This is a genomic window from Streptomyces sp. NBC_01431, from assembly GCF_036231355.1.
Lineage (GTDB): Bacteria > Actinomycetota > Actinomycetes > Streptomycetales > Streptomycetaceae > Streptomyces.
Window position 1 is genome coordinate 54084 of record NZ_CP109496.1, and the last position, 56917, is coordinate 111000.

46 protein-coding genes, 6 pseudogenes and 1 CRISPR repeat array (2 of these 53 only partly in view) are annotated in these 56917 nt (G+C 68.9%); of the genes and pseudogenes, 24 read left to right on the plus strand and 28 right to left on the minus strand.

The genetic code is table 11. From position 1 onward, the window contains the following. The 7 genes in view from cas1e to cas3 are tightly spaced (at most 19 nt apart) and all read right to left on the minus strand, a layout consistent with a single transcriptional unit that may run on beyond the window. On the minus strand, positions 1–825 hold the 5' portion of the coding sequence (gene cas1e, locus OG522_RS00345) for a type I-E CRISPR-associated endonuclease Cas1e (protein ID WP_329460896.1). 138 nt of this gene lie to the left of the window's left edge; the window shows 825 of its 963 coding nt (coding positions 1–825); the start codon lies at positions 823–825; its stop codon lies beyond the left edge, outside the window. 4 nt (positions 826–829) lie between these two features. Then, complete coding sequence (gene cas6e, locus OG522_RS00350) at positions 830–1552, minus strand: type I-E CRISPR-associated protein Cas6/Cse3/CasE (protein ID WP_329460897.1); 723 nt, start codon at positions 1550–1552, stop codon at positions 830–832. Next, positions 1552–2283, minus strand: a complete 732-nt coding sequence (gene cas5e / locus OG522_RS00355) for a type I-E CRISPR-associated protein Cas5/CasD (RefSeq protein WP_329460898.1) — start codon at positions 2281–2283, stop codon at positions 1552–1554. The genes cas6e and cas5e overlap by 1 nt, the downstream gene beginning before the upstream one ends. Beyond that, positions 2280–3476: a type I-E CRISPR-associated protein Cas7/Cse4/CasC gene (gene cas7e, locus OG522_RS00360; RefSeq protein WP_329460899.1), complete on the minus strand. Its 1197-nt coding sequence runs from the start codon at positions 3474–3476 to the stop codon at positions 2280–2282. The genes cas5e and cas7e overlap by 4 nt, the downstream gene beginning before the upstream one ends. After that, positions 3473–4126 carry a type I-E CRISPR-associated protein Cse2/CasB gene (gene casB / locus OG522_RS00365; RefSeq protein WP_329460900.1) on the minus strand — a complete coding sequence of 218 codons (654 nt, stop codon included), beginning with the start codon at positions 4124–4126 and terminating at the stop codon, positions 3473–3475. Before casB ends, cas7e begins: the two co-directional genes overlap by 4 nt. Beyond that, entirely contained in the window at positions 4123–5811 is a 1689-nt protein-coding gene (casA, locus tag OG522_RS00370) for a type I-E CRISPR-associated protein Cse1/CasA (protein WP_329460901.1), read from the minus strand. The genes casB and casA overlap by 4 nt, the downstream gene beginning before the upstream one ends. A gap of 19 nt (positions 5812–5830) precedes the next feature. Next, positions 5831–8704: a CRISPR-associated helicase Cas3' gene (gene cas3 / locus OG522_RS00375; RefSeq protein ID WP_443074636.1), complete on the minus strand. Its 2874-nt coding sequence runs from the start codon at positions 8702–8704 to the stop codon at positions 5831–5833. Between the two features lie 226 nt (positions 8705–8930). Further along, positions 8931–9691: a CRISPR direct-repeat array (repeat unit 29 nt; unit sequence CTGCTCCCCGCACCCGCGGGGATGGACCC). A gap of 151 nt (positions 9692–9842) precedes the next feature. Here cas3 and OG522_RS00380 point away from each other — a divergent pair. Further along, positions 9843–10209 (plus strand): annotated as a pseudogene (locus OG522_RS00380) (NF041680 family putative transposase); the annotation flags it as partial. 8 nt (positions 10210–10217) lie between these two features. Here the strand turns inward: OG522_RS00380 and OG522_RS00385 are convergent. The 4 genes from OG522_RS00385 to OG522_RS00400 all read right to left on the minus strand — a co-directional run bounded on the left by OG522_RS00385 (position 10218) and on the right by OG522_RS00400 (position 13046). Beyond that, positions 10218–10727 (minus strand): hypothetical protein, encoded by a 510-nt coding sequence (locus OG522_RS00385; protein WP_329460903.1) that lies wholly within the window; start codon positions 10725–10727, stop codon positions 10218–10220. Between the two features lie 333 nt (positions 10728–11060). Then, on the minus strand, positions 11061–11894 hold the full coding sequence (locus OG522_RS00390; protein ID WP_329460904.1) for a hypothetical protein: 834 nt from the start codon (positions 11892–11894) through the stop codon (positions 11061–11063). Further along, entirely contained in the window at positions 11891–12793 is a 903-nt protein-coding gene (locus OG522_RS00395) for a sigma-70 family RNA polymerase sigma factor (protein WP_329460905.1), read from the minus strand. The genes OG522_RS00390 and OG522_RS00395 overlap by 4 nt, the downstream gene beginning before the upstream one ends. Before the next feature lie 58 nt (positions 12794–12851). Continuing rightward, a complete protein-coding gene (locus tag OG522_RS00400; protein WP_329460906.1) occupies positions 12852–13046 on the minus strand; it encodes a hypothetical protein in 195 nt (64 codons plus the stop codon). Between the two features lie 767 nt (positions 13047–13813). On the opposite strand from OG522_RS00400, the gene OG522_RS00405 reads away from it, so the two are divergent. From OG522_RS00405 to OG522_RS00430, 6 genes are all read left to right on the plus strand, one after another. Further along, complete coding sequence (locus tag OG522_RS00405) at positions 13814–14026, plus strand: DUF4287 domain-containing protein (protein WP_329460907.1); 213 nt, start codon at positions 13814–13816, stop codon at positions 14024–14026. Positions 14027–14389: 363 nt separating this feature from the next. Then, positions 14390–14725 carry a hypothetical protein gene (locus OG522_RS00410; protein ID WP_329460908.1) on the plus strand — a complete coding sequence of 112 codons (336 nt, stop codon included), beginning with the start codon at positions 14390–14392 and terminating at the stop codon, positions 14723–14725. A gap of 21 nt (positions 14726–14746) precedes the next feature. After that, positions 14747–15058: a pore-forming ESAT-6 family protein gene (locus OG522_RS00415; RefSeq protein WP_329460909.1), complete on the plus strand. Its 312-nt coding sequence runs from the start codon at positions 14747–14749 to the stop codon at positions 15056–15058. Then, the gene (locus tag OG522_RS00420; RefSeq protein WP_329460910.1) at positions 14997–15530 is read left to right on the plus strand and encodes a DUF6507 family protein; all 534 of its coding nucleotides are present in this window, start codon (positions 14997–14999) and stop codon (positions 15528–15530) included. Before OG522_RS00415 ends, OG522_RS00420 begins: the two co-directional genes overlap by 62 nt. A gap of 46 nt (positions 15531–15576) precedes the next feature. Beyond that, positions 15577–17760, plus strand: coding sequence for a hypothetical protein (locus OG522_RS00425; RefSeq protein WP_329460911.1), 2184 nt, complete (start codon positions 15577–15579; stop codon positions 17758–17760). Between the two features lie 21 nt (positions 17761–17781). After that, the gene (locus OG522_RS00430; RefSeq protein WP_329460912.1) at positions 17782–18177 is read left to right on the plus strand and encodes a hypothetical protein; all 396 of its coding nucleotides are present in this window, start codon (positions 17782–17784) and stop codon (positions 18175–18177) included. A 286-nt stretch (positions 18178–18463) separates the two neighbouring features. Here OG522_RS00430 and OG522_RS00435 read toward each other — a convergent pair. Next, positions 18464–19266, minus strand: a pseudogene (locus tag OG522_RS00435) (transposase family protein). Between the two features lie 408 nt (positions 19267–19674). On the opposite strand from OG522_RS00435, the gene OG522_RS00440 reads away from it, so the two are divergent. From OG522_RS00440 to OG522_RS00470, 7 genes and pseudogenes are all read left to right on the plus strand, one after another. Next, on the plus strand, positions 19675–20946 hold the full coding sequence (locus tag OG522_RS00440) for an outer membrane protein assembly factor BamB family protein (protein ID WP_329460913.1): 1272 nt from the start codon (positions 19675–19677) through the stop codon (positions 20944–20946). Positions 20947–21397: 451 nt separating this feature from the next. After that, positions 21398–21649, plus strand: a complete 252-nt coding sequence (locus OG522_RS00445; protein WP_329467421.1) for a S1 RNA-binding domain-containing protein — start codon at positions 21398–21400, stop codon at positions 21647–21649. A gap of 22 nt (positions 21650–21671) precedes the next feature. Further along, positions 21672–22229, plus strand: coding sequence for a hypothetical protein (locus OG522_RS00450; RefSeq protein ID WP_329460914.1), 558 nt, complete (start codon positions 21672–21674; stop codon positions 22227–22229). Continuing rightward, positions 22219–22719, plus strand: a complete 501-nt coding sequence (locus OG522_RS00455; RefSeq protein WP_329460915.1) for a hypothetical protein — start codon at positions 22219–22221, stop codon at positions 22717–22719. Before OG522_RS00450 ends, OG522_RS00455 begins: the two co-directional genes overlap by 11 nt. A 705-nt stretch (positions 22720–23424) precedes the next feature. Then, positions 23425–23580 (plus strand): annotated as a pseudogene (locus OG522_RS00460) (transposase family protein); the annotation flags it as partial. A 208-nt stretch (positions 23581–23788) separates the two neighbouring features. Next, the gene (locus tag OG522_RS00465; RefSeq protein ID WP_329467882.1) at positions 23789–24244 is read left to right on the plus strand and encodes a hypothetical protein; all 456 of its coding nucleotides are present in this window, start codon (positions 23789–23791) and stop codon (positions 24242–24244) included. A gap of 700 nt (positions 24245–24944) precedes the next feature. After that, positions 24945–25592, plus strand: coding sequence for a hypothetical protein (locus tag OG522_RS00470; RefSeq protein ID WP_329460916.1), 648 nt, complete (start codon positions 24945–24947; stop codon positions 25590–25592). A gap of 1018 nt (positions 25593–26610) precedes the next feature. On the opposite strand, the gene OG522_RS00475 is transcribed toward OG522_RS00470, so the two are convergent. Next, complete coding sequence (locus OG522_RS00475) at positions 26611–27858, minus strand: tetratricopeptide repeat protein (RefSeq protein ID WP_329460917.1); 1248 nt, start codon at positions 27856–27858, stop codon at positions 26611–26613. 49 nt (positions 27859–27907) lie between these two features. Continuing rightward, positions 27908–31231 carry a CHAT domain-containing protein gene (locus OG522_RS00480; RefSeq protein ID WP_329460918.1) on the minus strand — a complete coding sequence of 1108 codons (3324 nt, stop codon included), beginning with the start codon at positions 31229–31231 and terminating at the stop codon, positions 27908–27910. Positions 31232–31329: 98 nt separating this feature from the next. Here OG522_RS00480 and OG522_RS00485 point away from each other — a divergent pair, with 98 nt between their 5' ends. From OG522_RS00485 to OG522_RS00495, 3 genes and pseudogenes are all read left to right on the plus strand, one after another. Beyond that, entirely contained in the window at positions 31330–31806 is a 477-nt protein-coding gene (locus OG522_RS00485; RefSeq protein ID WP_329460919.1) for a hypothetical protein, read from the plus strand. Next, positions 31788–32642 (plus strand): hypothetical protein, encoded by an 855-nt coding sequence (locus tag OG522_RS00490; RefSeq protein ID WP_329467422.1) that lies wholly within the window; start codon positions 31788–31790, stop codon positions 32640–32642. Before OG522_RS00485 ends, OG522_RS00490 begins: the two co-directional genes overlap by 19 nt. Before the next feature lie 252 nt (positions 32643–32894). After that, a pseudogene (locus OG522_RS00495) lies at positions 32895–33636 on the plus strand (transposase); the annotation flags it as partial. Between the two features lie 137 nt (positions 33637–33773). Here the strand turns inward: OG522_RS00495 and OG522_RS00500 are convergent. Together OG522_RS00500 and OG522_RS00505 are read right to left on the minus strand one after the other, a co-directional pair. Continuing rightward, positions 33774–35072 carry an IS256 family transposase gene (locus OG522_RS00500; protein ID WP_329460920.1) on the minus strand — a complete coding sequence of 433 codons (1299 nt, stop codon included), beginning with the start codon at positions 35070–35072 and terminating at the stop codon, positions 33774–33776. 145 nt (positions 35073–35217) lie between these two features. Continuing rightward, positions 35218–35604 (minus strand): hypothetical protein, encoded by a 387-nt coding sequence (locus tag OG522_RS00505; RefSeq protein WP_329460921.1) that lies wholly within the window; start codon positions 35602–35604, stop codon positions 35218–35220. Between OG522_RS00505 and OG522_RS00510 the strand changes: the two genes are divergently transcribed. Both OG522_RS00510 and OG522_RS00515 read left to right on the plus strand, forming a co-directional pair. Beyond that, positions 35597–35830, plus strand: a complete 234-nt coding sequence (locus OG522_RS00510) for a transposase (protein ID WP_329460922.1) — start codon at positions 35597–35599, stop codon at positions 35828–35830. The two genes, OG522_RS00505 and OG522_RS00510, sit on opposite strands and share 8 nt — an antisense overlap. A gap of 38 nt (positions 35831–35868) precedes the next feature. Further along, positions 35869–36294, plus strand: a pseudogene (locus OG522_RS00515) (IS256 family transposase); the annotation flags it as partial. A 7-nt stretch (positions 36295–36301) separates the two neighbouring features. Here the strand turns inward: OG522_RS00515 and OG522_RS00520 are convergent. Continuing rightward, complete coding sequence (locus OG522_RS00520; protein WP_329460923.1) at positions 36302–38344, minus strand: recombinase family protein; 2043 nt, start codon at positions 38342–38344, stop codon at positions 36302–36304. 139 nt (positions 38345–38483) lie between these two features. Continuing rightward, positions 38484–38852 (minus strand): DUF5372 family protein, encoded by a 369-nt coding sequence (locus OG522_RS41125; RefSeq protein ID WP_443074637.1) that lies wholly within the window; start codon positions 38850–38852, stop codon positions 38484–38486. Here OG522_RS41125 and OG522_RS00525 point away from each other — a divergent pair. Further along, positions 38785–39078 (plus strand): annotated as a pseudogene (locus OG522_RS00525) (transposase); the annotation flags it as partial. The gene OG522_RS41125 and the pseudogene OG522_RS00525 sit on opposite strands and share 68 nt — an antisense overlap. 623 nt (positions 39079–39701) lie before the next feature. Here OG522_RS00525 and OG522_RS00530 read toward each other — a convergent pair. Continuing rightward, positions 39702–40238 (minus strand): hypothetical protein, encoded by a 537-nt coding sequence (locus tag OG522_RS00530; RefSeq protein WP_329460924.1) that lies wholly within the window; start codon positions 40236–40238, stop codon positions 39702–39704. Between the two features lie 382 nt (positions 40239–40620). Between OG522_RS00530 and OG522_RS00535 the strand changes: the two genes are divergently transcribed. After that, on the plus strand, positions 40621–41556 hold the full coding sequence (locus OG522_RS00535) for a DUF5996 family protein (RefSeq protein ID WP_329467423.1): 936 nt from the start codon (positions 40621–40623) through the stop codon (positions 41554–41556). 33 nt (positions 41557–41589) lie between these two features. Here OG522_RS00535 and OG522_RS00540 read toward each other — a convergent pair whose 3' ends face one another. Next, on the minus strand, positions 41590–41949 hold the full coding sequence (locus OG522_RS00540; protein ID WP_329460925.1) for a UBP-type zinc finger domain-containing protein: 360 nt from the start codon (positions 41947–41949) through the stop codon (positions 41590–41592). Positions 41950–41984: 35 nt separating this feature from the next. Then, a complete protein-coding gene (locus tag OG522_RS00545; protein WP_329460926.1) occupies positions 41985–42458 on the minus strand; it encodes a VOC family protein in 474 nt (157 codons plus the stop codon). A 740-nt stretch (positions 42459–43198) separates the two neighbouring features. Between OG522_RS00545 and OG522_RS00550 the strand changes: the two genes are divergently transcribed. Next, positions 43199–43849, plus strand: coding sequence for an SDR family NAD(P)-dependent oxidoreductase (locus tag OG522_RS00550; protein ID WP_329460927.1), 651 nt, complete (start codon positions 43199–43201; stop codon positions 43847–43849). Between the two features lie 113 nt (positions 43850–43962). Here OG522_RS00550 and OG522_RS00555 read toward each other — a convergent pair whose 3' ends face one another. Next, a complete protein-coding gene (locus OG522_RS00555) occupies positions 43963–44862 on the minus strand; it encodes a LysR family transcriptional regulator (RefSeq protein ID WP_329460928.1) in 900 nt (299 codons plus the stop codon). Positions 44863–45297: 435 nt separating this feature from the next. Between OG522_RS00555 and OG522_RS00560 the strand changes: the two genes are divergently transcribed. Further along, on the plus strand, positions 45298–47310 hold the full coding sequence (locus OG522_RS00560) for a SpoIIE family protein phosphatase (protein ID WP_329467424.1): 2013 nt from the start codon (positions 45298–45300) through the stop codon (positions 47308–47310). 316 nt (positions 47311–47626) lie between these two features. Beyond that, entirely contained in the window at positions 47627–47767 is a 141-nt protein-coding gene (locus OG522_RS00565) for a winged helix-turn-helix transcriptional regulator (RefSeq protein WP_329460929.1), read from the plus strand. Positions 47768–48307: 540 nt separating this feature from the next. Here OG522_RS00565 and OG522_RS00570 read toward each other — a convergent pair. From OG522_RS00570 to OG522_RS00595, 6 genes are all read right to left on the minus strand, one after another. After that, positions 48308–49774 carry an amino acid permease gene (locus tag OG522_RS00570; RefSeq protein ID WP_329460930.1) on the minus strand — a complete coding sequence of 489 codons (1467 nt, stop codon included), beginning with the start codon at positions 49772–49774 and terminating at the stop codon, positions 48308–48310. Between the two features lie 691 nt (positions 49775–50465). Next, the gene (locus OG522_RS00575; RefSeq protein WP_329460931.1) at positions 50466–50834 is read right to left on the minus strand and encodes a hypothetical protein; all 369 of its coding nucleotides are present in this window, start codon (positions 50832–50834) and stop codon (positions 50466–50468) included. Between the two features lie 256 nt (positions 50835–51090). Further along, positions 51091–52326 carry an MFS transporter gene (locus tag OG522_RS00580; protein WP_329467425.1) on the minus strand — a complete coding sequence of 412 codons (1236 nt, stop codon included), beginning with the start codon at positions 52324–52326 and terminating at the stop codon, positions 51091–51093. Further along, entirely contained in the window at positions 52326–53651 is a 1326-nt protein-coding gene (locus OG522_RS00585; protein WP_329460932.1) for a hypothetical protein, read from the minus strand. The genes OG522_RS00580 and OG522_RS00585 overlap by 1 nt, the downstream gene beginning before the upstream one ends. Further along, entirely contained in the window at positions 53644–55170 is a 1527-nt protein-coding gene (locus OG522_RS00590) for an amino acid adenylation domain-containing protein (protein ID WP_329460933.1), read from the minus strand. Before OG522_RS00590 ends, OG522_RS00585 begins: the two co-directional genes overlap by 8 nt. Beyond that, on the minus strand, positions 55171–56917 hold the 3' portion of the coding sequence (locus OG522_RS00595) for a hypothetical protein (RefSeq protein ID WP_329460934.1). 86 nt of this gene lie beyond the right edge of the window; only the last 1747 of its 1833 coding nucleotides appear in the window; its start codon lies off the right edge, out of view; its stop codon occupies positions 55171–55173. It lies immediately after the preceding gene.

Consider the following 56917-nt stretch of genomic DNA (forward strand, 5'->3'; position numbering starts at 1 on the left):
CTTGATGTCGTTGACGACCCGGTCCATGAGGGCCAGTTCACGGATACGGTCCCGCAGGGTGCGGCGCGTGCGGGCTCCGACGTCTTCGGAGGACTCTGCGGCTGCGTCGAAGGCGACGGGGATGCCGATCTCCGTCTTGTAGAGGTCGGCTATGTCCAGGACGAAGGACAGTTCGTGGCCGGAGTGGACGAATCCGAGGGCAGGCGAACAGCCAAGCGCGGTGACGACGGCGTGGGCGACGCCGTACATCGCTTGTGCGGCTGCGGTGACTGCCTGGTTGACCGCGTCGCCTGATGCAAAGTCGCCGGGGGTGTATCTGCGGCCTTTCCACGGGATGCCGGTGCGCTCGGCCTGGGCTCGGTAGCAGTCCTTGACGCGGCGGCCCTCCCTGCCCAGGAGCTCGTGCCGGGTGAGACCTGCGGGGTCTTCGTCGGGGAACCGGAGGCGGTACATGGCGCGGGCTACGTCCAGGCGGGTGCGGCGGTTGGCCCACTGCAGGGCTTGGGCCTCGGCAAGGGATGACGAACGGGTCAGGGCCCGTCCGCTCGCGTAGTAGCGCACACCGTGCTCGCCGACCCAGACCACGCCGGCCCCGGTCTCGCCGAGCACGCTCATTGCCTGGTGGGTGATGCGGGTTCCGGGGCCGAGAAGCAGAGTGCCGATGGTCGCGGAAGGGATGTGGGTAGTGCCTTCGGCGTCCTCTGCTGTGATCGCGTTGGCGTCGCGGTGGATGGTGCAGCGTTCCAGGTAGATGAAGGAGAGGCGGTCGGAGGCGCGGGTGAGGTCCCGTGGGGTGCTCGCTGGACGTCGGCCGGGTGTTTCCATCTGTTCAGGCCGCCGGGGCGAGAGTCATGAGGCCGCAGCCGTAGGCCTTGGCCTTGCCGAGGCCTTGGGTGAGGACGTTGCGGAGCGCCTGGGGGTCGGTCACTTCCAGGCGGCCGTCGTAGGTGACGGTCTTGATCGTCACCCTGTGAGAGCGGTTGGCGTTGTCCGGTCCGCGTTTGCCGAAGTCGAGGTTGCGCTGGTCGCGGATCATGATCTGGTATTCGTCGCCGTGTTCGGTGTGCCTGAGGTCCGTCGGTTTCTCCACCAGGCGGAAGCCGGCGGTTTCCTGGCGCTGTAGGAGCCAGCCCAGTTGGTGTTTGGGGGTGAGGTGGGCGGTGCGTTTCGTGGGGACGCCGTCCCGGTTGCGGACACTGTGCACGGGGTTGGCGGTGAGGCGGAAGTTCCAGGTGCTGCCCTTGCCGAGGCGGTCGAGGAACGGTGCGTACTGGTAGGTCTGCCAGCCGGGCGTTCCCGAGGCGGCTGCGGCGGGCCAGCCTGCCTGTTCGACGAGGTGAGTGAGGTCGGGCCGGTGGGGGCTCACCACGAACAGGAGGACTTCGGCGGCCGCGTTGCGGTCGAGGCGCCACAGGACTCGCGGGGTATCCGGGGTGCTGGGGAGGATCTGGGGGAACGACGACATGACGGCGGCGTGCAGGGCCTGCGGCGAGGAGAGGACTTTGCGGGCGGCGGGCCGGGCAGAGTTGAGGCGGAACCGGGTCAGGAACATCAGAGGTCTTCCAGAAGGCTGGTCGGGTCGTGCGCGGGAACACTGCGCGCGGAGTGTTCGGGGCGGGCGTGGGGGTTGGTGACGGCCACCGTGGTGGTGTGTACGGTGCGCAGCGCGTAGCGCCGGTGTCGGGCGTCGAAGCTGAGTGGTAGGTCGCGCACCGTGTCCCCGGCTGCGGCGCTCGTGTCAGGGTCGGTGTCGAGGAGGACGGGCAGGTACACGATGGACTCGCGTCGGTGCCGCTTCTGGTGCCATGCGGAGGCTTGCCACGGCTCGTTCGCCAGGGTGGCCTCCAGGCCGGGGCTGGGGCGGATCCCGAGGTCCAGGGGGCGGGAGGGCGGGCAGGAGCGGCGGCCGAGGTAGGGCAGGAACCTCGGTGCCAGCAACGCCTGGTGCAGTTCCTCAATGAAGGTGTCGGGCCCTTCAAGGGCGGCGACGAACACGGCGTCTGCCAGGTAGTACCGCTGGGAGATGGGCATCGACATGCCGGTGTCGGGATGGTGCGCGGTGTGGAAGTCCCTGATCCGTGTGCCGGGCTGGTCGATGCGCACCCCGAGGCGCAGCGCGGCGAGCTGGGACAGGTCGGCGTCGCGCTCCAGGCCCTGTGCGGCGGCGAGCAGGCCGAGGACGCCGCTTTTGGTCGGGGCGTTCTCGGTGGTGCGCCGGGCGAAGCGGGCCGTGGCTCCCCAGGACTGCAGGGGCCCGGCCAGTTGCAGCACCAGCACACTCATCGGCGCTGCTCCAGGCGGTCGGCGACGGCCGCGCCGATGGTGGCCACCAGTTCTTTGAGGCTGGCGACCTCGGTTCCGATCCCGGTCAGTGTTTCGGTGGCTGGGCCGACCCGCAGGAGCCAAGCGGTGGTGGTGTCATCGCCGTAGGCGCGCTCGATCTCGGGGATGTAGCGGGCCAGGCGGGCGCAGGCTTCCTCCAAGTGTCCGCCGGATTCGCCGGCGGTCACGGGGTTTTCGAATGCGGACACGAAGCTGATGGGGCGGGCTGCGCGGAGCTTGACGATGACGGCATCGGGCAAGGTGTGATTCCCGAAGGTGTTGATCTTCCCGGTGGGCAGCGACGCGATGAACCCGTCCACGAAAGCCTCCACGGCCCGCCGGACGGGGGTGGCCGGGGATTCGTCGTCGTCAAGGCCCTGGCCGAGGTTGTGTTCCAGCAGGTCGATGTCGAGGGCGGCGTAGCGGTAGAGGGTGGCGGAGTTGAAGTCGATGGTGCCGATCATTCCCGCGCCGGGCTCCGCGTCCGTGCTCTGGTCGTCGACGGCCGTGAAATAGTCCGATTCCGGCGCGACCTGGTGGACGCTCAGCGCGTGCGCGACTTGGGTGGCGGCATCGACGTTGATGTCCGTGGAGTCGGCGACCATCCGGCCGAAAAGCGCGATGTCCACCGAGTGCCGCGTATCAGCGATCCGCTTGGCTTGGGCCTTGTTGTCCTTGTCCTTGAGGAACGTCTTGATGTCGTCGGCGCCGCGTGCGGCCAGGTCGGCCAGTCCGTCCAGTTGGCGGGCGCTGAGGAACATCAGGTAGGAGGCTTCGGGGGCCGGCTCGGGCCCGCCGTTCTTCTTCGCGTCCTGTGCCTTGCGCTGGGGTGGCTCGATCTTTGACCCAGTCGCCGCCTGGAGTACCTCGGCCGCCACTGACAGGGCTTGCTCACGGGTGAGCGAGGGCGACAGCGCGGTGATGCGGGTGGCGAGGAGCTCGGCGACCCGCCGGGTGCGTACGCCCAGTTCGGACGGGTCGAGCAGATCGGCGAAGGCGCGGCGGGTGGCCCGCTTCCAAGCCTGGCTGGACACCCTCGCACGCGGGACGCCCCCATAGACGGCGGATTTCGGGGCGCCGGTGTCATCCCTGTTGAGGTTGCTCGGCGGCACGTTCTGCAGGGCGTGGATGTCGAGGATGATGCGGTGGCTCACAGGGCGTCCTTCGGGTCGGTCTCGTCGCTGGCGGCGGGGGCGGGGGCGGTTGAGGGCTGAGGCTGCCGTGGTGCGTGGAAGGAGCGCCCCCAGGAGCTGCGCACCTCGTCGCGGGTGGGACGGTGCTGCCAGCGATGGAGCTGGTCGGCGAGCACGGCGTAGTCGAGGCTGATCCCGTCACGGCGCAGTAGCGTCACCACTTCGCGCAGCCGGACGGTCAGGACGTCCCAGGCGGGGGCGGAGCCGACTCGGACGAACCGGCGGCGCACCGGCTCATCGATCTCACTACCGGGCATCAATCTGCGGACGGCAGCACCGAGTTCGGCCCCGCCGACGCGGTGCATGGGGGTGCGGCGGGACTGCTGGTGCAGGGACCACAAGGTCAGTGCGCCATAGACCGCGTTCTGGGCCCGGATCTGGTCTGCCTCACGGGCAAGGAAGGGATCGTCGTACAGCTTCCCCAGGTCGATCAGACCCCACAGATCCGGCACTGCCAGCGGGTCCTTGCCCGCGCCGCGGCGCAGCCGGGCCAACGTCGCTACGGCCTCCGAGCGGTCGCGGAGATAGCCGTGCTGCAGGCGCTGGATCTGGTCGCCCACCACACGCGCGACGCTCCCCAGCGGGGCGTATGACGCGGAAGAGACAGTCATGCGGGCACCTTCGAAGAGTTGGATTCGCAGCCGGGCTCGCCGGCGGCGGCAGTGGCATCAGTTGGGGGCAGGTCGGCGGAGGCGAGGGGGAGTCGTTCCTTGAGGCGGGTGCGGAAGCGCAGGTCGACCGAGGCGGTGTTCAGCCACGACTGGCCCTTGGCGTGGTCGATGACCCGGCCCTGCCAGGCCGCCTCACCGGCAGCCGCAACAAGCTCAGCCCCGATTCGGGCGATCTCACGACGCACCGTGCGCTGCCATGCGGTGCGCAGGGCCTGCGGATCGTCTCCGTCGCGGATGGCACCCAGCCACGCTCGGTAGTGGCCATCGAGTGTGCCGAAACCCCGGTCGCGTGCCGTGTCCTTGGGCGCCTCGGGTGCACTGCCGCCAGCCTGTGCGAGGTCGGCGGCCAGGAAGCCGAGGACGGTGACGGCTTCTTCCGCATCCACGACGGCATCGACCGCCATCTGACCCAGGCGACGGTCCCCGTCACTGAGCAGAACGAGAGCCATCATCAGACTGTCTTCGACGATCTCGTCGATGACAGACTGCTGGGTGCCGTACATCGCTCCGTAGGTCCGCACGCGGATCAATGTGCCTTTGGTCAGCACTCCTTCATTGACCAGCTGGGCGAGCCAACCGGTGATTGCAGGCCGCAGGGCCTTGGCTGGTTCGCCCCTGGCGCCTGTGTCCTGAGCCCGCGGCACGATGAGGGCACCCAGACCCCGCCAGGCGGCACGCGCCGGATCGTGCTCACGCGGCATGTAGACCAGCGGTTGCGCGAGTTTCTTCTCCTGCGCTGGGCTGCGGCGCCAGCCGGACATGGGTTCGTGGCTGTGCATGTTCTGCGGGGAGAGCGGGTCGCCGTAGGTGAGGACGACCCCGTACACGCCGTCGGCATCTGCGTGCAGCAGCAGGCGGCGGGAGGGCCATGTGTACAAATCACGAACCCCGTAGGGGCGGTGTGCCAGGTCGGGGGCGGCGCCCGGAGCAGACGGAGTGCGCCGCCACGCCGGCTGGTCCTGCCCACTGGACGGGGCCCGGTTCTCGTCGGCGATGAGATTCAGCAGCAGCGTCTCGCGCAACGTCATGCCCTCGGCAAGAACACCACCGATGCTTCCCGCCCAGGCGACACCTTGCGGATACGCCTTTCCCGCCTTGGCCCGACTGTCCCCCACCACGCCGGTCTTGATCCCTGAAGTGTCGTAAGCCTGAGCGTGCACCACCCAGCGGGCCGCCTCCGCAAACGAGATCCGTTGCGCACCCCGAGCCCGCATCGTGAAGAACGGTTCACCGTTGGGTACGTCGGCGACGATCCGGTTCAGCGAGAAGATCTCACCCTTGGACGTCCGTAACCCCGCGGTCTGAAAGAACGGCGCCACCGCGTCCAGCAGGTCAAACCGTGCCCGGTGCGTGTCCAGATACCCCGGCACTGCAGCGAACGGAGCCTCGCCCTCCCACAACTCCGCCCACTCGTCCACGTCTTGTGGGCCCTCGAGCGCGTCATGAAGGATCGCGAGGAGAAGCCGCATCAGGGCGAAGTCCTGCGTAGGGAGGTCGCCGGCCAGCCGCCGGATCTGTGCCGCGCGCGCGAAGACCTCCCGTAAGGACAGGTCCACCTCGCGGCCGTCCAACAACTGCACCGGTAACCACGGCTGGTCGGTCAGGTCGAACGACGGCGTACCCACCGCCCCTCCCACCGGCTGGTCAACTCTCACGTTGCACCTCAAGTCCGTCCCGCGGGCTGTAGTTGAGGACGAAGCCTGCCAGCCGGGTCTGACAATCGGCCTGAACAGGCAAAATGAGCTCTCCGGCCAGCCACGGGCTGTCCTTGGACTGCCAGGCCGGCACGTAGAACTTCTCCAGCTCTGCGATCACTTGGTCGATGATTCCCGGGTGGGCCAGCTGGAGCGGAAGCCGCAGTCCGCACGCCGCGGTGGCCTTCGCCGCCCGCGCCTCGGGTATGGCGTCCTGCGCAAGGGGCAGCCCGCCCCGGCCCTCATCCAGCCACTGTGGCGTCGTCCACGATCCGTCCAGGTGCCGCTGCACGACGAGGACCTCCAGGCTCTGCGCACTGTCACGGACCTGAGCCCGGCCGGCCCGTGTGTCGTCCGCATCCCCCGCACCACCCGCCACCCAACCCGTCAGCGGCCGCCCCGGCCTCGCCACCGTCCCCAGCCGGAACGTCTGAGCCCGCCGCTCCTTGTCCGCCTGCCCCCGCTCATGCACCTGGCCCGCCTCTTCCAGCGCACCGGCCCACTCCCGCGGGCCCACAGCCTCTGGCCCGTAGGCCTGCTGCACCAGCGCACTGATGTCCTGCGGCAAGCGCACCGGCACACCGTCCAGATGCGGCTTCAAGACCCCGGCGGCCCGCAGCAGCGCATGCCGGCCATACACCAGCTCCGAACCCCGCACCGGCTGGGGAACGGATGCCGTCCAGTCGGCGCCGGTCACCAGGCAACGCGGCTCCCGCAGCCGCGCCGGGCGCAGGCGCGGATGCCGGTGCAGACGGCCCATCCGCTGCAACACCAAGTCCACCGGCGCGAGATCGGTGACCAGCAGATCGAAATCGACATCCAGCGACTGCTCGGCGACCTGGCTGGCCACCACGATGTGCTTGCCCGGCCGGGCCGAGGACCTGGGGCCGAACCGGTCCAGGAGATCCGCATCCTTCGCCGCACGGTCCAGATCGAGGAACCGGGCATGGGCCACCGTGACCGCGTCGACGCCGAAGCGTGTGCGCAGGACTTGTGCCGTCTCCAGAACACGGTTCACCGTGTTCCGCACGACCAGGGCGCAGCCGCCGTCCGCCAGCTCAACCTCCAGCCGGCCCGCCAGGACCTCCAGGTCGTCCTCCAGCGCCTCGACCTGCACCGCGCCCGCTCGCCCGGATGCGCCGGGCTGTTCCATCACTGGCGCGCGCCCGGGCGCCACGGCGCTCAGCAGCGGATACCCCTCTGCCTGTCCCACCACCTCGTACGCGCCGGGTGCCGCCTGGGCGTAGGCCTCTGCCAGCGCCTGGCGCCGCGCCGCAGGCAGCGTCGCCGACAACACGACCACCGGTACCCGATAGGCCCCCAGCCACGACAGCACCCGGTCGAGATAAGTGTTCATGTACGCGTCGTACGCGTGCGCCTCGTCGATGACGACGACTTTCCCCGCGAGCGCGAGGTGCCGCAGCGCCAGATGACGGCTCTTCAGCCCGGCGAACAGCAGCTGGTCAACCGTTCCGACCGTGAACGACGCCAGCATCGCCTTCTTCCGGCCGCGCAGCCACTGGTGAGCGACCAGCTCCGCGGGGGCAGCCCGCCGGTCGGCACCGGGCGTCGGCAGTTCTTCGCCGCCCTCCACATCGACCGCGGCGATTGTGTGCCGCGAGGCGCGCAGCAGGCCCTCGAAATCCTTGTTCAACGCTGCTTTGGAATGCACCAACTGCACCGACCAGGGCAGCCCTTCCTCTGCCGGAAGGCGCTCCAGCCACTCCAACAGGCGCGGGAACATCGCATTGCCCGTAGCCATCGTCGGCAGCGCGAAAAACACCCCGCCCGCCCCCGAACGCGCCGCGAGCACCTCGACGGCGGCCAGAGCCGCCTCCGTCTTCCCCTCCCCCATCGGCGCCTCAATGACGATCAGCCCCGGCGCAGGCATCTCCCGGGCGATCCGCGCGGCCGCCTCCTGCACCGGGCGCGGCACCGCACCGGCCGGCAGGGCGAAGCGGTTGGTGAACAGCTGCGCCACTACCCCCTGCGGCTCCCGGGCCAGCCACGGCCCCGGCAAGTCCAGCCCCCGCCAGGCCGCCTCGATCCGCTCGTCATTCGTCCAGTGCGCCGCCTCAGGAAAGTAAGGGAACAGGTCCCGATTGCTCGCAATCCAGTCCGCCACAATGACCAGCGCGGACAGCAACACCTGCACCGTCTGCGGCAACTTCACCTGCGCCCAGGCGTCAAGCCGCTCCTCGGCCCCGAACGAGACAGAACAGAAGGACAGCAGTTCGCCCTGCACCCGCCGCCATACCTCGTCGCTCGCCCCCGCAGTGCGCAACAGGTGCGGACGGCATGCGAGGTCATATATCTGTGGATGCTCCGGTGGGGCTCCATGATGGCCGCCCACCACGGCCGCGAACTGAACAGTGCTCCGGCTGTGCCAACCGTGCTCTTCTTCTAGCCACTCCTGCAGGAGCAGCTGACCGGCCAGACCGTGAGGAGCCAGTCGGCGATCGGCCCCCATCTCCCGCTGGTACGGCATAGCCAGCCCCGCCGTCCGCATCCGATCCGCGAGCCCATCCACCTGACAGGCGAAAGCCGGCGTTGCCTTCCCGATGTCGTGTACCCCCGCCAGCCACAGCACCAGCCGCCGCGCATCCTCCTCGCCGCCCGGCAGAGCCTCTGCGATCAACCGCCGCACAGACACGGGTATCCACCGGTCCCACAGCAGTCCAGCCACCGCGGAACTATCCGTCATGTGCCGCCACAACGGCAACCAACTGTCTGTATCAGCACGGTATTTCGCCCACACCGTGCGAGCTGCCGCAGAGAGCTCAACCCCAAAAGCCCCCGCCAGCTCTCGCCGTACGCCACTCATAACAACATCCAAGTACACACAGGCGTCCGGCGCTGGCTTTCTTGGATTCACGCCCCACGCTCACCGGTACCCAAGCTTCCGGCGGTGATCGCCAACGAATAGGCCTATCCGCTAGCCTGAAACTCCAAGCAGGAAGCCCGATTTGGCTGATTGGTCGAAAATGCGGCATCTCGAAGAAGTGCCTTCATACACGGCTACCCGCCACGAACACTGCTGGTCATCGAGTCTGCTCCCCGCACCCGCGGGGATGGACCCTCCAGTGCTTGTCGTTGTCCTTGTCCACCAGGCTGCTCCCCGCACCCGCGGGGATGGACCCGCTGACCGCGCCTGGGAGAGGCCGCGCGCGCCCTGCTCCCCGCACCCGCGGGGATGGACCCCAGGGGGAGCCGCTTCAGCAGTGCTGGTCGCCCTGCTCCCCGCACCCGCGGGGATGGACCCTCACCGGCCAGCTCCTTCAGGCCCCGGCTGATCTGCTCCCCGCACCCGCGGGGATGGACCCCAGTGGCCCGCACAGGTATTAAGTCGCATTTGCTGCTCCCCGCACCCGCGGGGATGGACCCTCCCGGACAACCCCGGACAACCCGACGGCCAGCTGCTCCCCGCACCCGCGGGGATGGCCCCGCTGACACCGTGTTGGCGCCGGCCGCACTCGCCTGCTCCCCGCATCCGCGGGGATGGCCCCCTGCACGCGGGATTGACGGAGACAGGGCAGGCCTGCTCCCCGCACCCGCGGGGATGGACCCCGGCGCCGCGCGGCGTGCGGGTCGCCCATGTCCCGCTCCCCGCACCCGCGGGGATGACCCCGAATGCCTGCCCGGCAGCCACGACGCTGAGGGCTGCTCCCCGCACCCGCAGGGATGACCCCCGGTCTGCTGCCGCGCGGGGCTCGCGATCTTCATGCTCCCCGCACCCGCGGGGATGGACCCCGCACGAACATGGTCTTGGACTTGTAGTCGTACTGCTCCCCGCACCCGCGGGGATGGACCCGTCTTGGACAGCGTCCCGAAGACGTTCTCGCCCTGCTCCCCGCACCCGCGGCGGGGATGGACCCCACTCCAAGGCACGGCGGGCGCAGAAGAGCGCCTGCTCCCCGCACCCGCGGGGATGGACCCCCAGACCGCCCGCAACGAAACCGGCCCAGACGCTCGGCTGGACCTGTCCCACGCTCCGCAGCCCGGAGGCCGCGGACCGGTGGACCAGGCTCGTGATCGCGGCGCATACCCAGCTCCGCCTCACCCGCGAGGCCGCAGCCGATCTCCGCCGCCCCTGAGAGAAGCCCGCCGAGCCCGCCCGGCTCACCCCGGCTCCGGGTCCGCCGGGGGTGCAGGAACCTCCGCCCCCATCTGCACAGTCCGGCCCATGCGCCCAAACCCTCAACTCCCGGCCCAGAGCGCCCATTTGGCTCGAAGAACCAGAGACTCGCCACCCGTTACGACGTGGGCAAATCGACCAGACAGCCCGAAAGTATCGCCGAACGTAATCACCTCAAAGCTCCTAAACCATAAAGATAAGCTCAGACCCCGGCCGTGCAGAAGACGCACGCCTCCCAGAACGGCAGCGCGTCCAGTACCCGGTGGCGTACACATGAGGCCATCGCCGCTTCCTGCGGCCCGGGCAGGACGCCTGTGCCGCCGCTCGCGGTCGCGACGTCGAACTCCTCCACCATGGCCCGGTACGTGCGCAGATACCCCTCGGCCCGGGGCGGCTCGTACGTCAGTTCCTCCCACCGGTGGCGAGAAAGCGCCAGATCGAGGACGCGCAGCAGGAAGTCCTTGGCGGCGGCCCGCTCCTGTGGCGTGTCCCCCCAATCGAGCTCCGCCAGGTCGAACCCGACCACCCCACGCCCCATCACATTCTGGTCCTGGAGGGTCAGCAGCGCGGCGAAGCGGAAATCCCACGGCTCGTGGGCCAGCGCGGACACGGCGAGCACCAAAACGTCCACGAACACCGCTGTGCCGCCGTTGGTCATCTCCAGGTACCGGCCCCCACCGCTGCGGCCCCCACCACTGCCAAACACGTTCATGTCATAAGAGTAAAGAGCGGGGGAAGCCATGCCGTGCCCGTGTTCAGCGCCCTAGTGGCCGGTCCCGCCGGCGCCGGTACCGTCGGCGATTTGAGCTCTTCTGTGAAGGACGCCGCCCCGGCTCGTAGGACTCCTCGGGCTTGGGATCCTCAAGCGGCCCCGGCCCAAGAAGGGCAGGAGCACGCAGTGCCCGTCGTAGTGTCCCCGAACTCTCCGGGCATGGTCCGTGACCGGAACCGCATCCCCTGGCCGCCGCGCCCCGTGCTGCCAGGTGGTCACCAGGTGACCGGCGAGGGACTGCGCGAAAAGGGGCGGGCGTGGCATGGCACATCGTCATCGTGTCGCGGTCTCCCCCAGGTGGCTTGTCGTTTCACCGGGCTGGGCGGCGGGCGACAGGGCGGCTGTCCCTTGCCTCTGGGGGGGCTTGCCGGCCGCGGGGCAGCGCGTGCCGGTGGTGGGGTGTGCGGCGGCTTCGAGCAGGGTGGTGATCTGGCGGGCGAAATCGGGGCCGGGCATGGGCAAGTCCATTTCGGGCTGGCGGAGGTAGCCGACGGCAACCGCAGTGGGGACGTAGGTCATGAGTTCGGTGACGGCGGCGGAGCGGGGGCGCACGGTGTGCTTCGCGAGGTGGCGCAGGACGCGCAGGATCGTGGTGGTCGAGTTGGTGACGCGGTGGTTGGCCGCGTGCCAGGCCGCATTGGTGGTCGAGGCGGGGTGGTGTTCTGGAGGCGCCGTGTCGGGGGCGGGGGGGACGTCGTCGGTCTGGCGGTGCCACCAGGCGGCGGTGTCGCGTTCACCGAGAGCGAGGTGATGGAGGTAGAGGCAGTAGGCGGCGGCAGCCTGTCCGGCGCCGGCGGCGTACTCCCACCAGAAACGGGCTCCGTCGCTGGTGTCGGTCAGTTGCAGGACGCAGGCCAGGACCAGCGCGCTGCGCGGTTCAGGGACCTGGTCAGTGACGAACGTTGCGACGTCACAGGCGGGCGTGCGCGCCACCACTGTCTCGCACAGGGCGCGCAGGTCCTCTGCAGCACCGTCGGGGTCGCCCACCGGCATAGACGGATCGCTGGTGGAGCGGGATGCGGGCGCGGTGGGCGGGACGATGTCGCGCGGTACGGAGCGGTCGCGGACCAGTAGGGCCCGGGAGAGGAGTTCTTCGATGCGGTTCATTCGGTGTTCCCTTCGGTCTCCGGCGGCGGGTACAGAGGGCTCTGTTCGTCGTCCTGTTCGGTCTCCGGCGGGCACAGGATGCTCTCCAGGAAGCGGACGGCGTGGCGTTCGTCGGAGCGGACCGTGGCTCGTGAGACGCCCAGCAGGGCGGAGGTCTGTTCCTCGCAGTGGCCGCGCAGACGGCGCAGCACCATGACGTCGAGTTGGTGGTCGGGCAGGCGGCTCATCGCGTTGAAGAGCTCCATGGACTCCGCGATCTGGTCCATGTGGTCGGCTGCGGGCAGGGACTGCAGGATTACGGTGTCGAATGCGGCGGTGCCGAACTGCGGGCGGCCGTCCAGGTGGGGGGTTTTGGCCAGGACGGTGGCGCGCAGGGCCTCCCACGCGAAGCGGCGCAGGTCGGGGCTGGCCAGCGCGTCGTTCCAGCACAGCCACAGGATGTCGAACGTGTCGGAGACCGCGTAGTCGCTCTGGTCGTCACTGAGGAAGACCTGTGCGTAGCCGGTGTAGTCGTCGCCGACCAGTTCACGGTAGGCGAGGTGAGCCAGGGGCGGGGCGGTGGGTGCGGTACTCAGAGTGCTGTTCTCGCTGCATCGTTCCACCCAGGCGCTGCTCTTGTGTGCTTCGAACGCGGCCTGGCGCCACAGCCGATAGAGAGGCCAGCTGGGCAGGCCCAGTTCCCTGGCCAGGCCCTGCACCGCCTCCCACCGCGGGTACAGGCCGATCCCGCGCAGGAGTTCGGACAGTTTCGACTTCGCGAACATGATCCGGACGCTGAGCTCGCTCAGCGTCAGCCCGCTGCCCAGATACCTCTCGCGGACCGGCTCCAGCCAGGCACGGTGCGCGCTGCCGACACTGGACGTGATCGGGCCGAGCTTGCGGCCGGGGCGTCCCGACACCCGGTCGTTCAGACGGCGCGTCGGGCGGCTCCAAGGGCGTCGTCACGGGGCGCCCTCCTCATCCGGTACCGGCGTCACACGACGCCCCGAGGCCGGGTGTGTTGTGCGCGCGCACCGCGGTAAGGACCTGCTGCACCGTCAGCCCCAGGGCCGGCGCGGCGGTCGCGATCGCCGCGGCCTGCCCAAGCGCGGCCATCACCACACCCCAGGCGAACACCGTGGCAGCAATGATCACGAGTTGCTTGCGTTCCATGCAGACGTCCCTTTGCGTGAGTCGGCCTCTGGCCCGCGGCCCATCCGGACAGCCGCGGGTCCCCAGCAGACGGGTGCCATGCCGACCACCAGGGAGGGCAACCAGCATGACCACAAAGGGACTTGTCACACCATGCGATCAAGGAATCACGGAACAATGACAGTCGCAGGCGCCCACAGGACTAACACGGATGGGCAACCAGGGGACAGAAACGCGCTCCCCCGCACGCCCCCGAGTGGAAGTTCCCGGTTTTCCTTGCAATCCCACCGCCCAGCCCCATCAATGGGAAGCAGACGCCATCGGTGTCGGCCTTCCATCCGGAAGGGCCCGCCCCCGTGCCGCAACACCCTGGGGGGCGAGCAACAGGCTCTCGCCTGACCGCTGTTGGAGGTCAGGCGAGAGCGAAGGCGCCCCGCAAGAACGCCCCTCAAACGGTAGCCCCCATGCCTCTGGATCGTGTGCGGCACCGAGAGCGCGACGGTTCTGGACGCCGGATACGACGTTCCCTGTATCACCCGCCGTAGGAGGAAGAGCCCCCGTCGCACCGCGTGGCGGCAGACTTGACGGCCTGGGCGCCTCACCACCGGCAACACCGCCTACGCACGGGCAGGGCCCGGGCAGGGACGCGGGCCGAGGCGCCGACGTACGGAGCGAAGATGCGCGGTGCGAGCGGCGGCTCAACCTCAGGACGGTGACGCGGTCGAAGGCGGCTACTCTCACCGCCTTGGGTAGGCGGCGTTGTCAGTGGTGGGTGCCAGACTGCAGCCATGATTGACACCGTGAAGGGCCCCGCCAGCTATTTTCCGTCGATCGAAAAGAAGCACGGCCGGTCGATAGCCGAGTGGAAGGACCTCATCCATACTTCGCCGTTGACGAAGAACATGGAGCTGGTCGGCTGGCTCAAGACCGAACACGGCCTGGGGCACGGCCACGCCAACGCCCTCGTCGCCCACACCCTCGCAGAGACCGGCGGTAAGTAGAAGCCCGGGGGGCCAGACCTGCCGTCAACGCCGGACCCAGATCAGTATTCGGCGCGGTGGAGTACGGCCTGAGAGGCGATGGCCGGTTTGTCGGGGCGCAGGGCGAGGCAGCGCCTGCCGCTTCAGCTGCTGGAAGATCGGCGCGTCATGGAAGTGGTGGTCACGACCACCACCGGCCATGGGCGCCACGTTCGCGAGCTGAGCAGGGACGTGGCTCAACTTCGCGGCCTTGGCTCGGAACCGCGTTGCGTCTGCAACGCCAGTTCGATAGAAATTGACCTTCTCCTGTGGGGCGTGCGAGGTGCAGGGGGCAGCTCGTGGAAGCCCAGGCCGCTGGAATTGACTATGTGCGGGGGTGTGTGCGTGAAGTTCGACATGGGGTCCACAACTCTTTCGGACCTGGGGAAGAGCACCGATGGGTCGAGCAGCGATCTCGGGGCGCTGATCCGGCAGTTGATCGCTGCGGCGGATCCGCTGGAGGGGAAGTTCAACGGCGCGGGGAAGTCCGCGTTCGACACGTTCAAGGCGCATGCGGACGAGATCACAGGCGACTTGAACGGGTCTCTTCAGGACATTCTGGGCGGTCAGTCCGGGATGGACTCCGCGTTCGGGACCGGTGATCACGAGCAGGAGTCCAACGCGCACCAGAACATGTCGTCGGCGAACTTCGACGCCGCCCGCTTCGGCGCGCGCCACTAACCAACGGGGGGACTGAAAACCATGGGTCAGAACCAGGATCGGCGTAGTTACGACACCGGCGCTTCGACCGAGGTCCAGGGTGGTCTCGCGGGGATCATCGGGCACCTGGAGCGCGTTCTCAACGACCGTGACCGCGCGGTGAAGGCCGCGATGGCCGAGTTCACCGCCGACGGTGTTTCGGATGAGTACCACGGCAAGGAACTGCGCTGGAACAAGGCCGCAAACGAGGTCCGCGACATCATCCGCCTCGTGCGCGGGACGCTGGAGCTCAATGACGGCACGGCGCATTCGACGCTGTCGAAGGCGAAGGCCGCCGTCGACGCGATCGGCTGAGGCGGCACCGGCGTATGGACAGATAGAACGGGCCTATCGGGGCGCGGGGGTTGGGACAACGGGGAGCGGGGAGTTTGCGGTGACGGGGTGGGACGTGAGTCCGTCCGGCGTTCAGGGTGCGCTGAAGAAGGCGGCGGTGTCTGCTGGGGAGTTGTCGACGGCGGGGACGAATCTGGGTGACACGTTGCCGCGGACGGCGACGGCTGCGGGCACGGTGGCGTCCGGGTATACCGGTCCGGCGTTGGCGACTGGTCCGGTGGGTGCGGCGCTGGGTGAGTTCATGCAGCACTGGCAGAAGGATCTGCGCTACGTCGTGGAGCGTACGGGCAAGTCGTTGACCGGGGCGGCGGAGGCGACCAACGAGTACGTCAAGGGTGACCTGACGATGGCCGCGCAGGCCCAGCACGCGGCAGTCCAGGAGCCGATACCCGCTCCGCCGGGGTTCTCGGGGAGGAGGCCCGGCGGTGAGTGAGCCCGAATCGATTGTGCCCTCGGGTATCCCGCAGTTCACCGGCGACTTGGACAGCCTCGACCATGACACGGCACTCCTGACCACGGAGGCTGGGGCGTTTCGTGATGCCGGGGCGGGTATCCACTCCAACTTCCAGGGTGTGGCGGCGTTCTACAAGGCGCCGGAGGCGGAGCAGTTGTTCGCCACGACCGCGCCGGTGGCCGCGAAGACCGCCACGTTCGCGGACAACCTGGAGAAGGTGTCCGGAGCTTTGAGTGCCTACAGCCAGGAGGTGCGGCCGCTGGCGAAGAAGCTCGAAGACCTGCAACGCCAGGCGTTCGCGTTCACCGCGAGCATCCAGGGTGATGACCACTGGCAGCGTGACGAGAAGAAGCGGGACCGCAACGACGGCCTGAAGAACGAGGTCCAGGCCACGTTGCAGGCGTTCTACGAGGCGGAGATCGCCTGCCACAACAAGATCACCGCGCTGGTCGGCGGGACCACCCTGGTCCTGGGTAGCTACGGCGAGCAGAAGATCGTGCGCATGGGCACGGTGGAGTACGGGGCCAGGGCGGAAGACCTGAGCCACATGGACAAGCTGCCCTGGGGCAACTACGCGGAACCCGAGTACACCGGTGTCAACTGGCTGTGGCACCAGGGCAAGAGCCTGGTGTGGGACGGCTTCATCGTCGACGGCATCTGGGGCACCGTCACCGGCATCGACATCCTGCTCGGCTGCGATGGCTGGGACGCGGCCGGCGAGGCCTGGAAGGGCCTGGCCAAGGTCGCCACCGGCCTGGCCATCATGATCACCCCGGGCGCCAACGGCATGTTCATGGCCGCCCCCGACAGCATGATGCCGAAATGGTTCCGCGAGTCACGCACCGCGCTCAAAGAGACCGGCAAAGCCCTGATCGCCTACGACGAATGGGGCAAGAACCCGGCCCGCGCCGCGGGCGGAGTCACCTTCAACGTGCTGACCACCATCTTCACCGGCGGCGCCGGCGCCGCGGCCAAGGGCGGCGCGATAGCCAAGACCATCTCCGTCCTGGGCAAAGTCGGACGCGCCGTCGACCCCATGACCTACGTCTTCAAGGCAGGCAAATTCGGCGTCGTCAAGGTCGCCGATGTGTTCAAGGGCCTCAAGGGCCTGTCCATAGGCCCACTCGCGGACACCGCCCACCTCCCCCACGTCACCGACACCTACGCCGAATGGTCCGACGGCACCAAGCTCTCCTTCAAGGATGGCGAGTACACCGTCACGCGCCCCGACGGCACCAAGGTCGCGGCCCACATCGAACTCTCCGCCGACCAGATCGCCCAGCTCAATAGCCCCCTGCCGCACGTGGCAGAGACCTCCCTACCCGGGACCAAATCACCCGTGCTCGTTGCCGCGGGTGACCGGGCCGGTCATGGAACGCTGGACAACACCACCCGCGACTCGGTCCCGGGCCCCACCGCAGCGCATGGGCCACCCGGGGATGGCCGTACGCACAACACGCTGTCCACGGGCGCCCGCGCCGTGGACCATCCGACCGGTGGCGGCACCAGTCCGCACGCCCCCTCTGGTCACGGTTCCGGTCACAGTGGCGACGTCGGCAGTGGGGGCGGCGAAGGACACACTGGCGAACACGGCAACCATGGCAGTGCCGATCACTCCGCCAGTAAGGACACCGATCACGGGGCGGCGGAGCCCGCGCCGGATCCCGCACACACCATGCGGTCGGACTATGTCCCGCCGGACGCGCCGGAATCCAAGCTGCCTGCTCCACCCAAGGAGCACGGTGACGTCGTGCTGGCGACTGGTGACCACGTCTACCAGCAGCCGCACCTGACTACAATCGGCTACGACAGCATGACTCAATTGAACCGGGAATTCACGGCACGGCTAGACGGCTACCACGACGTGATCGTTCACGGCAATGACAAGGGATTCTTCATGCCCGGCAGGAAGAATGCCGCTGGAGTCGATTTCCCGCCCGGCGAGGTGCACCCCTCCCACATAGTCGAGGCCATCAGGAACAATCCCAGCTACAATGGTGGGCCCATCAGGCTCATCTCTTGCCATACGGGACGGATTCGGGACGGCATAACAGATATCCCTGCGGCGCAGCAGCTGGCGAACGAACTGGGTGTTCCGGTCATGGCTCCGACGGACGAAGTGGGAATCTACCCCTCACGACCAAAGGGCCAATCACCGGAGGTACAAAATGGTGGATACTGGAGGATCTTCCTCCCCATCGCCAAGTAGTCCTTGAAAGGAAGTGTCAAGGTGAAGGTTCTCGGCTTCTACAGCGAGCTTTGGCCGTCGAGCCCGGATGCCACCAGCAGCATCCGCTCGTTCATGGCGGATGCGCCGCAGCCGAACGAGAGCGAAATCGCCTCTTATCTCCGCGGCGGGCATATGCTCTTCGCCTCCATGGGCGTCGTCGACGACGTGCTCGGGTCGGGCGAAAACATCATGGGTGGCGGTTCGATGTTCACGGACGGAGAGTGGGTCTGGCGCGGTGACCTCTGGTTCTACGTTTCCAGGCACCATGCCGTGCTTCCGGAAGAATTTCGGGCCAGGGCCGAGTCTTTGGGATACGTAGTTCCCGCTGTCGAGCAGGAGCATCTCATGGCCCTTACGGACGAGCTCCAGGCTCTCCGGTCCGGTAATCGGAAATAGGCCCGATGGTCGATACCTCCTTTTATCATGGTTCCGCACCGCGCTCGCCAATACGCCCAAAAAGAATGCGGGGCACCGCCCCTCGGCCGACCCTGCAGGCAAGCATTCGATCGGAACAATCCCCGAAATGAGCTCCCAGGATGTCTCCCACAACCTGCCGGCCCACGCGCCACGGGCATCGGTTCAGGCTGCCCGCGCCGACCCGGAGGCATTCGAGGACCTGATGCTCCAGGTCCTCGAAACCGGGGGCTTGCCTACGGACAACATCATTGAGCTCTTTCCAACCTCACGCTGATGCGTGGTGTAGGACGAGGAGGGCCTTCACGACGTTGGTGATGTGGTTGGTGCTGCAGCGGAGTTCCGCGGGAGGGGCCAGGCTTTGCGGGTGGCCATGGGCTACTCGCCGAGGCAGCGGATCTTGGCGTGGGTAGTGTTGTGGTGGCGCTTCCATCGCTTGGGGCTGCAGCCCCGGAACGGGACCCGGACGGGTCCGCCGGCGCCTTGGTATGGCTTGTCCGCCCAGCATTTGAGGTCCGCGTCAGCGAAGGCGTCGATGAAGCCGTGGTGTCGGGCGTCGGTCAGGTCGTGGGTCGAGCCGGGCAGTGTCGGCGAGGCCCGGAGCAGCCGTCCGAACCGGTCGGTGAGGACCTGGACGTTCATGCCGTGGCGCTTGTGTTTCCCGGAGTAGTACGGGGGTGTCGGCGGCGATGTCCCCCAGCCTCCGGCCGGGAGGTGCCCCCAGCCGAGGGGAAGCAGGGTGCCGTCGAGGATGACGAACGCCTTCGCCCGGATCACCTTCATCGCCTCGGCCAAGGACGGCGCGAGGATGGCCGGGATATCGACGGCCTCGCGTATGTAGCGGAACGGGGTCTCCCCTACTCGAACGGAGTTGAGAGCTTTGGGAAGCTCGCGATCCCGATGCCGAACCCGGCAGCGAGCTGGGCGTAGGTGTCTGCGCACCGCCAGGTGGGCCAGGTCGAGCAGAGCCTGCCGTGCGGCGGGCAGGCGCCGCCACCGCATCCCGATCTCCTTCCGCCTGGCTGCCAGTTGTCCGGTCAGGAACCGCAGGGTGCGGGCAGACAGATCGATCGACGACGGTAGACAAGCACGCGAAGCTCCGTAAGTTGTTGGATGGCCCGGGAGGGCCGGGTGTGGCTTACGCGAAGCTGTCTTCAGTGGCTCGCCGGGAAACGAGGGGCGCTGGTGAAGAGCGTACAAGCCGGCCGGATCGCAAGTGCCCCAACACTCAGGTCGGCCCAGGGTCGATCTCTCAGGGTGAATGAAGAGAGAATTGTTGCTGCCGAGTGGACATGGGAAGGTGTGGGAGCGCTGCGTGGACTCCCTCACTGACCTACTCACCCAGCAGTGGAGCCCGCACAGGAGTGTCGGGCGTATAGACCAGTGGACAGCCCCAACTGGGCTGGATTCCGTGACCAGTTGCACAACCGAATTTGTCCGGTTCGAAACGATCTTGAATGTGAAGACGGGGGACGACTGATGCGACGTGCCTGGGGCGGGCGCAGTGTGGTCCGTATGGCGGTGTGCGCGGTGGCTGCCGGGGTGACGCTGTCGGCGTGCACGGGTGGCGGGCCCGGCACCGCGGACAAAGACAGCCCCCGCAAGGCGTTCGACCCACCGGTGCGCTTCGGATCGGCTTCGGGTGTCGAGGCGGCGCTGTCGGCGGCGCGGCAGCCGAGCACTTCGAGTGGGGATGCGGCGCGGCCGGCGGTGTCGCTGGCGGAGGGTGTCGCCTACGTGGCCGGGGAGGACGGTCTGGAGGCTGTCGACACGGCCACGGGCAGCTCCCGATGGAAGGTGGGGACCACCAATCCGGTGGAACAGGGCGGGTTCGGTACTCCCAGGGCTGCTCCCCTGGTCGTAGCTGGTCAGAGTGGGGCGACCGTATTTGCCGCGTACGACAGGACGATTGCGGTTCAGGGCACGGCCCTTGCCCGCGCGGTCATCGAGGTCCTCGCGGTGGATGCGCGATCGGGCAAAGCGGTGTGGCACGGCGAGTTCATGCCCGCACCATCGGCCCGCTTCGAGGGCAGAGGCCTGGCGGCGGACGGCAACGTGGCACCCCAGGTGATCGCAGCTGACACCAGCGCGGTGGTCGTGACCGCTGCTGAGACGACGTACGCGCTGGACCGGTCGACCGGTGCGCTGCGATGGAAGCAGAGGGACTTCCGGGCCGTCAGCGTGTCCGATGGCGTGGTCGCGGGAGGGGAGTCGTCCGGCTACGAGCACGGGCAGCTCGCCGGATTCGCACTCGACAGCGGCCAACGCCGCTGGACCGCAGTGAACACCGCCAGCCGTGTCGGGGCTTCCGCGGCCGGCCGGGGGCTGCTGGCAGGCAATGACCGGGAGACGCTGGTGCTGGTCGATGCCCGCACCGGGGCAGAGCGAGCCCGGTACGCCGACGGCGGGCACAAGCACGTACACCCATGGCGCTGTCTGTGGGATACCCAGTCCCTCGTGCTGTGCCGGGATCAACTCGGCGGGCAGGTCAACGCGCTGGTCGTCTTCGACACGTCGACCGTGAGGAAGGTGTGGGCGCTGCCGGATGCATCGGGGCGAATCGTTCCGGAAGTGACTGCGGTGTGGCACGGAGCGGTCTACGGCAGAACCGGAAACGGCCCCGTCGTCCTGGACGGCCGCACCGGCAAGGACCGCGACACCAGGCCAGGGGCGGCCCCGTTCGAAGTCGACCAGTACGCCGGCCTCGCGGGGAACAACGGATCGGCCATCGCCCTCCCGGCCTCCGCCTGATCCCTGTCGGGACCGAGCCTCAGTTTTTTCACGTCGGCCAGAACCCGCCCACCCCCGACCTACTGGCTTGTGTTTTTAACCTCGGCCTCGGTCAGCTACTGGCTGATCGAGGCAGCTAAAAGGGACCGCACAAGAGCCAGCTCTTAACCTTCATGCGACACACCGAGATCGTGACGCATAGCGGTTCTCATAGTTCGCAGCATGTCCCAGACCTCGTACTGGGCCTGAGCCGCGGTCTCCATCGTTTCGCCTGGTCCGGGGCGCCACGTTCGAGGCGCTTGACCTGGCCGTAGGCCTTGTTCAGGGCTTTGTTGACGGCACTCGCTGTCATGAGTACTTCTTCGGGGGCGATCATCTGTGCTTCGGAGTACCGATCACGGTGCGCATTCTTCGCCTCGTCGAGTGCGTCCCTGTCGGCGTCCTCCACGCTGTGTTTCTTCATGATGTGCAGGTGGCGGTTGAGCGCGGTGGTGAACTGTCGGGCATCCCGGCGTTCGGCGTCTTCGTCCGCATCGAAGACCGAGAGGACGGCTTCGAAGGGCTCGTGCACACCAGCGAGCTGGATGAATCGACCCCAGTCGTCATCGCGGTCGGCGACGCCCTTACCGTGAAGATCATTGATGTCGATCTCGCCCGGCGTCGCATCGCGTTGTCGCAGACGCAGGCCGGAACACCCCGCGAAGAGGGAGATCGCCATTCCTGACGAAACAGTTGCCCACACGTCCATGGACGACACCCTCGGGCCCGCCTGGTGGAGAGAGGACTCTGAGCGCTGGGACCTCCTGCAGTTCGAAGCAGCCCACGATGCTGCTGGCCTGCCACTTGACCAGTGGTGGAAGGACCGCAGCGACGTCCTGGACGCGCTCATCCTCACCCCGGGACCGGTCGACCACGACTTCGCCCGCTTCCTACTGGAGCAGGAGACACGGTTCCACCGCCACTGCTGGGGCTTCAGCCACACGATCGAGACCGCCGCGCTCCTGCTCGCCGAGCACCGTCGGCCCGATGACATCTGGCACCTGTGGCAGGCCATCACCACCAGCTTCGACACCTGGTGCGGCCTGCCCCACCAGCTGCTGCTCGCGCAGGGAGGAACGACCCGCACGATTGCCTACGTCGCCGGCTCCGGCCACGAACAAGGGGACAATCTGCTGGGGCGCCTCCAGGGGCTAGCACAGGCGACGGACGACGACGTCACCGCACTCATCGCCGAACGCCGCCGGTACTACACCGACACCCTCCCCGAACTCGATGACGCGCAGGAGCACGAGGATGACCGCTGAAGAGCCGCTCTCCAACACCCCCGTGCCGTCACCACACGATGTTGCTGCCCGGTTCGTGCTCGGCCGGGTGTCCGCGCGGACACCGTGGTGGGCGGCGCAGTGGCTGACCGACGGCCGCGACAGCGAAGCCCTCCGCGAGATGGCCGGACTCAACGGCCGTGATACCCGGGCCCTGGCTGACCTGCTGCCCACGGTTCTGGCCGAGATGGGCGTCGACCCCCTTCCGGGCACCCTCGAAGCCGTAACGATGGTCTTCCGGAACATCGCCGCAGACTGCCTGACCGGTCGCCTCGATGAGCGCGCAGTCGTACAGCAGGTCGAGGAGATCGTCATCAGCCACGACTACGCCTCCGAGATCATCGACCTCCCGCTCGGCCTGCTGTACGGCCTCGACGACGAGTGGCAGGGCGGATGGGGCGCCACCGTGGAGCAACTGCGCGCGACAGTCCGCGCTCGATGCACGGACCAACTGGCCCAGTCTCCGACGTAGTTGACGCCCGCTGCGATAACGCAGCAGGTCAGGCCGTGATCGACCTCCGCGCGAAATCCTGTGCTGGATCAGTCGACCCCGTCAACAAGCAGGTCGCGACGTTGCCCCGACTACGTAGAGCTACTTGTCACTTCGCGGCAGCTTCGGGAGTACAGGGCCTCGAAGCCCGCGAGTTCGCAGAAACTGAAGGTTCTTCGGCACGAACCCGAGGCGGATTGACCTGATTCTGCGGGATGAACCCGTGGGCTCGTGGTCAACTCGCTGGGCCGGTCTCGGCGGCCACCACCAAGTCGACACTGAGCGGGCTGAAGTCGGCGACGACCGGGGTCCAGTCGTTGGCGTACGCCGCCGGCCACGCAGTCGTGATGAGTGCGTCCGGCGAGGTTAGGTGCGAACAAATCCGGCTGGGTCGGCCAGGTAGCGGTTGAGGTCCGGGTCTTCGTGGAGTGCGTAGAACTCGTCGTGAATCTGCCAGGCCGGGCCGAGTTCGGTGCGAAGGCGACCGATCGCTTGGCGTACCGCCTCGTTGAAGTCGTGGCACTCCGCTGCACGCCACGGCCCGAACCCCTACCCGACCACAGGGCGACATACCGCTCGACCGCACCGCCAACATCGAACGCGTACTCCGAGGTCGACCGGGAGACCCCGATCCCGGTCGCGATCGAGACCTCCCTCAGTCTGTTGGTCACGGTGCTGCGGGCAGGCAAGGACCGGGCCCTGTGCGCCGCCGCCTACCGGCGCACAAACCTGACCATGCAGCAGCTCGCCCCACTGTTCGGTGTCCCGAAGTCCGCTACCGACCGCATCATCGACCACCTCGGGCCGAAGCTCGCGCTCCAGCCCCGAAAGAAGTTCACCAAGGGGTCGCAATACGGAGAGCGAGGCCGGGCTTGCGCCGCTCAACCACGGAACGTCGGGCGACCGCCGCGCCGAAGAGTTTGGCCCTCTGCCGGAAGGAGTTCAGGGCGCGATCATCTCACCTTCTCGCGTCATGTGAAATATCACACCGCACAAGGCGAGTTGATGGCCCATCACGCATCGACGAAAACACCAAGGAGAGCACGTCCCCATGAACCGCTTAGCCCTTCTCGCGGTCGGCGTTGCCGGCCTGACTGTTCTGGCCGCCGGCCCCGCCGCCGCGACCCCCGCGGCCGCCGCCGACCAGACCGTGACCACCTGCGGCAACTCGGGCCTCCAGGCAGGCCTGCTCACCCGGCTGTGCGCGGAGGTCACCGGTAACGCGGTGCAGTTCTATGGCAGGGTCAGCCTCGCCGGGCCGCCCTCTCCCGGCAGCCCGACGCCGGCCACAAAGCAGCTGTCCACCACACTGTCCGCCGAGGTCGTGGGCGCCGGCGCCCCGCCCCTCACGCAGGGCAAGCCTGTCGTCTTCACCACCACGACGCTCGAGGTGCGCGGCCCGGCGAGCCCGGTCCCCTGTGGCTCCACGGTCCGCGGCACGTTCGGCGTGGCCTCCTTCCCCTGGACACCCCACCCGGTCGTGCACGAGGTCACCCTCACCTGCTAACGCCCAGCCCCCGGCGACTCGCCCAAGCGGGTCGCCGACGCGGCCCCGCGGACGGGGTGGACGTGGACCATGTGCGTCCGTTGCCCCTCAGTGGCGAGGACGTCGACAGGAGCGGCCAGATACCGGGCCACGACTGCCACGGTCTGAAGACGCGGTCGTCCGCACCCCCCGCAATCCCCTTAAGCGCGGACAGGGGCTCGGGTGGGTGAGCTAGTGCGGCCAGATGACCTCTTGCCAGTGGCGCCCGAGGAAGTGAGCTACGGGGATGCGGCAACGCACCCCCGCCAGAGAGGAGTAGACGCAGGGGCTAGCGACGGCTTGACCAGCGGAGACGAGACGACACCCTGACAGCAACGGCCACTCCCAACACTACGGGCGGCGCGGGCATGCAGGCCATCCGTGCCCGTCAGTCACTCAAGATGCGCAAGGGGGCGCGCAATGTCACGATGAGACGCGAAATCGGCAGGAGAGGGCAGGCGTATTTTCCGCCAAGCCAGCCGCGTGCCTCGGAGTGTTCGCATGCGGTGTGAGGGGTCATACCGAGTGACCGCCGCCTGCCGGATGAGACAAGCGCGAGTTGTCGTTCGAGACCGAGCGCAAGGGCCGTACCCAACACAAGCCCAGCGAGGACCCCAATCTTTGGCAGGGGCATTCTCAAGCGGCGCTCGAGCGCATCAGTCCATGAAAGGAAGTGGGAACCATGGCGAGCATCCCCGAGCGTCGTCGCAGGGTCAGCGCTGCCGCTGCCATTCTGGTGGCAGTCGCGGGTGGCATCGCCCTTCCGGGTGTCACCACCGCGGCGGCGAGAACGCCTCAAGCAACGGATACGTGCAAGTCGGGGTACGTGTGGCGCGAGACGACAGCCAGCGACCACGTTTGCGTCACCCCCGGCACCCGCGCCCAGGTGCAGGACGACAACGCCCACGCCACAAGCCGTCGAGTCAGCGCCAACGACCCCAAGTGCAAGTCGGGGTACGTGTGGCGGGAGGCGACAGCCAGTGACCTGGTCTGCGTAACTCCCGGCACCCGCACCCAAACCAAGGACGACAACGCCCACGCCGCAAGCCGAGTGGCGAGCTCTACGCCCGCAGGCACTTGCAAGTCGGGGTACGTGTGGCGCGAGACGACAGCCAGCGACCACGTTTGCGTCACCCCCGGCACCCGCGCCCAGGTGCAGGACGACAACGCCCACGCCACAAGCCGTCGAGTCAGCGCCAACGACCCCAAGTGCAAGTCGGGGTACGTGTGGCGGGAGGCGACAGCCAGTGACCTGGTCTGCGTAACTCCCGGCACCCGCACCCAAACCAAGGACGACAACGCCCACGCCGCAAGCCGAGTGGCGAGCTAGGTTGCAGGTTCGAATCCCCGCCGAGTGCAAACAGACAAGAGGCCCCGGAGAGATCCGGAGCCTCTTGTGTTTCCCGGCGGGCGGAGGAGGCCGTGCTCGCAAGCCCGGTGGGAGGCTGCTCCTCTTCGTGAGTGAGGGCCCGGGGCGACGCGCCACCGTGCGACACCGCCGGGCCCTCGTTGGGCCCTCGTTGGGCCCTCCGAGGAGGCCCAAGCCCGTCGGGCGAGAACCGGACCGTGTGTACCGATTCAACATGGCCGCCCACCGGATATCCAGCCCTGGCACGATCGTTGGTGGCGTGTCCAGGCACCCTCGTGACGTACAGCGCCTTTTGGATCCACGCCCGTAGCTGAAGGTACGCACACCTTCGTCGGCGGAGCGGGTGGCCGACCGTCTGCGTCGCCGTCACCACCTCGGGTTGGGGCAACAGGGCTTCCACAGGAGGGAGTTCGGGCAGTGTCATCACCATGGCCGACGACACAGGCAAGATCGAGGCGGACGAGTACGACCCGAACCGCAAGCTGTCGCCGCAGGAGCACCGCCCACCTGGTGGAGAGGATCTACCAGGTGGTGCGGCTGGCCGGGCTTCCCCTCGCAATGGGAACCGGCGACGCCGGGGTCTACCTGGAACGGGAAGACCCGATCTCCGGCCCGATTAGCTATGTGGTGATCAGCTGGCACACCACGGACCGGCTGTTCGACACCTCCGAGGAAACACCAGGCCCCCGCGCCCACGCCGCGGACAAACTATTGTCCGCGGCTTGCCCGGCGATCGAGGACGCACTCGAGAAGATCCTGGCCGCCGGCGGGCTGGTAGTCGCCAAACACCCCGAGACCCACTCCCTCGCCGTATGGGCCGCCCCGGCGACTTCCCACTCCCGTAGGACACCGTTCCTGACATGCCAAAAGGCCGTGGGTTCGAGTTTTCCGAAGGGGGCCCGTAGCCGAACTCGCGGGTGGTGCGTCCAGAACGGTACCGGAGCGGGCTCGGGTTCGTCCGGGCCCGCCGAACCGAGGGTTAGGCCGGGTGGTCGCGCAGCCGGTCGAGGCGCTCGGTGGCCGAGCGGACCAGGGGGTGGCCGGGGCCGTACGCCCGTCGGTAGCCGTCGAGGCAGGCCCGCAGCAGTCGAGCGGCCTCCTGTCGTTCCCCGGTGTCGGTCAGGACGTTGGCCAGGTTGTCACGGGCCCTGAGGGTGTCGGGGTGGGTCTCACCGTGCAGCCGTGAGGTGCGGGTCTCGACCTCGCGCAGCACGGCCGCGGCGTCCGAGTAGCGGCCCATGCCGTGCAGCACGGCAGCGAAGTTGTTGTGGACGGCGAGTGTGTCGTCGTGATCCGGGCCCTTGGCGCGCTCAAGCTCGAGCAGAACCGCGCGCAGCACCTCCATGGCCTCCTGGAGGCGGCCCAGGCGGCACAGGGCCGCGCCGAGGTTGCCCCTGGCTTCGAGCAGGATGTCGTCGTCGCGTTCCCCGCGCTGCTCCGACCTGCCGATCAGGTCTCTCAGTTCCCGTTCGGCCTCCTCGAACCGGCCCGCGTGGATCAGGGAGATCGCGTGGCCGTTGGCGGCGGACAGGGTGTCCGGGTGGTCCGGCCCGAGGGCGCGCCTCCGGCGTTCCCACACGTCTCTGCGCAGGGCGGTGGCCTCCGGCACCCGCCGCAGGTCCTCCAGCACCTCGGCGAGCCTGATCGCGCTGCGCAGCGTATCGGGGTGGTCCTGGCCCAGTAGCTCGGCCCGGCTGTTCCACACGCTCCGCCATAGCTCCTCCGCCCTGCCGAGCTGTCCTGTCGTCCGGAGCAGTCCGGCGAGGTCATCGGCTGTCGTGAGGGTGTCCTCGTGCACATAGCCCAGCACCCGCGACTGCACCAGCAGCAGATCCGTCAGCCGTTCACGGGCCTCCTCGCGGCGCTCCTTCACGCGTGCGAGCACACGGGCGTAGTCACGGAAGGCGGCCAGCGTCTCGGGATGTTCCGGCCCGAGGCGCCCGAGCAGGGCGTTGGCCTTCATCTCGAAGTGCCGGTCCGCGGGGATCGGGACGCGGACGATCTCCTGTTCGGTCCCGTCCAGGCCCGTGAGTGTGGTGACCAACTCGGCCGCCGTCGGAAACTCGGACTCCGGACCGGGCCTGGGCTCGGGCTCGGCGTCGGGCCCGGCCTCGGGTTCGGGTTCGGACCTCGGTCCGGGCTCAAGGACGGCCCGGGGCTCGGGTTCCGGCTCGGGTCCGGCCGGGTCGCCGGGGGACCTCGAAGGGCCGATCCACCATCGGGCCATGTCGCATCAGCTCCATTCTCTTGCCGTTCCACCGGGGACCCGCATGCCGTCAGGGTCCGGAGTGCACATGAGCGGCCCACAGGCTGGGCGTGCGGGGGAATGCGGCGCGGCACTCGCGGACGGCGTGGTGCAGCGCGAGGGCGCTGCGGGCCGTGTCGAGGCCCGGTGCGTCGGCGGACCAGCCGTCGCGCAGGTGCTGGTACAGATTCCTGGCCATCCGCACGGCCACCGCGTCGTGGACCGGCCAGAGGGTGCCGATCGCGTGAGGGTATCCGGCGACCTGGAACGCCGAGGTGATGTGGATGGACTCGTCCGCCAGCCGCTCGGCGCCCCGCGCGGTCTCGCAGGCCGACAGGACCGCGAGCCGCGCCCGCGGCAGGTCCAGCCGGGAGATCCTGCGGACCGTCAGCGGCTCCCGCTGGTGGTCGTGGACGAGCAGGCGGGCGTTCGACGGATCGTCTGGGTCGCCGCCCCCGTGACAGGCGAAGTGCGTGTAGGGGTGCTCCGGCAGCGCCTGCACCACCCGCGCGAGCGTCGCCTCGGGGCCCGTGAGCGCATCGAACGGCAGGAGCTTCGCCAGCTCCGCGACCTCCCGGCGGGCACCGCTCAGCGGCCGGACGCCGGGGGTGTCGGGTTGCGCCACGGCCAGCAGCCGGCCCGGTGGCACCGGCCCCGCCGCCCGGGCCCTGGCGTACGCGAGGGTGCGCACGGTCGGCGTGTAGGAGGAAATCACCCGGTCCAGGACCGCGCGGTGTCCGTCGTGGTGGCCAGCCGCGTGCAGCGGCAGCGCGGCGAGCGCCCCGCCCGGCGACCACCACAACCGGGGCCAGTCGTCACCGGACGGCGTGTCGAACAGACCGAGGCGCGCGAGGACCGGTTCGGCGATGTGGTCCCACGTCCAGCCCAGCACCGCGCGGAGAGTCCGCTGGGCCTGCTGTTCCCGGGCCGGGTCGGCCGCCGCCGCGAGGGCATCGTCCAGTCGGGCCACCTGCTGTGCCAGCGTGGCCGGAGTGACCTCGGGCAGCGGCACCACCAGCACCCCGTCCGGCCGCAGGATCAGCGCGTCACTGCGGTACCCGCTGCAGTAGGCGAGCACCACCGGCCCGCGGTCGGCACAGCTCAGCAGGTCGGCCGACGTCGGTTCGGCGAGAAAGTCGGCGAACTCGGGCAGGCTGCGGATCCGGGTGACGAACCGTTCCCACTCGGCGGCCAGCCGGTGCCGCTCGTCGGGCAGCCCCTCCCCCTCCGCCTCCTCGGCGGCGAGCGCGTCGATGCGGTCGCGGAGGCGGAGGAAGGCTGCGGCCAGTTCCGGATGCGCGTCGCGCAGCCGTTCCCGCTCACCGCGTGCCGAAATGGCCTGCCACAACAGCACGCCCCTGCCGTGCTCCAGCAGTTGGACGGCCAGTTCCGGCTTTCCGGCGTTGACGGCGCTGGCCGCCGCCTCGGCGGCCAGCCCCTGAACCCGCGTGAGCCGGTGCTCCTGGTCCGTCCGTCCCAGTCGCCGCGTGACACTGAACGGCAGCAGCTCCACCGCCAGCCGGTATCCCCGCAGCGCCTCGTGCCAGCGGCCTCCGCGCGCCGCGGCCGCGCCCCAGTCGCGGGCCCCTGCGATCCGCCTGTCGACCGGGAGAGCACCGACCGAGGCGACCTGCCGGTAGGCGTCCTCGGCCGCCCGTAGCACGCCCGGATCACCGGTGACCTCGTGCAGGGTGGACAGGGCGCTCGCGTACGTCATCCGATGGTTCGCCCGCACGTCCTCCCCGGCGGAAGGCGCCCACACCGATCGGCCGAGCGTGGTGACCGCCTGGTCCAGCACGGCCGGATCCCTGATGGCCTCCGCCTTGTGGAGCAGCGCGTTGCCGAGATTGTGCAGCAGCACGGGCAGTCGCGGGTCGCCGTACTCGGTGGCGTCGGCGGCTCGCGTCAGCAGCGATATCGCCTCTTCCCGGTCGGCCGGGTCGCCGGCCGACCGGTGCAGCGCGTGCAGTGCGTTGGCGAGGTGGTTCGCCCGCGTGATCCACTGCGGGCTGTCTTCCGGTGTGCGGCCCAGTACCGCGCGGGCCGCGGCCACCGCCTCGGCCGCCGCAGAGCTGTCCCCGGTCCTGTCGTACCAGGTCTGGAGGATCACCCCCAGGACAGCCAGGTGGCTCGTGGAGTCCAGCGGGACGGTGGAGGACGCGACGGCCTGCCGGGCCAGGTCGGCGGCCTCGTGCAGAGCGGCCAGGTCGCCGGTCTGGTGGTAGCGCTCGCGCAGCGCGACGGCGAGGTTGGGCACGAGACTGTCGGTCCGCCCGGGCTCGCTGCCGGCCACGGCTTCCCGCAGCACCTCCACGGCCTCGTCCAGCAGGCCCGCGTCACCGGTCCGTTCACCGAGCCGGTGCAAGGCGTTTCCCAGGCTGTTCAGCCTGAGCACCCGGCGGTCGTCGGCCGGGTCCGTGTGCCGGACCGCCGTGCGCAGCAGGTCCACCGACTCACGCAGCATGGCCGTACCGCCGCCGTGCTCGGCGGCCAGCCGGAGCGCCACGCCCCGGCCGGTCAGCGCGTCCAGCCGTTCCCGGTGGTCCGCCCGCTCAGGGGCCTCGGCCAGGGCCGTCTCCGTGACGCGGAGCATCTCCTCGACGGCGGACTCGTCGGGCGAGAGGTCCACCCAGGTCCGTAGGGCCGCGCCGAGACCGTCGAGCACGATGGCACGATGCGCAACGCCGGGTGAACTCTCCGCCAGCGCCTCGCGCCGCAGGTCGAGCCCCTCGCACAGCGACTGCGGGTCCCCCGTCAGACTGAAGGAACGCTCCCTGACAGCCGCGAGAGCGTGCAGCACCGCGGGGCGCGCCGCGTGACCGGACGGCATGAGGCTCAGCGCCCGGCGGAAGGCGTGTTCGGCCCCTGCCAGGTCGCTCGGGGCACCCGTCTCCTCGAACCGCTCCATGAGTAACTGGCCGAGATGGTCCAGCACCATCACCTTGTTGCGGCTCTCTTCCGTCGGCGCATCCGCCGCCCGCAGGAGCGCTTCGACGGCCCGGTCCCGGTCCTCCCGACGCCGTTCCTCTCCGAAACGGCTGCGCAGCGCGACCCCGAGGAACAGAAGGTCCTGCTCCAGGGCCTGCCCGGTCGCCGCGGCTTCACCGGCCAGCGTGATCAGCTCGTCCCGGTCGCGTCTGTCGCCGGACGCCTGCCACCGGAACCACAGGCCCGTAGCGAGGTTCGCCGAACAGGAGCGCCGGGCTGGTCCGTCCGACGCCTCACGCAACGCGGCGCGGAACCACTCGACCGCCTGGTCCAGGTCCCCCCGGTCGTGCGTGTGGCGGAACCGTCGCAACTGCGCGCTGGCCAGCTCCGTCGGATCCGCCGGAGTGGCCGCACCCTCGTACGCCATGACTGTCCCCCCGATTGCCCGGACAGTGCTCCACAATATGCAACTACCCGGACACGCAGGGCCGTTATGCTGACGCACACCGGCGGAGGGAGGCATCGGTGAGTGAATCCGGACCGGGCCACGAGCGGCTCGGGGAACTGTGCCGCAGGCTGATGGCGACACCGGCCGAGCTGACCGCCGACGAGACGATGCGGCGGCTCGTCGACCACATCCTCACCGAGGTGCGCGCCGGCCGGCCGCCGGAGGAATTGGAGGACCGCTTCGACGAGGTGGAGGAACTGCTGCTGGCCGCCGGACACAGCGCCGGCCTCGGCTCCTACCGCACCATCTCCGGCTCGTACCACCCCCTCCCCCGTGCCGGAAACGGTCACCCGACGCTGTATGTGCTCGCCTGCCCACTCAGCCAGTGCGCACGGGTCGAGGCGCCCGCCGTCGACGCGGACCGGCCGCCGCGCTGCCTCGTCTTCGGCCAGCCGCTGCGCGAGCTGCCCCTGCGCCCACGACCGCCTTCCTCACCACGCTCGGCGGCAGGCTCGCCGAACGCTGGATCGCGCTCCTGGCGATTCCCGGTCTGATCTATCTGGCGGCGCTGACCTGCGCCGTCACTCTCGGGCAACAGCACTGGAACGACCTCGGACGGCTGCGCGCCAGGCTCGACGCCCTGGCCGCCGGACCCGGCGCGCACAGCCCGGGCGCCATCGCGGTGGTCGCGCTCGCTGTCCTGGCCGGCGCCGCGACCGTCGGGGCCGCCGTTCAGGCGGCGGGTACATGGTGCGAGAAGGCCTGGCTCGCCGACGCGCGCGGGCCGGCCACCCGTCGGCTGACGGTCCGGCGCCGACGGCGCTGGCAGGATGCCGACCGCTCCTACCGGGCAGCTCTGGTGGCCGCGGGACGGGCCACCCTCGCCGGCGCCGACGACGCCGGACCTCTCACCGAGTCCGCCGAGCGCCATCACGCCGCCCGTACCCGCATCGCCCACGCTCCGCCCCGCCACCCGTTCTGGGCCGGTGATCGCATTACCGCCCCCGAGTACCGGGTGTGGCGTACCTACCGCCTCGACCTCACCGTCGCCTGGCCGCACCTCTGGCTGCTCGCACAGGACGGCACCCGCGCCGAGCTCACCGCCGCACGCACCGCCTTCACCTCGGCCGCCCGCCTGCACGCATGGGCCGCGGCATACCTCCTGCTCGGCCTGTGCTGGTGGCCCGCCGCGGTCGTCGGGCTGCTGACCGCCGCGACCGCGGCCGGCCGGGGGCGCGAAGCCGCCTCGGCTTTTGCCGACCTCACCGAAGCTCTCACCGACCTGCACGGCAGGGAACTCGCGCTCGCCCTCGGCATTCCCTGCGACGGCGGGCTCAGCCGCGAGGTGGGCGCGCGGATGACACGTGTCCTGAGCAAGGAAGTCACCTAGTAGGGCCTCTCGTTTGGATCAGGCCGAGCTCGCGGGGCCCCGCACCGCTCCCCCATTCTCGGCTCCGTTCGAGCGGTAGGTGCCCCCACCGCGGCGTTGTCGTCGGTTGCCATGGCACCGCCATGGCGCCCTCCTCCTCTCGTATTCAGAGCATCTGGATACGAGGAAGCCGCGCTTGGCTTCGGCCACAGCGGCGCCCCCAACCCCTGCCTCTCAGTACGTGCTCGGTGTCGACTGAACGCACCCCTCCACGACAGGCCCCGCGCCCAGACCACCCTCGAACACCGGCACCAGGTCCACGGCCTGCTCGACCAAGGCGTGAGCCTGCTCGCATGCGCCCGCCGCCTCCAACTTGCCCTGAACACTGTCAAACGCTATGCCCGAGCCGAGAAGCCCGAGCGCATGCTCCGCGTCCCCAAGTACCGGGCCAGCCTGGTCGATCCCTACCGCGAGCACCTACGCAAACGCCGAACTGATGACCCCCGGCGTCCCCGTCAGGCACCTCTTCGAAGAAATCAAGTCCCTCGGCTTCACCGGCTGCCTCAACCTCCTGCACAAAACCATCAAACAAGGACGTGCGGACGCCCACCGCAGCCACATCTCCCCGCGCAGGCTTGCCCGGATGCTGCTGACCCGGCCCAACAACCTCAAAGCCGAGCAGCAGGAGCTCCTGGCCAAGCTCACCGCCGCCTGCCCCGAGATAACTCAACTGGCCACCAATATCCGGGACTTCGACTCACTCCTTACGCCGCACGCCGGCAACGCCGACGCGCTTGTGAGCTGGATCGCCCAGGTCCGAGCGGCCGACCTGCCCCAGCTGCATGCCTTTACCCGGGGCCTGGACCGGGACATCGACGCCGTGATCGCCGGACTCACGCTTCCGTACAGCAACGGCCCCACCGAGGGCGTCAACACCAAGACCAAACGGATCGCGCGCCAGATGCACGGGCGAGCCGGCTTCACGCTCCTCCGGCATCGCATCCTCCTCGGATGACAGCACTCTCCGTCACCACCGGAAGTGAGACAGGGCCGTCTATTGGACACTCCCCGCATGTGTCCTTGACCAGGAAGCCACCGTGTAGGACCTGGCGCGGGTCTGTCCAGTCAACGGCTGATCTTGGTTGTTGAGGTTCAGTGGCTGGTGGTGGGGGTGAGGCGCCCTTCGAAGGCGATCTGGAAGGCGTTCAGGGGTGCCTTCCAGCGCATCGTCCAGCGGCGCCGGCCCTTGCCGGTCGGATCCAGGCTCATCAGCGCCATATAGACGCACTTCAACGCGGCGCCCTCCGACGGGAAGTGGCCGCGAGCCCGCACCGCCTTGCGGATCCTGGCGTTCACGCTCTCAATCGCGTTCGTCGAACAGATCACCTTGCGGATCTCGACGTCGAAGGACAGGAAGGGCACCATCTCTGCCCAGGCATCGGACCACAGCTTGATCACGGCCGGATACTTACTGCCCCAGTTCTCGGAGAACTCCAGGAACCGCTCGGTCGCGGCAGCCTCGCTCGGCGCGGTGTAGACGGGCTTCAAATCCTTCGCGACCTTGTCCCAGTCCTGACGGGCGCAGTAGCGGATGCTATTGCGAATCAAGTGAACGATGCACGTCTGCACCACAGTTCGGGGCCAGACCGTCTCGACCGCGTCCGGCAGGCCCTTCAACCCGTCACGGACGAGCATCAGGACATCTTCCACTCCGCGATTCTTCAGCTCCGTGAAGACCTGGAGCCAGTGCTTGGCACCCTCGCCACCATCGCCCGCCCAGATCCCGAGGATGTCACGGGTGCCCTCGACAGTGACTGCCATCGCGACATAGATCGGCCTGTTAGCGACCTTGCCATCGCGAATCTTCACGTTGATGGCGTCCACGAAGACCACCGGATAGACGCGATCCAGCGGACGAGACTGCCATTCCGCCATGCCTTCCATCACCGCGTCGGTAATCGTGGAGATGGTCTGCTTGGATACCTCCGCCCCGTATACCTCGGCGAGATGAGCCGATATCTCCCCGTGCGTCAGCCCCTTCGCGGACAGCGAGAGCACCATCTCGTCCACGCCGGTCAGCCGGCGCTGCCGCTTCTTCACGAGCTGCGGCTCGAAGGTGCTGGCAGTGTCACGGGGCACCTTCACCTCGACAGGCCCGACGTCGGTCAACACCGTCTTCGAACGGGTGCCGTTACGGGAGTTGCCGCTGTTCCGGCCTGCTGCGTCGTACTTGTCATAGCCGACGTGATCGGTGATCTCGCCCTCCAGGGCGGACTCGAGCACCCGCTTGGTCAGCTGCTGCAACAGCCCTCCCTCACCGGTCAACTGCAGCCCGTCCGTCCGGGCGCGGTCGACCAGCATCGAGATCAACTGCTCGTCCGACACGGCCTCCGCGGCCGACTCAACGACCGACTCCTCCACGGCCTCGTGCTCGGTGATGCTCTCGCTCATTTCAGGCGTCTCCTTGATCATCGGATCCGCCGTCTATTGGACACTCCCCCTGGCGCATCGTGAGTGTGGAGTGGACGTCATCCCTGCGACCGGGCAGCCTCCATTTGCGCCGAGGGGAGGTGTGGCGGCCTTGGCGGTGAGTCGCTTACTGCAGATCGGTCGGGAGGAGATCCTTGGCCGTAACCCTGAAGAATGCGAGCCTTTCACGCTCTTCATTTATCAACTCAAGGATTTCGTAAGCGTATGCGCCGGCGTCGATATTCCTTCCCGAGGAAATTTCCTCGTAGAGGAGCCATGAACCACCCTGGACGATGCGCAGGCATTCATCTGCAACATCATCCTGTTCACCCGTGACTAGTGCGGCGAGAACCATCATGAGCTCTCGATGGTGTCGTGCAGGCACTCCATCTGCCAGGGCGGCCATGATCATGGAAGTCGTGGCGACAGCGGGCTCCATGAGGTTCGACTGAACGTACGCGTGACCGTCCACCCAGCCTTCACCCTCTTGCGTCTGGGACGGGCCGTTGAGCATGGCGAGGAAGTGGATCGCCGACGCCGAGCAGGACACCCTGGTTCCACTGACATCCTTCGCCCGCAACCTCCGGCGTGATCTCGACGCCGTCCGCAACGGTCTGACCCTGTCGCACAGTTCCGGCGCCGTCGAGGGCAACGTCAACCGGCTGAAGATGCTGAAACGTCAGATGTTCGGCCAGGCCGGCCTCGATCTCCTTCGCAAACGTGTCCTGCTGGCACGATGAGCCCGGACCACTCGGATCACAAGATCGTCGACAGAACCAAGATTCGCGACGGCCAGGTCGCGAACAGGCCGGTCTATGTCGTCATGGCCGTCACGGCCGAGGGCACCCGCGACATCCTCGGCATCTGGGCCGGAGACGGTGGTGAGGGAGCGAAGTACTGGCTGCACGTCTTCACCGAGCTGAAGAACCGCGGCTTGGACGACGTGCTGATGCTGGTCTGCGATGGTCTCAAGGGCCTGCCGGACGCGGTGGAGGCCGTCTGGCCTCGCACGATTGTTCAAACATGTGTCGTTCACCTGCTGCGGAACAGCTTCCGTTACGCGGCCCGCCAGGACTGGGACAAGGTCGCCAGGGCACTCAAGCCCGTCTACACAGCACCCAGCGAGGACGCGGCGACCGAGCGGTTCCTGGATTTCCAGGAGACCTGGGGCTCCAAGTATCCGGCGATCGTGAAGCTGTGGGAAGTCGGCTTCATACTGCCTGTCCTGTCTCGTAGATGGGGTTTGTGTGCGTGAGGTGCGAGGAGGTCGCGACCCGGGTGCGCCAGTACTTCTCGACCTCGCTGTTCCATGGGATGCACCAGCGTCGGTGGCGTGCCTGGCGGGCGGTCATCTCGCCGCTGCGGAGCCAGGGATAGATCGTGGCCTCGTGGATGCCGAGGATGCGTGCGGCCTGTGGCACCGTGATCTCGCCGGGGCCTGTGGGGTCGTTGCGTTTGGAGCCGATCGCGTGCTGCTGACGGATGTGCCGGACCGAGGCGACGGTGAAGGGACGGCACTTGCCTGTGGTGAAGCCGAGTGTGTTGAGGTGCTCAGCGATCTCGGCATCGCTGCGGGTATCCAGGAGTTCACGGACGATCTCGACAGCTCGGGTGGGATTGCGGTTGGTCCGCCGGTCGCAGGTGATCTCGTCAGTGGCGCCGGTGTGCCAGCGGATGCCGATGTGGGCTCGGGTGTCGTCGACATGTCGCACGGTCACGTCCGCGATCAAGGTCCGCAGCAGACGCTTGCGGTCCTTGGCCGTGGTGGTCGGCGCTTCCCACAATGTGGGCAGATCGCGGGCGAGTTGTTGCAGTTGTGCGGGCTCGGGCAGGGCAGGCTCGGAGGTGATCAGGTCGGCGAGTGCGGCCTCGGCTTGGTTCAGGGCCGTGAGCTTGGCCTTCCAGCGGGACTCGAGCGAGCGGGCGACCAGCCGGTTCTCCGGCTCGACCTGGCTGAACGCACGCTCGGCGCGGTCGGCTTCGTAGCGGGCGCGTTCGACGGCGAGTTCGGCTGCCCGGTGCGAGCGTTGGTGTCGGTGGTGGACCTCGTCGGCCGAGGCCAGAGCCAGGTGGACCTGCTCGGGAGTCAGCGCGGCCAGCAGCAGTCGGGCCACCTGCCCGTCGACGGCCGAGGCGGCGATTGAGTGGCAGCCCGGGGTGCTGACCGCGTCGCTGCGTGAGCGGGTGCAGACGTAGTCCGGGGTGTTGTCCGCGCGCCGGTAGCTGGTGTTCATGGGGAAGCCGCACGAACCGCAGAAGATGACGCCCCGACACAGCGGCGGGCCTTCGCGCGGCGGTCGTGCCCCGGTGCTGGTGCGGTTCGCGGCCAGTTTCGCCTCGATCCGCAGGTAGTGCTGCCAGGAGATATAGCCCTCGTGGTGTTCAGGGATCAGAGCGGCCCACTGATCGCGAGGACGTCGGTTGACCGTGTTGACCACGGTGCCGTCGGGCCGCACCCGGCGCGTGCTTGTCGTGCGGCCGAAGACGTACGCACCTGCATAGACAGGGTTCTTCAGTACGGCGGCGGCCCGTCCGTGCGTGAGCCGGCCCCAGCCGAGGCGTCCGTCCCACACCCCAGTGTCCCGGCGCGGGAAGCGGCGGCCCGAGAAAGCGCGGACCACTCCGAGTGCGGAACCATGCTGGTCGAACAGCGTGAAGATGTCGGCGACCGCGGCCCGGACCTCCTCGTCCGGGTCGATGACGATGCGGCTGTCTGCGTCGTGGACCAGTCCGACCGGCAGCGGCAGCCGCAGGTCGCCGCGTTCGGCCGCGGCCCGGCGGGCGCCGTGCAGACGCCCGGCCAGGATGTGCAGTTCGGCCTCGCTCATCGTGGACTTCAGCCCCAGCACCAGCCTGTCGTTGAAATCGCCCAGGTCATAGACGCCGTCGCCGTCGATCAGGAGGGTGTCGGTCAGGCGCGCGAACTCCAGCAGCCGACCGAACTCGGCCGACGAACGCGCGAGCCGGGACACCTCCAGACCGAAGACCGCACCGATCTCCCCGAGGCACACCCGGGCCACCAGCTGCTGGAATCCGGCCCGCAGGCCGGAGAACCGGCCCGAGACCCCCAGATCCGTGTCGACGACCGTGATGTCCGACTCGGCCCAACCCAGCTGCCGTGCCCGCTCGGCCAGTGCGTACTGCCGGGCCGTCGACTCGGTGTTCTCCCGCACCTGCAGCAGCGTCGACTGCCTCACATAGATCAACGCGAGCCGAGACCGGTGCGAGGAGGTGATCTTCTGGGAGCCACTCATGCCCATCGACCTCCCCACGCAGGGCCGATTCGACCATGTTCGCGATCAACAGCGTGGCAGTACGGTCCCAGCCCTCGACACCTGGCACCGTCCGTCACCCCCAACTGGGCACCCGCCGGCACCACGCGTGGACTGCCCCTCACGACGGTCCTCCGCCACCCGGCTCACCGCAACGGCTCATCAGGGCATTCACCAGCGCAGACAGCGCGCCGAGCCCGTCAGCGGCGAGCCGGTTCTCACCCGGATCCGGGACGCGATCCGTCCACGCCTGCGGCAGCGTCACCGTCATCCCGTCACCGGCCGTGCACACGAAGACGAGCCCGCCCCCGCGACGCACCGACCGACACACCCGCACCCGGCGCCCCGACCACGGGTGAAACGGATGGGTGACCATCAGCGAATCTGCAGAAACATCACGAACAGGGGCACTGTGCTGTGTCCTCTGGTCGGACGCCTGGGCCGAGTTCGTGCCCTTCCTCTCCTTCGACGTCGAGATCCGCAAGGTCATCTGCTCGACGAACGCGATCGAGAGCGTCAACGCACGGATACGCAAGGCCGAACGTGCCCGCGGCCACTTCCCGTCGGAGACCGCAGCCCTCAAATGCGTCTACATGGCGCTGATGAGCCTCGACCCCACAGGCAAGGGTCGCAAGAGGTGGACCATGCGCTGGAAGGCCCCCCTGAACGCCTTCCAGATCACCTTCGAGGGCCGGCTCGCCCCGGCCAACAACTGAACCCCAACAACCTAGATCAGCCGTTTAATTGACACTCCCAACGAACAGCGGGCCCTAGATCTGCGCTGCTCGTCATGGACCGGGTGACGCTGGATCCTCCGTGGCGCGGGCATGGCTTGGCGGCCGTACTCGCCTGTGAGGCGATTAGCCGGCTCATGGTCGGCTGCCGGGCCGTCGCATGTTCTCCGGGGGTCACCGACCTCAGCAGTCAGCGTCTGACGGACCGGTCCGAGTGGGACCGCGTGAACGTCAAGATCGCCCGGGGTTGGCAGAGCCTTGGGTTCCGCCACTACCAGGGGACGGTTTACCTCCTCTCTCCGGTCTCCCAGGTCCTGGAGGAACAGCGTGATGTGTTGCGTCGGCGGCTCGCTGAACTCGGCGCATCCTGGCGGGCGGCGCAGCCCGTGGCCCCGCAGTGGTTGGTTCACCGCTGCAGTCGACAGATGCAGAGGCCGCAGGTGTAAGAGGGCGGAATCGCAGTTGTCCGTTGCCATCTAACCGAGTTGCATGGACGGCGAATGCAGTCCGACGGCTACTGGTTCAGCCCTCGGATGCGCGGCGACACCGTCACTGGCCAGTGCGATGCCGCTACGCGAGTGGGTTCGGCGGAGGATGCGATCCCGTCAGTCGCCGGTCGCACGGGACAGCGCTTCGGTGACCATGCGGGTGGCGAAGTCGGGGTCGTTGGTGAGCCGGTTGATGTGCTCCGCGAGCAGGAGGGCGGTGGCTTCCAGAGGAGTCATCTCCTCCGCAGTCCAGTGGCCATACTGTTTGCGCCACAGACTGGGGCTCAGGCCGGTGCCGGCAGCGACGAGCAGGCCGGCCATGGTGGGGATGGCCTCGGGGCGGACACTCTTGCGCATCATGCGCATCGTGGCCACGAGGCTGGGCACCACATACTCGATGACGTCCTTGTCCTGGGCTTCGTGGGCCTCCCGCAGCCACTTCATGAACATGAAGATGAGCGTGCACGCGCCGTCCAGCAGGTCATCGGCCCCCTTGGGGCCCAGCGACGCGGTGAACTGGTTGATGAGCTGCCGCTGTTCAGGGTCGGTCTCGGTCCTGCCGTCGTGGACGCCTTTGAGTCGAGAGTCGATCGCCATGAGCGCTGCGCCCACATCACCGGCGGGAGCGTGTTGGGGGTCGCAGGACGATGACACAGGAACCCTCCTCAGATGACCGCGGCGGGTAGCGCAGCGTGTCAGCACAGTAGACCGCCGAGAAGGCGGGCGTCTGGCGAATCCCAGCCCACTCGGGGCGGCCTTGGGCGGCGACGGCTAGGTTCGCGGTCAAACGCCTCGTTTGGATGACAGAGCGACTGGCTTCGCTCGGGCAGCTCGGTCGGGGGCGTCGGCTTGGTCTTCGTCATCGCCCTGGGCCCGGCCTCGTGCTGATGCTGGTCATGCAGCGCCGCAGCCCGGCCCTCTTCCGCGGCGAGGCGCTGCGCGTCCACGCCGGCTCTGGTGGCCGAGGCTGAACCGCTCCCTCCGGCCCCCCGGCGCGGGTGCCGGACGCCGCACATGGGGTCATCATGGGAGCGTGATGGAGCTGTTCCCGCCGATGCCGCTGATGGAGTGGCGGGATACCAAGGAGACGCTGCACCGCTTCGCCCAGATCGTCGGCAAGATCCGCCTGGCGGCGAGCGCCCGGCGCAACCACTGGTGGAACGTCCCGTTTCATGTCACGGGGCGCGGCATCACCACGCGTCCGATGGGTCAGGTCGACGGGAATCCGATCTTCACGATCGATTTCGACTTCGTCGATCACCGGCTCATCGTCGCGACGCTGGACGGCGAAGAGCGGTCCTTCCCGCTTCCGGGCCAGTCCGTCGCGTCCTTCCACGACGCGACCCTGGCCGCTCTGGCCGCACTGGGGGTCCGGGTGGACATCGCCATTCCCAGGCCCTTCGACCTGCCCGACGCAGGCCGGCCGTTCGCCGAGGACACCGAGCACGCGACCTACGATCCCGTGGCCGCCAATCGCTACTGGCGGGTCCTGAGCCAGGTGGCGTGCGTGCTGGAGGAGTTCGCGGCGGGCTACTCGGGAAAGAACAGTCCGGTGCACCACTTCTGGCATACCTTCGACATCGCCCACAGCCGGTTCTCCGGGCGACGGATCGACCAGCCCCGGCAGGCCGACCCCGTTACCCGTGAGGCGTACTCCCAGGAAGTGATCAGCTTCGGCTTCTGGTTCGGCGACGACACCTTCACCGAGCCCGCCTTCTACTCCTACACCGCCCCCGAGCCCGCCGGCCTGGCCGGGGAGCCGCTCAGCCCCACGTCCGCGCGGTGGGTCGCGCGCGGCGACAGCCACCTGGCCGTGCTGAGCTACGACGCGGCCCGCGTCGAGACCGATCCCCGTGCCGCCGTCCTCGCCTTCTACGAAAGCGCCTACCGGGCCGGGGCCGGACGCGCCGGCTGGGACATCGCGGCGCTCGCGTGCCCCGGAGGCGTCACGGACCCGGTCCGGCAGATCTGACTCCCGGACCGGAGGTCCAACGATCGAGCGCGGTCAGTGGAGCTGCCGCTCCCAGTCCCCAGGGACTTTGTCCCGGGGGCCCGGAGTGGACTGCGAGGCCGGGTGCGCGGTGGGCGGGGCCAGCTCCGGCCCCTCGAAGTACTGATCGGTCTCGATGTTCCAGAACCAGTCCTCACCCGGTTCGAAGCTGGTCAGCAGGGGGTGTCCGGCCTGGCGCGCGTGCTTCGTGCCATGCTGCGCGGGCGAGGAGTCGCAGCATCCGATGTGCCCGCAGGCGGCGCAACGCCGCAGGTGGAACCACCACCCCGGTCCGTCCCCCGCCAAGCACTCCACGCACCCGGTTCCGCTGGGCGTCGCGGTCGGATCGAGACCTGGGATCTGCTGGTGTGCCATGAGGGATACCTCTCTCGTGAGGCGCCGTTCAGCGGTCAGGTTTCGGTGCCGGTGCGTGCCAGGATGCCCTTCAGCAGGCCCGTGGCCTGTCCGACCTCGATGAGGTAGCCGTCCGGGTCGCGCATGTAGCAGCGCAGCTCGGCGCGCCGGTCGATGGGCGGGGTGAGGAACTCGGCTCCCTTGGCCCGGGCCGCCGCGTAGAACCCGTGGATGTTCGCCACCCGTACGTTCAAGAAGCTGGAGACGGTGTGGGGGTCCTCCGGTGTGCGCAGGACGACGTCGGGTTTGTCGTCGGTGGGGCCGCCGCCGGGGTTCATGATGATCCAGCTGTTGGCGACCTTGATGATGCAGGGGTTCTCGTCCATCACCACCCGCCCACCCAGCACATCGGCGTAGAACGCCCGCGAGCGAGGGACGTCGCCGACCGTGAGGAAGTGCGTGAGCAGCAGGCCCTCGGCCGGCGCGGGAAGGTCCTCGGCTGACGCGCCTGCGGAGATGAAATCGGACATATGCCGAGCGTATGGCGAGGGCAGCCGCCCGGCATTCCCACCCAGCAGAGCCCGTCAACCGTCGTGCGGCCCGCGGCCGGGCCCTTCTGCAGAGCCCGCCGGGGCGGATGAGGATACTGGCCTGGTGTCCTGAGTCGGCAGTCCGCACCTGGCGCCGACGCTTCCTTGACCGCGGGCCTGGACGGCATGTGCCCAGGCGCCGGGCGTCCACAGGAAGACCACCGACGCGAGAGCCCTTCGAGCTTCCACAGCAGGGCATCCCGGGCGGACTGCAAGTAAAAGTGAAGGGCCTGACCCCCGACGCGGTCGAGACCTCCATCGCCAGGTCGATCGACCGCGCCGCGATCAGTACGTCCGGGGGCGAGTCGAGTCCTTTTACGGCGTGGTGGCGACCACCAGCTGCCCACATCGGGGGCGGGACCCAGTAGCCTCGGCCGGCTGGGTCACGCGCGGGACTGCACTGAAAAACCTCCGCCCTGATAACGGGTATCGGATCCGCCTATGGCCAGGCTGGAATCCCCGGGAGTCGCGGGCGCTTGGGACTCCTGTCACCTCACGGACGAGGCGACGGGGCGACGGAACGCGGCCCACCGCGCCTCCGTTCGGCCCACACTTTTTGATACGAAGGACGGCCCTCATGGGTTCTGTAGATCTAGCCGGGCGTGTGGCCCTGGTAACCGGAGCGACCAGCGGTATCGGCGCCGCGACCGCCGCGCTGCCTCGCCGAGCGCGGCGCGCACGTGCTGGTCGCGGGACGTGACGCATCCCGCGGCGAGACCGTCGTCGCCGCCATCGGGGCGCGCGGCGGCAAGTCGGACTTCCTCGCAGCCGACCTGCGGGACACGGCGTCGGCGAGGCAGCTGGCACACAAGGCCACCGAGTTGGGCGGCGGCCGAGTGGACATCCTGGTCAACAGCGCGGGCATCTTCCCGTTCGGCCCGACGGCGCAGGCGTCGCCCAGCGACGTGGACGCCGTCTACGACCTGAACGTGAAGGCACCGTTCCACCTGGTGGCGCAGCTTGCCCCGGCGATGGCCGAGCGCGGGCACGGCGCGATCGTCAACCTCAGCACCATGGTCGCCGAGTACGGTGTCGCGGGCATGGCGCTGTACGGCTCCAGCAAGGCGGCGGTGAACCTGCTGACCAAGGCGTGGGCCGCCGAATTCGGCCCCCACGGGGTCCGGGTCAACGCCGTGGAGCCCGGTCCCACCCGTACCGAGGGCACAGCCGGTATGGGCGAGGCCCTCGACGCCCTCGCCGCGCAGGCCCCGGCCGGACGGCCCGCCGAGGCACGCGAGATCGCCGAGGCCATCGCCTATCTGGTTAGTGACGCGGCAAGCTTCGTGCAGGGCGCGATCCTGCCGGTCGACGGCGGCCGTACGGCCGTCTGAGGCGCACTAACCCCTGCCGGGGGCGCCGGCGGCTCTCCACCCGGCGCCTCCGCTCGTAGCGGACTCTGCGAGGGATCTGGCCCCAGTCGCTTGCACACCAGGAGGGTCCGGGCTCAGCTGCCCACCGACCGGTCGAGCGCGGCGATGAACCGGCCGAGGTCACGGCGGCGCGAATCGGCCGGCCACACCGCCCAGGTGCGCCGCACCAGCGGATGCCCGACCAGCGGCGACCAGGTCACCTGGTCGGGCAGCGGCTGCTGCCAGCCGGGCGGAGCCAGCGCGAAGGCCCGCCCGGAGGCGACCGCCGCCAGCTTCACATCCGCGATCAACGCCTGCCCCTGCGGAGCCTCCGGACCCAGGTCCAGCCCGTGCCCGCGCAGGACCGCGGTCAACTCGTCGTACCAGGGCGGGCTGCCGGACCGAGGAAATCCCACCCACTGCAGGCCGACAAGCGCCTCCAGCGCGATGCCGTCGGGTCCGGCGAGCTCGGCCGCCTGCCCCGCGGCCAGCAGCACACCCAGCTTCTCCCGTACGACGAGCAGCGCGTCGAACTGCGGACCCGACGGACGCTCCCGCAGGAAGCCGACGTCCAGCTCACCCGACCGCAGTGCCACCAACTGCTCCGCCGAGGACAGATGCCGCGCCTGCACACGGGTGTCCGGATGCACCTCGGCCAGGTCGGCCAGCGCCGGATCGAGCAGCCCCGCAGGCAATTCGAGCGGGATCCCGATCCGCAGCGCCCCGCCACCCGCTCCGGTGTACCGCGCCATCACCCGCAGCGCCTGATCATGCCGGGCAAGTACCCCGCGCGCCTCCGCCAGCAGAGCGGTACCCGCTTCGGTGGCCAGCACCCCCGTGCTGCCGCGCACCAGCAGCTTCGCCCCCAGCTGCCGCTCGAGTCCGCTGACCGTCTGGGACAGCGCAGGCTGACTCACATGCAGCCGCCGCGCAGCGGCGGACAGCCCGCCTTCCTCCACCACAGCTACGAACGCCCGTAGCTCCCGCAACTCCATGCCCCTCATGCCACCACGCCGTCCGAAACGTGTCTCGCTCGGCTCATCGTCACAAACCGCGTAGGCGACGTGTTACGACAGCGGCGGTGAGCCGTCATGAGCCACTACAGTCACAGTCGGTCCCGCAGGAGAAGATACGCGACTGCGAGCTCATCAGTCTCAGAGGCCGGCATGCCGGAGCAGTCATCAGCAGCGGATGCACGCCCCGAGTAGAGACCCGAGCGTTCCCCAACTGGTCCGGTGCGTGCGCGGAAGGCCGCTCCGGGGGGACCATGGAAGCCAAGCACTCCATAGGTACGGGGCAGGTCACGGACTGGCGCAAACCGGGGCCCCTATGGTCCGGCACATGGAAGGAGTGCCCGTGTGAGCGCAGCCGATGGGCGTCCGGGTGACACCGGCCAGCCGGAGGAGCGGTCGCCGCAGCCGAGTGGGCTGATGGACCTTCTCGGCGTTGCCGCGGTGCTGCTGGATGCCGAGGGGCGGATTGTCTTGTGGAGCCCGGAAGCGGAGGACCTGTTCGGCCATACCGCTGAGGAGGCCCTCGGGCAGTACGCTGCGGCGCTGCTCGTCCACGAACAGCACTGGGAGCTGATCATCAAGCTGTTCGCCGAGGTCATGGGCACCGGGCAGAGGTGGGCCGGGGCGTTCCCCATCCGGCACAAGGACGGCAGCGCCCGTTTGGTGGAATTCCGCAACATGCGGCTGCTGGACGACCGCGGCGACTTCTACGCCCTGGGCCTGGCCACCGACGGGTCGAGGCTTCGGGAGGTCGAGCGGGACCTTGCCCTGTCCACCCGGCTGGTCGCTCAGTCGCCCATCGGGCTGGCGATCCTCGACAGGGATCTGCGGTATGTGGCCGTCAACCCCGCTCTGGAGCGGATGCACGGCATTCCCGCGGAAGACCATCTGGGCCGGCACTACCGCGAGATCATGACCGCGGCGAAGTTCGAGGAGCCTGAAGCCGGCATGCGGCAGGTCCTCAAAACAGGGGCCCCCATGGTCGACGAGTACACCATCGTCGGCCACACCCCCGCCGACCCGCACATGCACGCCTGGTCGATCTCGCTGTACCGGCTGGACGATCCCCAGGGGCGGGTGCTCGGGGTGGCCGAGGTGGTGGTGGATGTCACCGACCGTTATCAGGCGGCCACGGAGGCTGCCGAAGCCCGCCGTCGTCTTGCGCTGATCGCCGACGGCTCCGCGCGCATCGGCACCACCCTGGAGGTGGAAGAGACCGCCCGAGAGCTGGCGGGCGTCACCGTTCCCGAGCTCGCCGACGTGGCCACGGTCGACGTCCTCGACTCCGTCCTTGACGAGCACCGCCCGCCGCTGGGCGAGGGCCCCGCGCTCTTCCGCGCCCTCGCTGTGCAGGCCGCCTATGTCACCGAGGCCGTCCAGGCCGCCGATCCGCCAGGCCAGATCGCTGCCTACGACGCCGACCGCCTGCCCACCGAATGCGTACGCACCGGCCGGCCGATCCTGATCTCCCACGTGGATGACGCCGCACTGGCCCGCATCGCCCGCGACGACCGCGCCGCCACGGTCCTGGCCCGCGCCGGCGTGCACTCCTTCATGCTGGTCCCGCTCACCGCCCACGGACAGATCCTCGGCTTCCTGGGGCTGAGCCGCGCCCGTAACCCGCAGCCGTTCAGCGAGGACGATCTCGCCCTCGCCGGCGAGTTGGCCTCGCGCGCAGCCGTGTGCATCGACAACGCCCGCTCGCACCAGAGCGTGCGCAATGCCTCCGAGACCCTTCAGCGCAGCCTGCTCCCGGAGCACCCGCGCCACCTCCCCGGCATCGAGGTCGCCTCCCGCTACCGGCCCGCACAGGCCGCCTACGAGGTCGGCGGCGACTGGTACGACGTTCTCCCGCTCGACGGCGACAAGACCGCACTGGTCGTGGGCGATGTCATGGGCAGTGGCATCGACGCCGCCGTCACCATGGGGCGCCTGCGCACCGGTACCAGCGACTTCGCCGATCTCGATCTCGACCCTGCCCAGGTCCTCCAACATCTCGACAAGATCACCTCAGGGCTTGAGCAGTACATCGCCACCTGCGTCTATGCCGTCTACGACCCACACCGCGCGGAGTGCCACATCTCCATCGCCGGCCATCTGCCCCCCGTCCTGGTGCGCAGTGGCCAGCCCCCGAAACTGCTCGACCTGCCGACCGGTATCCCGCTCGGGGTCGGCGGCGTCCCTTTCGTCACCACGACCTTTCCCGTCGGCTCCGGTGATCGGCTGGTCCTGTACACCGACGGACTCGTCGAGGTCCGTCATCAACCCATCGACGAACGCCTCGACACTCTCCGGCGCCTGCTTGACGCACCCGACCACACCCTGGAGGAAACCTGCGACCGACTCCTTCGCGAACTCCGGCTTCCCGCTGACCCGGACGATGTCGCCGTGCTCATCGCACGCCTGCAACCCTTCGCGTCCGACTCTTGAAATACGGCCAGGTCGGGCTGCTCCCTGCACTGATCACAGGTGCGGGGGCGCTGGGGACCTGTGGATGGTTCACGCATGGCGCTGGCGGCGGAAGCACCGCTGGTGGTGCCACCCGGCGCCACCGGTACCGCCGGATCCGATGATGGCGCCGCAACCCCCACCACCACCGCCGAGCCCGCCGACAGCGCCCCTGCCGCCGGAGGCGAAGGCCAGGTCCACCGCTGTGGTGAACCCCACCGTGCTGTCCTGACCAGCTCCCGCGAGGGCGCCGGAACTGCCTGTGCTGCCGGACCGCCGCTGCCGCCATTGCCGCCGATTGGAACGCGACGGCATCGTCACCCGTACCGTCCACCCCACCGTGCCGCCCCGCGTCGAATACGCCTTCACCGACACCGGCTGCACCCTGCTCGACGTCGTGAAGGCCCTCGCCCGCTGGACGACCAGCACATGGACGTGATCCATGCCGCCCGCGCGGACTACGACCAGCGAACGCAGGCCACGGCCTGACACCCGGCACGGTCGAGCTCCATCCACGGCGTTGATCGATCGCGATGCGATGCACACTAAGCGCAGATTGAAAGAGCCTCGAAGGCATCGCTACTGAACGTAGTCACTGTCAACGCGATCGCGGATTTGCTAATCCACTGCTAACGAACCGTCTTCGGTGCTAACGAAGTTGCGGATCCTAGAACTTCAGTGGCAAAGGACAAGTTTGTCCTTTGCCACTGAAGTTAGTCGACTAGGTGCGGCCTGACCTGCGAGGACTAACTTCGCTGTCAACACGGCCGAGATTAGACACCCAGCGTCGAGCCGCGGGTGGAGCGCGCCTGTCCTCTGATAGCCGATCTTGACCCTTTGCCGCAGAGTTTGCCCCGCGGCGTTGCGATTCAGTAGGTGCTCGGGAACCGGGGGCTGTGTCAGGGCGAGTTCGGCGTCCAAGTCGACCGCCCCCGCCTCCGGTGAAAGCCCGAGGGCGGCGCGACCAGGAGCCACGGCGTTAGCCGTCGGCTGCCTTCAGGTCCTCCTCCGAGTGCCGGTAGCCGAAAAGGAAGTAGAGGATCAGGCCGAGCGCCATCCACACCACGAAGCGCACCCACGTGACCCAGTCCAGATTGCTGATCAGCCATACCGAGAAGGCGACACCGACGGCCGGGACGAGTGGCACCAGCGGCGTGCGGAAGGAGCGTGGCAGGTCGGGCCGGGTCCGGCGCATTACTACGACGGCGATCGCCACCACGATGAACGCCATCAGGATGCCGATGTTCGTGAGATCGGCTGCCTCCCTGATGGGCAGGAACCCGGCGATGAGTGCCGAGCCGACGCCGACCGGCCAGATCACCCTGGTGGGGACGTGCCGGGTGGGGTGGTTGCGGGCGAAGGAGCGGGGCAGCAGACCGTCGCGGCTCATGGAGAACCAGATACGGGAAACCGCCAGCATGTTGGCGAACGCAGACGTGGTGATGCCGACGATGGCGCCGATCGCGACCACCATGCCGAGACCGCCCAGGCCCACCGAGGCGAGCGCGCTGGAGAACGGACTCGAAACGTCGATGTCCCGGTAGTTCTGCATTCCCACCAGCACCACGCAGACCAGCAGGTAGATGACCGCAGCGATGCCCAACGACACCATGATCGCCTTGGGCAGCACCTTCTTGGCGTCGGCGCTCTCCTCCGCCGCCGCGCTCATCGCGTCGTAACCGTAGACGGCGAAGAACGTCGTCGCGGCGCCGGTGAACGCCCCGCCGAGGCCGAACGGCAGGAAGGGACTGTAGTTGCCGGCCGAGATGTGGAAGGCTCCGGCGACGATCACTATGGCGACGATGACGAGCTTCACGACCACCAGCACGGTCTCGAAGCGTGCGGATTCCTTCGTGCCGCGGGAGAGCACGAACGCCAGCAGGAGACACAGCAGGGCGGCGAACAGGTCGACCCGGTGGCCGGCTCCGGTGCCCGGTGCGCCGAGCGCCCAGGACGGCAGGTGGACCCCGGCGTGCTCCAGGATGTAGGAGAAGTAGCCGGATACCGCGATGGCCACCACCGCCACAATGGCGGTGTACTCCAGCAACAGGTCCCAGCCGATCGCCCAGCCGACGATCTCGCCGAGCGCCGCGTAGGTATAGGTGTAGGCGGAACCGGCCTTGGGGATCGTGCCGGCGAACTCCGCGTAGCACAGTGCCGCGGCACCGCTGGCGATGATCGCGACGAGGAAGGAGACCATCACGCCGGGCCCGGCGTCCTGGTGGGCCACCACCCCGGCCAGCGAGAACACTCCCGCGCCGACCAGCCCGCCCAGGCTGAGCGCGACCAGCTGCCACAGCCCCATGGTGCGCTTCAGCCCACCACTGGTCTCCTCTTCGCCGGTGTCCACCGGCTTGAGGCGGAAGATTCCCTCCCGGGAGAACACTCCCGCACGGGGGCTCTTCTCTCGCGGGTTGCGGGGTATTACTGGAGTTGAACGGGACATGGTGACCCCTCCGGTGCATTCCTACGGGTTGTCTGACGGGGGTTGTGGTTGTCCAGCGGACATCCAGAGGACGAATCGGCGCTGGAGCACGAATCCGTGCGGGAACGGGCCGCTCGGGTCGGTGACGCAGTTCGTGGTACTGGTGATCCAGACACGCCCGGAGCCTCGGGTACGACGATGGACAGGCCGCCGACTTCGGTCCCGCCTACCGGGCGTCCGGCGAACCGGCCGCCGACTCCATCCCGCCTACCGGCCGTCCGATGAAGCGGGCGCCGACTTCCGTCCTCCCGACCGGGCCTCCGCCGAACCGGCCGCCAACTTCCATCCCGCCTACCGGCCCTCCGATGAACCAGACGCCGACTTCCGTCCTCCCGACCGGGCCTCCGCCGAACCGGCCGCCGGTGAACGACTCGTTCACTAAGCCGGTTTGCGGGGGCTGCTCGCCGCGCGTGTGCAGTTGCGCCATGCGCACCGAGGTGCCGGGGCCGTTGCGAGCCCTCGAACCGGCGCGGGTGGATTCTCCGGCACCCGCCGCACATCGCCGGAGAGCTCCTTGACCGCGACGCTGTTGTCGACCTGAGCCGTCTCGGCGAGCAGGCCCGGGGGGGGCGGGTCGACCTTGATGTCGATCGGGTCGTTGTAGGCCATCGCTGGTCCGGCGCAGGCCACGGCCTCGTAATGAGCGGGGATCTCACCGCGATGGGGGTGCATCGTCGGCGGCAGGCACGGCAGCCCGTCGGCGCCGTCCTCGGCCCCGTGCCTTGTGTGGTGCGAGGCGACGCCGTGCACCTCGACAGCCACGGTGCCGCTGTCGCCCACCGCGTCGATCGCGGGTGCGGGCCACGGTGTGGTGCTCCTCCTCGGTCAGCGACGCGTACTCGCTCAGCGAGTCGTTCGGGCCGACGCCGTGGCAGCCGTTGTCCACCCGCCCGCGGCAGTGCTCGGCGTAGCGGTCGTAGTCCACGGCCGGGGCGGGCGGGGCGGGCGCCTTCTCGTAGTACGGGAGGGCGGGGGCGGCGACGACGCTGGGACCGAGGGTCTGTTGCTTGGGCTGGCTCATGAACTCTGCTCCTTAGTAAGGGAGTTGGTGGCGGTGAAGCACTCAGGGGGGAGGCGGTCGGTTCGCCGAGCCTGGTGGGCTGGGCCGTCGGCTGGAGGGCGGGCTCGCCGGTCAGCCGCACGCTCGTGACGCGGGGAAACCGTGAGACAACGGAAGCCGGCGTCGGCATCCCGCGGTCCCCCGGCCAACGAAGAGGTGCGGGCGCCCGCGGGTTGGCGACCTGATGTGCCTCGTCTCCTCGACCGGAACGGTGAGGCTAGGTGAGGTCTGGTTCGCGGGCTGGAGCCTCGGCGGTGGGGGCGAGGGTGGGGCGGGAGACGTGGGTCATTAAGGACCGGCAAGTCAGACCTGTGGCCAGGAGGAGGGTGGCGAGGGCCAGCCAGCCGGGGAGGCCCAGGGCCAGCGGGAGGGCGCTCATGACCGCTGGTGACGCTCCCTCGGCAAGTCCGTGGCCCAGGCCGAAGACTCCGGCGTACTGGCCTTGCGCGTCGGCCGGGGCGAGGCCGAAGGAGTATTCGGCCGAGGCGGCGGTGTGCCAGATCTCGCCGAGCGTATAGGCGGTCACTCCTGCCGCCAGGAGGAGGACGGCCAGCCAGCACGGGGGTTTCTCGGCCAGCGCCATCAGGACCAGGCCTGCGGCCAGGGCCATGCCGGCCCAGCGCATCGCGCGTCCCGCGGAGGGCACGTCGCCGACGTTCCGGCTGAAGCGGACCTGAAGGACGACCACCAGGACCGTGTTGAGGACGAGCATCGCGGAGATCGTCCACCGGGGAGCGGAGGTGTGTTCCGCGATCCACAGCGGGAGCAGAAACGTGGGGACGGTGAAGTGCAGGGACATCACCGCGTTGACCGCCGTCGCGGCCAGATAGGTGCGGTCGCGCAGGGCCGCCCAGCCGCGGTCGGCGCTGCCGGCGTCTGCGAGAGTGAAGGGCGGAAGCCACAAGAGGACCAGGCCGGAGACCAGGTACGTCAGGGACCGGCCGATCATGACGGTGAGGAAGGCCGCCCTGGTGTCCAGCTGGATGGCGAAACCCGCTGCCACGGCGCCGAGCGCTATCGCGAGATTGCCCACCGATCGCAGATAGCCGCGGAAGACGACCGGCGTCGGCCCGCCGAAGCCGCGGACGAGCGGGGCCAGTGTGGACCAGCTCGCCGCAACCACGGCGCCGGACAACATCGAGACCAGGAGGTAGGTCCAGAACGTATGGACCAGCAGTAGACCGGTGTTCACCACCGTGCCGCACACCGCGACCGCGATCTGGACGCGCTTCGGCCCCCACCGGTCCGCCAGGCGGCCCACATACACACCTGCGCCCAAGCCCGTCATCGCCGCGGCGAACAGACCGCCGGCCACCTGGGAGGCGGGCAGACCGACGATACGCGTGAAGAAGAGCGCACCGGCCGCGACCGACAATCCGGTGCCGAAGCTGTGCACGAAGGATGCCATCGCGACCACACGCTGGCCCCTGCCGACCGGCAGCAGGACTGTCATCACCGCCACAAGGTGTCTCCGAAGTCGGCGTCAGGCCGCCATTGACGTTGGAACTGCCGCCTGCCTCTGGTGGTAAGGCCGTCGGGAAGCACCCACAGGCGCTCGGCGAACCATCGCCGGACCTCCTCGAAGCGGCCGGTGAGCTGCTCGATCGAGTCCGCCATGACCATGAACTGTCCGACCCGCTGACTGGTGTGGGCCGGCCCGGCCGGGAAGTGCGTGCCGACGGGGTGCTCGATCCGGGCGAACTCCACCTGCGGCAGGGCCAGAAGGTCGGCCGCTGTCGGGCAGTCGAGCAGCGTTCCGGGACGTACGGGCAGGTAGCAGCCTCCGAAGACGTCCGGTCTGACCTTGGCATCGATCGCGGGGCGACGTCCGAGCGCGATCTGGACGGCGCATTGGGCCACGTTCACCCCGAACTTCGCCTGGATCTGCTCGTGAATCAGCGCACCACCGCGACGGGCGGCGCATTCGCCGAACGTCAGCGCTCCTGACAGCCCGTCGTGGAAGAGCTCCATGTGGAACGCCCCGTCCCGCAGCCCGAGCGCCTTGAGCGCGGATTCCACCAGGCCCCGCGACTTCTCGTAGACCCAGCGTTCGTCGGTCGGGTCGAAGTGCCGCAGCCAGAGAGGCTGCCCGCTCTCGATGGAGGCGAGGCACGGATCCCCATAGGCGCCCACGGCGAGGAACAGCAGTTCCCCGTCGAAGACGATGCCGTCCACGAACCATTCGTCACCGGCGACGTGCTCCTCCAGCACGAACGTGCGCTGACCAGTCTGCTTCTGCCGGTACTCCTCGCTCCGCGCCCGGAGGTCATCGACGCTCTTGACCGACGAGGTGAGGGCTGTGGCGGCACCCGCCACGGGCTTGAGTACGGCGGGCGCGAAGGGCAACTCCTCGATGGTGGAGACCGAGAAGACGTCTTCGACGACCACGCACCGTGCGGTCGGCAGCCCGCCACCGTGCACCACGGCCTTCTGGATGGACTTGTCGCGGAAGCGCACCGCTGTTTCCGGGTCGAGCCCTGGCAAGCCGAGATGACGGGCGAGCATCCCTGCCGTGACCATGGAGTACTCATCGGAGGTGTGTACCGCGTCGAAGTCGTCGGCGCCCAGCCCTGCCCGCCGCAGCGCCATCAGCACGGCCTCGACGCTGACGTGGTCGTCGACCCTGATCACGGTGAGCTCGGGAGGGATGCTCATGAGCCCGTCGTCCCAGGCGGCCGCGCCGCAGACGACGGCGGCGTCCACGCCCAGGCGGACGCACGCGTCGAGGGTGTACCGGTCCAGACCCACGAGCAGCAGGCGAGGTCGGCTCTCAGCCATGGTTGTTCCTCCTGTAATGCGTGCTCCCCCAGGCCTCCAGGGCGGCACGGTCGAGCTTTCCGTTCGGTGTCAGCGGCAGGGCATCCACGGCCACGGCACGCGCGGGCACCAGGTATTCGGGGAGCACCGCCGCCAGCGCCGAGCGCACTGAGAGCGGGTCCGCGGTGTCGGCCACGCCGTTGGGTCGCGTCGTGTAGGCCAGCACCATCGACTGGTAGCCGCCGTCGACTTCACGGATCGGGACTGCGGCGCAGTTGAGGACTCCCGGCACCGAGCGACCGGCGTGCTCCACCTCGGCGGGTTCGACGCGGAAGCCGCGGAGCTTCACCTGGCGGTCCTTGCGGCCGAGGTAGCGCAGGTTGCCGTCGTCGTCCAGGCGCCCCTGGTCGCCGGTGCGGTACACCCTGGTCGCGACACCTTCGATCGCCACGGTGCGGAACCTTTCCGCGGTCAGCTTGTACTGTCCCAGGTAGCCCGCGGACAGTCCGTCGCCGGCCACGCAGATCTCGCCTTCCTGGCCGGGTGGGCAGACCTCGTCGTCGGTCATCACGAAGATCCGCGTCCCAGGCGCGGCCGTTCCGAGGGGGACGCCCTCAGGCTCGTGGCAATCGGGCAGGGAGACCTGGTGGGCGGAGACAAACATGCAGCATTCGACGGGTCCGTAGCAGTTCACCAGCTCGGTCGCCGGATGGGCCTGGAGGAAGCGGGCCGCGTGGGCGCCGGACATCGCCTCGCCGCTGACGAAGACCGTCCGCAGGCCGGCGAAGCAGCCGGGGTCCACATCGACGAACAGGTTGAACAGGGCGGTCGGCATGTGCACCGCGTTCGCGCCGTGCTCGGCGACGGCCGCGCGCAGGGATTCCGGGAGGAAGAACGGGTCGTTGGGGAGGAGGCAGGTGCCACCGGCGACCAGGGTTCCCCAGACCTCCAGCGCGTACATGTCCCATGCCGCGTTCGACACCTGCGGCATGACGTGATCGGCGCCGAAGGACACCGGCCCGTCGCCGCGGAACAGCCGCAGCGCCGCCCGGTGCGGCAGAACGACCGCTTTGGGAAGGCCCGTGGTTCCCGAGGTGAAGATGACCATCGCGGGCGTGGTGCCGTCGGCGGCCGGTTGTACTGGTGCGGCCGCCCGGTCCGCGGATTCCCGCAGTGATTCCTGGGGCGGAGTCCAGACCGGGAAGCCGTATGCCGTGGAATCCGCGACGGCCAGCGGTGCGCGCAGGCGCCCGCGCAGCGACTCCAGCCGCTGGGCGGGCCAGCCCGGATCGAGTACGGAATAGGCGGCCCCGCACTTCAGCAACGCGAGTTGGACGACGACCAGGCGCGTGGACCGGGGAAGGATGACGGGGACCAGGCTCCCCGGACCGATGCCGAGGTCCGTGAGAACCGACGCGAAGTGATCGGCCGCCCGGTCGAGGGTGCGATAGCTGACAGCCACACCACGCTCGACCAGCGCCGGATGATCCGGTCTGTCGCGTGCCTGGCGGGCCACCGCCGCATGGAGGGTACTGTCCATCTATGCCTCCCTGGGTGGCAGGACGGCGAACGGACAGCGCAACAGGGAGATCGCGAGATCCTGAACGCCGAAGACGGTGAAGTGGTGTTCCTGGGGCGGAGCCGACGCGTCGAGACGCACCTCGACGACGACGCTCCGGCGCTCCCCGCGGATGAGCCGGACGCTGTGCACCGGCGGGACCGTCGCGGCACGAAGACTCCAGGGGACGCTCACGCCCACCTGCACCGGACCCGGTCGCGACGGCTCGACCGTGGCCTCGATGCGTAGCGTCGCTCCGGCGGTGACCGTCGCGGCTGCTTTCGCGTCGAGCCGTGCCCCGCCTTCCATCGTGTATCCCACCGGACCGCAACTCAGGCAGACGTGCGCGGTGGTGAGCGGCACCCGGGCGGTGAACCCGCGGCGCGGATACTGCCAGGCGGTCCGCCCGCACAGGACGCACGGCGTGGTCGTCGCGTCCGGGATCGAGACCGTACTGCGGTCGCCGAAGAAGCGAGGGAACCCGGCGAGCCCGTCGTCGGGGCGCTCCGCGATCCGTACGGCGATCGCCTGGTCGAGCGACTGGGCGTCGCGCTCGAGCGAGCGCAGGAACGCCGACCTTTGCGCGGTCAGGCCCATGACCGGCCGTGCGGCCGTCGTCTCGGTCTTCTCCGCCAGCCCCTCGAACCGTTCCCGCAGGGGGTGCGCGGCGGGGAGCATGCCGGTCATGAGGAAGCCGCGGGCCCGCGAGCCGAGGTCGCGGACAAGCCCTGACGCTTCTTCTGGGAGAGCCGGAGCGGGAGCCGTTGGCCCAGTATGGCGATAGGCCGAACTCGGCAGCCCCACCTGGATGAACGTGGGATAGGGGTGGATGGTCCTTAGGCTCGTGTTCAGCAGCCGGGCGGTGCTCCCGCCCCTGTCGGCGGAGTCCAGCCAGATGAGGTTCTCCACGCGGGCCGACTGGTGCATGGACAGCGCCGCGACCACCGCCTGGGCGGGGCCGTCGACGGCGTTCAGGAGCAGTTGGTAGCGGGGGCTGTAGGAGGCGAGATCCGCCAGGGCTCCGCTGTCGCAGCCACTGAGTACGAGCTCCGCGGCACGGATTCGATGTGCGGGGATCAGCTTGTCCTCGGGCTTGTAGCAGCCCCGGCCGTAGGAGCACGTGGGGCCGGGCAGCTGCGGGGCGGCGACCGGGCTGAGCCCACACACTGTGTGCGCGCCCAGGTTGATGCTGTCCTCGGTGCCGTGGCCGCTGACCATCACGCGTTTCCAGACGCGCTCCGCCGCGATGCGGATGAGGTCCACGCCGCCCAGTGTCCGCGAGTCGTAGTACGTCGCCGACGTGGACACCGGCTCCGTGTCGAGATCGGTGAACAGCCCAGTCTCGCCGTCGGCGGCCACTTCGCCGTACTGCTTGGCGATCGTCCACGTGATCGAGTGGAGGTCACGGCCCGTCAGGAGGAAGATGTCCCGGCCACGCCGGTAGGCATCCACCAGCGCGGGGCCGAGCACCTCCATCGTCAGGTCCGCGTAGCGGCCGAGGACGATCAGCGAACCTTCGCCCGCGGGCGGCGCACCGTCGGTCCACTGCCGCGCCAGCGGGCGGGCGAACGAACGGACCGCCTGCGGCACGTCCCCCAGGACGACTCCCGCCGCGCACTCGGGCGGCTGTCTCAGGGCGCGGTAGAGTCCCGCCGCGAGATCGAGCGACGCCCTGAGGTCGCAGCGCCCGCCGATCCACACCGGAACGCAGGCGTCGCGGTGGCCCTGG

What these genes read in the sequence shown, in the direction of transcription:
- OG522_RS00480 (WP_329460918.1), bottom strand. Translation starts at nt 31,231, where the DNA reads ATGGCGTACGAGGGTGCGGCCACTCCGGCGGATCCGACGGAGCTGGCC.
- OG522_RS00555 (WP_329460928.1), bottom strand. Translation starts at nt 44,862, where the DNA reads ATGGAGTTGCGGGAGCTACGGGCGTTCGTAGCTGTGGTGGAGGAAGGC.
- OG522_RS00560 (WP_329467424.1), top strand. Translation starts at nt 45,298, where the DNA reads ATGGACCTTCTCGGCGTTGCCGCGGTGCTGCTGGATGCCGAGGGGCGG.
- OG522_RS00405 (WP_329460907.1), top strand. Translation starts at nt 13,814, where the DNA reads ATGATTGACACCGTGAAGGGCCCCGCCAGCTATTTTCCGTCGATCGAA.
- OG522_RS00450 (WP_329460914.1), top strand. Translation starts at nt 21,672, where the DNA reads ATGGACGACACCCTCGGGCCCGCCTGGTGGAGAGAGGACTCTGAGCGC.
- cas6e (WP_329460897.1), bottom strand. Translation starts at nt 1,552, where the DNA reads ATGTTCCTGACCCGGTTCCGCCTCAACTCTGCCCGGCCCGCCGCCCGC.
- OG522_RS00500 (WP_329460920.1), bottom strand. Translation starts at nt 35,072, where the DNA reads ATGAGCGAGAGCATCACCGAGCACGAGGCCGTGGAGGAGTCGGTCGTT.
- OG522_RS00590 (WP_329460933.1), bottom strand. Translation starts at nt 55,170, where the DNA reads ATGGACAGTACCCTCCATGCGGCGGTGGCCCGCCAGGCACGCGACAGA.
- OG522_RS00520 (WP_329460923.1), bottom strand. Translation starts at nt 38,344, where the DNA reads ATGAGTGGCTCCCAGAAGATCACCTCCTCGCACCGGTCTCGGCTCGCG.
- OG522_RS41125 (WP_443074637.1), bottom strand. Translation starts at nt 38,852, where the DNA reads ATGACCTTGCGGATCTCGACGTCGAAGGAGAGGAAGGGCACGAACTCG.
- cas3 (WP_443074636.1), bottom strand. Translation starts at nt 8,704, where the DNA reads ATGAGTGGCGTACGGCGAGAGCTGGCGGGGGCTTTTGGGGTTGAGCTC.
- casB (WP_329460900.1), bottom strand. Translation starts at nt 4,126, where the DNA reads ATGACTGTCTCTTCCGCGTCATACGCCCCGCTGGGGAGCGTCGCGCGT.
- OG522_RS00570 (WP_329460930.1), bottom strand. Translation starts at nt 49,774, where the DNA reads ATGTCCCGTTCAACTCCAGTAATACCCCGCAACCCGCGAGAGAAGAGC.
- OG522_RS00415 (WP_329460909.1), top strand. Translation starts at nt 14,747, where the DNA reads ATGGGTCAGAACCAGGATCGGCGTAGTTACGACACCGGCGCTTCGACC.
- OG522_RS00470 (WP_329460916.1), top strand. Translation starts at nt 24,945, where the DNA reads ATGGCGAGCATCCCCGAGCGTCGTCGCAGGGTCAGCGCTGCCGCTGCC.
- OG522_RS00475 (WP_329460917.1), bottom strand. Translation starts at nt 27,858, where the DNA reads ATGGCCCGATGGTGGATCGGCCCTTCGAGGTCCCCCGGCGACCCGGCC.
- OG522_RS00540 (WP_329460925.1), bottom strand. Translation starts at nt 41,949, where the DNA reads ATGGCACACCAGCAGATCCCAGGTCTCGATCCGACCGCGACGCCCAGC.
- OG522_RS00455 (WP_329460915.1), top strand. Translation starts at nt 22,219, where the DNA reads ATGACCGCTGAAGAGCCGCTCTCCAACACCCCCGTGCCGTCACCACAC.
- OG522_RS00505 (WP_329460921.1), bottom strand. Translation starts at nt 35,604, where the DNA reads ATGCTCAACGGCCCGTCCCAGACGCAAGAGGGTGAAGGCTGGGTGGAC.
- OG522_RS00545 (WP_329460926.1), bottom strand. Translation starts at nt 42,458, where the DNA reads ATGTCCGATTTCATCTCCGCAGGCGCGTCAGCCGAGGACCTTCCCGCG.
- OG522_RS00580 (WP_329467425.1), bottom strand. Translation starts at nt 52,326, where the DNA reads ATGACAGTCCTGCTGCCGGTCGGCAGGGGCCAGCGTGTGGTCGCGATG.
- OG522_RS00535 (WP_329467423.1), top strand. Translation starts at nt 40,621, where the DNA reads ATGGAGCTGTTCCCGCCGATGCCGCTGATGGAGTGGCGGGATACCAAG.
- OG522_RS00465 (WP_329467882.1), top strand. Translation starts at nt 23,789, where the DNA reads ATGAACCGCTTAGCCCTTCTCGCGGTCGGCGTTGCCGGCCTGACTGTT.
- OG522_RS00400 (WP_329460906.1), bottom strand. Translation starts at nt 13,046, where the DNA reads ATGGAACGCAAGCAACTCGTGATCATTGCTGCCACGGTGTTCGCCTGG.
- OG522_RS00440 (WP_329460913.1), top strand. Translation starts at nt 19,675, where the DNA reads ATGCGACGTGCCTGGGGCGGGCGCAGTGTGGTCCGTATGGCGGTGTGC.
- cas5e (WP_329460898.1), bottom strand. Translation starts at nt 2,283, where the DNA reads ATGAGTGTGCTGGTGCTGCAACTGGCCGGGCCCCTGCAGTCCTGGGGA.
- OG522_RS00575 (WP_329460931.1), bottom strand. Translation starts at nt 50,834, where the DNA reads ATGAGCCAGCCCAAGCAACAGACCCTCGGTCCCAGCGTCGTCGCCGCC.
- OG522_RS00420 (WP_329460910.1), top strand. Translation starts at nt 14,997, where the DNA reads ATGACGGCACGGCGCATTCGACGCTGTCGAAGGCGAAGGCCGCCGTCG.
- OG522_RS00390 (WP_329460904.1), bottom strand. Translation starts at nt 11,894, where the DNA reads ATGAACCGCATCGAAGAACTCCTCTCCCGGGCCCTACTGGTCCGCGAC.
- OG522_RS00585 (WP_329460932.1), bottom strand. Translation starts at nt 53,651, where the DNA reads ATGGCTGAGAGCCGACCTCGCCTGCTGCTCGTGGGTCTGGACCGGTAC.
- OG522_RS00385 (WP_329460903.1), bottom strand. Translation starts at nt 10,727, where the DNA reads ATGAACGTGTTTGGCAGTGGTGGGGGCCGCAGCGGTGGGGGCCGGTAC.